Annotated in this window: 63 protein-coding genes (2 of these 63 running past the window's edge); 4 read left to right on the forward strand and 59 right to left on the reverse strand. The window is 48.6% G+C overall.

Annotation, left to right across the window (positions count from 1 at the left end; all coding sequences use genetic code 11):
- The 8 genes from LAJLEIBI_RS08710 to LAJLEIBI_RS08740 all read right to left on the reverse strand — a co-directional run.
- Positions 1 to 286, reverse strand: the start of a protein-coding gene (locus tag LAJLEIBI_RS08710; protein ID WP_006441429.1) for a DUF1905 domain-containing protein. It extends 368 nt beyond the left edge of the window; only the first 286 of its 654 coding nucleotides appear in the window; its start codon is at positions 284 to 286; the stop codon falls past the left edge of the window.
- Between the two features lie 5 nt (positions 287 to 291).
- Positions 292 to 468, reverse strand: a complete 177-nt coding sequence (locus LAJLEIBI_RS18065; RefSeq protein ID WP_006441430.1) for a hypothetical protein — start codon at positions 466 to 468, stop codon at positions 292 to 294.
- Positions 469 to 513: 45 nt separating this feature from the next.
- Positions 514 to 972: a VOC family protein gene (locus LAJLEIBI_RS08715; RefSeq protein ID WP_006441431.1), complete on the reverse strand. Its 459-nt coding sequence runs from the start codon at positions 970 to 972 to the stop codon at positions 514 to 516.
- On the reverse strand, positions 969 to 1,553 hold the full coding sequence (locus LAJLEIBI_RS08720; protein WP_006441433.1) for a DUF6434 domain-containing protein: 585 nt from the start codon (positions 1,551 to 1,553) through the stop codon (positions 969 to 971). The genes LAJLEIBI_RS08715 and LAJLEIBI_RS08720 overlap by 4 nt, the downstream gene beginning before the upstream one ends.
- Positions 1,554 to 1,583: 30 nt before the next feature.
- Positions 1,584 to 2,201 carry a type 1 glutamine amidotransferase family protein gene (locus LAJLEIBI_RS08725; RefSeq protein ID WP_040434580.1) on the reverse strand — a complete coding sequence of 206 codons (618 nt, stop codon included), beginning with the start codon at positions 2,199 to 2,201 and terminating at the stop codon, positions 1,584 to 1,586.
- A 31-nt stretch (positions 2,202 to 2,232) separates the two neighbouring features.
- Positions 2,233 to 2,652, reverse strand: coding sequence for a pyridoxamine 5'-phosphate oxidase family protein (locus tag LAJLEIBI_RS08730; protein WP_040435269.1), 420 nt, complete (start codon positions 2,650 to 2,652; stop codon positions 2,233 to 2,235).
- Between the two features lie 119 nt (positions 2,653 to 2,771).
- Entirely contained in the window at positions 2,772 to 3,260 is a 489-nt protein-coding gene (locus LAJLEIBI_RS08735) for a hypothetical protein (protein ID WP_040435270.1), read from the reverse strand.
- 211 nt (positions 3,261 to 3,471) lie between these two features.
- Positions 3,472 to 5,724 (reverse strand): ATP-binding cassette domain-containing protein, encoded by a 2,253-nt coding sequence (locus LAJLEIBI_RS08740; protein ID WP_006441437.1) that lies wholly within the window; start codon positions 5,722 to 5,724, stop codon positions 3,472 to 3,474.
- 240 nt (positions 5,725 to 5,964) lie between these two features.
- Here LAJLEIBI_RS08740 and LAJLEIBI_RS08745 point away from each other — a divergent pair, with 240 nt between their 5' ends.
- Entirely contained in the window at positions 5,965 to 6,828 is an 864-nt protein-coding gene (locus tag LAJLEIBI_RS08745; protein WP_006441439.1) for an AraC family transcriptional regulator, read from the forward strand.
- A gap of 110 nt (positions 6,829 to 6,938) precedes the next feature.
- On the opposite strand, the gene LAJLEIBI_RS08750 is transcribed toward LAJLEIBI_RS08745, so the two are convergent.
- The 20 genes from LAJLEIBI_RS08750 to LAJLEIBI_RS08845 form a co-directional block, all read right to left on the reverse strand.
- Complete coding sequence (locus LAJLEIBI_RS08750; protein WP_187120275.1) at positions 6,939 to 7,460, reverse strand: hypothetical protein; 522 nt, start codon at positions 7,458 to 7,460, stop codon at positions 6,939 to 6,941.
- Between the two features lie 98 nt (positions 7,461 to 7,558).
- Complete coding sequence (locus tag LAJLEIBI_RS08755; RefSeq protein WP_006441441.1) at positions 7,559 to 10,573, reverse strand: ATP-binding protein; 3,015 nt, start codon at positions 10,571 to 10,573, stop codon at positions 7,559 to 7,561.
- Positions 10,574 to 10,666: 93 nt separating this feature from the next.
- A complete protein-coding gene (locus LAJLEIBI_RS08760) occupies positions 10,667 to 11,965 on the reverse strand; it encodes a dicarboxylate/amino acid:cation symporter (protein ID WP_006441442.1) in 1,299 nt (432 codons plus the stop codon).
- Positions 11,966 to 12,826 carry a dTDP-4-dehydrorhamnose reductase gene (gene rfbD, locus LAJLEIBI_RS08765; RefSeq protein ID WP_006441443.1) on the reverse strand — a complete coding sequence of 287 codons (861 nt, stop codon included), beginning with the start codon at positions 12,824 to 12,826 and terminating at the stop codon, positions 11,966 to 11,968.
- Between the two features lie 183 nt (positions 12,827 to 13,009).
- A complete protein-coding gene (locus LAJLEIBI_RS08770; protein WP_006441444.1) occupies positions 13,010 to 13,312 on the reverse strand; it encodes a hypothetical protein in 303 nt (100 codons plus the stop codon).
- 91 nt (positions 13,313 to 13,403) lie between these two features.
- Positions 13,404 to 14,687, reverse strand: a complete 1,284-nt coding sequence (gene hisIE / locus LAJLEIBI_RS08775; protein ID WP_006441445.1) for a bifunctional phosphoribosyl-AMP cyclohydrolase/phosphoribosyl-ATP diphosphatase HisIE — start codon at positions 14,685 to 14,687, stop codon at positions 13,404 to 13,406.
- A 15-nt stretch (positions 14,688 to 14,702) separates the two neighbouring features.
- Positions 14,703 to 15,290 (reverse strand): imidazoleglycerol-phosphate dehydratase HisB, encoded by a 588-nt coding sequence (hisB, locus tag LAJLEIBI_RS08780; RefSeq protein WP_040434582.1) that lies wholly within the window; start codon positions 15,288 to 15,290, stop codon positions 14,703 to 14,705.
- 13 nt (positions 15,291 to 15,303) lie between these two features.
- Positions 15,304 to 16,599, reverse strand: a complete 1,296-nt coding sequence (gene hisD, locus LAJLEIBI_RS08785; RefSeq protein ID WP_040434583.1) for a histidinol dehydrogenase — start codon at positions 16,597 to 16,599, stop codon at positions 15,304 to 15,306.
- Between the two features lie 34 nt (positions 16,600 to 16,633).
- On the reverse strand, positions 16,634 to 17,275 hold the full coding sequence (gene hisG, locus LAJLEIBI_RS08790) for an ATP phosphoribosyltransferase (RefSeq protein ID WP_006441448.1): 642 nt from the start codon (positions 17,273 to 17,275) through the stop codon (positions 16,634 to 16,636).
- A gap of 4 nt (positions 17,276 to 17,279) precedes the next feature.
- Complete coding sequence (gene hisZ, locus LAJLEIBI_RS08795; RefSeq protein WP_040434584.1) at positions 17,280 to 18,533, reverse strand: ATP phosphoribosyltransferase regulatory subunit; 1,254 nt, start codon at positions 18,531 to 18,533, stop codon at positions 17,280 to 17,282.
- Between the two features lie 87 nt (positions 18,534 to 18,620).
- Positions 18,621 to 19,169, reverse strand: coding sequence for a Holliday junction resolvase RecU (locus tag LAJLEIBI_RS08800; protein ID WP_040434585.1), 549 nt, complete (start codon positions 19,167 to 19,169; stop codon positions 18,621 to 18,623).
- Entirely contained in the window at positions 19,118 to 20,143 is a 1,026-nt protein-coding gene (locus LAJLEIBI_RS08805) for an RluA family pseudouridine synthase (RefSeq protein ID WP_006441451.1), read from the reverse strand. The genes LAJLEIBI_RS08800 and LAJLEIBI_RS08805 overlap by 52 nt, the downstream gene beginning before the upstream one ends.
- A gap of 38 nt (positions 20,144 to 20,181) precedes the next feature.
- Positions 20,182 to 20,757, reverse strand: a complete 576-nt coding sequence (locus LAJLEIBI_RS08810) for a hypothetical protein (protein ID WP_006441452.1) — start codon at positions 20,755 to 20,757, stop codon at positions 20,182 to 20,184.
- Positions 20,758 to 20,775: 18 nt separating this feature from the next.
- Positions 20,776 to 21,543: an SDR family NAD(P)-dependent oxidoreductase gene (locus LAJLEIBI_RS08815; RefSeq protein WP_006441453.1), complete on the reverse strand. Its 768-nt coding sequence runs from the start codon at positions 21,541 to 21,543 to the stop codon at positions 20,776 to 20,778.
- Positions 21,544 to 21,554: 11 nt separating this feature from the next.
- Entirely contained in the window at positions 21,555 to 23,465 is a 1,911-nt protein-coding gene (locus tag LAJLEIBI_RS08820) for a YgiQ family radical SAM protein (RefSeq protein WP_006441454.1), read from the reverse strand.
- Positions 23,462 to 24,133 carry an HAD family hydrolase gene (locus LAJLEIBI_RS08825; protein ID WP_006441455.1) on the reverse strand — a complete coding sequence of 224 codons (672 nt, stop codon included), beginning with the start codon at positions 24,131 to 24,133 and terminating at the stop codon, positions 23,462 to 23,464. The genes LAJLEIBI_RS08820 and LAJLEIBI_RS08825 overlap by 4 nt, the downstream gene beginning before the upstream one ends.
- Positions 24,102 to 24,857: a pseudouridine synthase gene (locus LAJLEIBI_RS08830; RefSeq protein WP_187120276.1), complete on the reverse strand. Its 756-nt coding sequence runs from the start codon at positions 24,855 to 24,857 to the stop codon at positions 24,102 to 24,104. Before LAJLEIBI_RS08830 ends, LAJLEIBI_RS08825 begins: the two co-directional genes overlap by 32 nt.
- Positions 24,857 to 26,239, reverse strand: coding sequence for an RsmF rRNA methyltransferase first C-terminal domain-containing protein (locus LAJLEIBI_RS08835; RefSeq protein ID WP_006441457.1), 1,383 nt, complete (start codon positions 26,237 to 26,239; stop codon positions 24,857 to 24,859). The genes LAJLEIBI_RS08830 and LAJLEIBI_RS08835 overlap by 1 nt, the downstream gene beginning before the upstream one ends.
- Before the next feature lie 81 nt (positions 26,240 to 26,320).
- The gene (locus LAJLEIBI_RS08840; protein ID WP_006441458.1) at positions 26,321 to 27,034 is read right to left on the reverse strand and encodes a M23 family metallopeptidase; all 714 of its coding nucleotides are present in this window, start codon (positions 27,032 to 27,034) and stop codon (positions 26,321 to 26,323) included.
- Between the two features lie 91 nt (positions 27,035 to 27,125).
- Entirely contained in the window at positions 27,126 to 27,704 is a 579-nt protein-coding gene (locus LAJLEIBI_RS08845; RefSeq protein WP_006441459.1) for a CD3073 family putative ECF transporter S component, read from the reverse strand.
- A 186-nt stretch (positions 27,705 to 27,890) separates the two neighbouring features.
- On the opposite strand from LAJLEIBI_RS08845, the gene LAJLEIBI_RS08850 reads away from it, so the two are divergent.
- A complete protein-coding gene (locus tag LAJLEIBI_RS08850) occupies positions 27,891 to 28,427 on the forward strand; it encodes a CD3072 family TudS-related putative desulfidase (RefSeq protein ID WP_006441460.1) in 537 nt (178 codons plus the stop codon).
- Positions 28,428 to 28,461: 34 nt separating this feature from the next.
- Here LAJLEIBI_RS08850 and LAJLEIBI_RS08855 read toward each other — a convergent pair whose 3' ends face one another.
- The gene (locus LAJLEIBI_RS08855; protein ID WP_006441461.1) at positions 28,462 to 29,910 is read right to left on the reverse strand and encodes an aminoacyl-histidine dipeptidase; all 1,449 of its coding nucleotides are present in this window, start codon (positions 29,908 to 29,910) and stop codon (positions 28,462 to 28,464) included.
- Between the two features lie 122 nt (positions 29,911 to 30,032).
- Here LAJLEIBI_RS08855 and LAJLEIBI_RS08860 point away from each other — a divergent pair, with 122 nt between their 5' ends.
- Positions 30,033 to 30,965, forward strand: a complete 933-nt coding sequence (locus tag LAJLEIBI_RS08860; RefSeq protein WP_006441462.1) for a hypothetical protein — start codon at positions 30,033 to 30,035, stop codon at positions 30,963 to 30,965.
- Here the strand turns inward: LAJLEIBI_RS08860 and LAJLEIBI_RS08865 are convergent.
- From LAJLEIBI_RS08865 to LAJLEIBI_RS08970, 23 genes are all read right to left on the reverse strand, one after another.
- A complete protein-coding gene (locus LAJLEIBI_RS08865) occupies positions 30,954 to 31,586 on the reverse strand; it encodes a hypothetical protein (protein ID WP_006441463.1) in 633 nt (210 codons plus the stop codon). The genes LAJLEIBI_RS08860 and LAJLEIBI_RS08865 overlap by 12 nt on opposite strands.
- 3 nt (positions 31,587 to 31,589) lie before the next feature.
- On the reverse strand, positions 31,590 to 32,078 hold the full coding sequence (gene coaD / locus LAJLEIBI_RS08870; RefSeq protein WP_006441464.1) for a pantetheine-phosphate adenylyltransferase: 489 nt from the start codon (positions 32,076 to 32,078) through the stop codon (positions 31,590 to 31,592).
- Complete coding sequence (gene rsmD / locus LAJLEIBI_RS08875) at positions 32,072 to 32,641, reverse strand: 16S rRNA (guanine(966)-N(2))-methyltransferase RsmD (RefSeq protein ID WP_006441465.1); 570 nt, start codon at positions 32,639 to 32,641, stop codon at positions 32,072 to 32,074. The genes coaD and rsmD overlap by 7 nt, the downstream gene beginning before the upstream one ends.
- A 219-nt stretch (positions 32,642 to 32,860) precedes the next feature.
- Positions 32,861 to 33,067 (reverse strand): alpha/beta-type small acid-soluble spore protein, encoded by a 207-nt coding sequence (locus tag LAJLEIBI_RS08880; RefSeq protein WP_040434586.1) that lies wholly within the window; start codon positions 33,065 to 33,067, stop codon positions 32,861 to 32,863.
- Positions 33,068 to 33,166: 99 nt separating this feature from the next.
- Positions 33,167 to 35,197, reverse strand: a complete 2,031-nt coding sequence (gene recG, locus LAJLEIBI_RS08885; RefSeq protein WP_040434587.1) for an ATP-dependent DNA helicase RecG — start codon at positions 35,195 to 35,197, stop codon at positions 33,167 to 33,169.
- Between the two features lie 84 nt (positions 35,198 to 35,281).
- Entirely contained in the window at positions 35,282 to 36,952 is a 1,671-nt protein-coding gene (locus LAJLEIBI_RS08890; RefSeq protein ID WP_040434588.1) for a DAK2 domain-containing protein, read from the reverse strand.
- A 19-nt stretch (positions 36,953 to 36,971) separates the two neighbouring features.
- Complete coding sequence (locus LAJLEIBI_RS08895; RefSeq protein ID WP_006441469.1) at positions 36,972 to 37,331, reverse strand: Asp23/Gls24 family envelope stress response protein; 360 nt, start codon at positions 37,329 to 37,331, stop codon at positions 36,972 to 36,974.
- A 129-nt stretch (positions 37,332 to 37,460) separates the two neighbouring features.
- On the reverse strand, positions 37,461 to 37,649 hold the full coding sequence (gene rpmB / locus LAJLEIBI_RS08900) for a 50S ribosomal protein L28 (RefSeq protein WP_082912795.1): 189 nt from the start codon (positions 37,647 to 37,649) through the stop codon (positions 37,461 to 37,463).
- Between the two features lie 111 nt (positions 37,650 to 37,760).
- Positions 37,761 to 39,002 (reverse strand): DUF4234 domain-containing protein, encoded by a 1,242-nt coding sequence (locus LAJLEIBI_RS08905; protein ID WP_006441470.1) that lies wholly within the window; start codon positions 39,000 to 39,002, stop codon positions 37,761 to 37,763.
- Between the two features lie 2 nt (positions 39,003 to 39,004).
- Positions 39,005 to 39,415, reverse strand: a complete 411-nt coding sequence (locus LAJLEIBI_RS08910; RefSeq protein WP_006441471.1) for a DUF2752 domain-containing protein — start codon at positions 39,413 to 39,415, stop codon at positions 39,005 to 39,007.
- Entirely contained in the window at positions 39,415 to 39,825 is a 411-nt protein-coding gene (locus LAJLEIBI_RS08915) for a zinc-ribbon domain-containing protein (protein WP_006441472.1), read from the reverse strand. Before LAJLEIBI_RS08915 ends, LAJLEIBI_RS08910 begins: the two co-directional genes overlap by 1 nt.
- A 91-nt stretch (positions 39,826 to 39,916) precedes the next feature.
- Positions 39,917 to 40,060, reverse strand: coding sequence for a hypothetical protein (locus LAJLEIBI_RS18070; RefSeq protein WP_167534336.1), 144 nt, complete (start codon positions 40,058 to 40,060; stop codon positions 39,917 to 39,919).
- Between the two features lie 60 nt (positions 40,061 to 40,120).
- Positions 40,121 to 40,528 (reverse strand): GerW family sporulation protein, encoded by a 408-nt coding sequence (locus LAJLEIBI_RS08920; protein ID WP_040434589.1) that lies wholly within the window; start codon positions 40,526 to 40,528, stop codon positions 40,121 to 40,123.
- 22 nt (positions 40,529 to 40,550) lie between these two features.
- Positions 40,551 to 41,513, reverse strand: a complete 963-nt coding sequence (locus tag LAJLEIBI_RS08925) for a DUF2953 domain-containing protein (RefSeq protein WP_006441475.1) — start codon at positions 41,511 to 41,513, stop codon at positions 40,551 to 40,553.
- 1 nt (position 41,514) lies between these two features.
- Positions 41,515 to 41,838, reverse strand: coding sequence for a hypothetical protein (locus tag LAJLEIBI_RS08930; protein ID WP_040434590.1), 324 nt, complete (start codon positions 41,836 to 41,838; stop codon positions 41,515 to 41,517).
- 34 nt (positions 41,839 to 41,872) lie between these two features.
- The gene (locus tag LAJLEIBI_RS08935; RefSeq protein WP_006441477.1) at positions 41,873 to 43,207 is read right to left on the reverse strand and encodes a peptidoglycan D,D-transpeptidase FtsI family protein; all 1,335 of its coding nucleotides are present in this window, start codon (positions 43,205 to 43,207) and stop codon (positions 41,873 to 41,875) included.
- A 37-nt stretch (positions 43,208 to 43,244) separates the two neighbouring features.
- Positions 43,245 to 44,717, reverse strand: coding sequence for an FtsW/RodA/SpoVE family cell cycle protein (locus LAJLEIBI_RS08940; RefSeq protein ID WP_138264296.1), 1,473 nt, complete (start codon positions 44,715 to 44,717; stop codon positions 43,245 to 43,247).
- An 8-nt stretch (positions 44,718 to 44,725) separates the two neighbouring features.
- The gene (locus LAJLEIBI_RS08945) at positions 44,726 to 46,879 is read right to left on the reverse strand and encodes a peptidase U32 family protein (protein ID WP_040434593.1); all 2,154 of its coding nucleotides are present in this window, start codon (positions 46,877 to 46,879) and stop codon (positions 44,726 to 44,728) included.
- Positions 46,880 to 47,043: 164 nt separating this feature from the next.
- Positions 47,044 to 47,457, reverse strand: coding sequence for a cell division protein ZapA (locus LAJLEIBI_RS08950; RefSeq protein ID WP_006441481.1), 414 nt, complete (start codon positions 47,455 to 47,457; stop codon positions 47,044 to 47,046).
- Positions 47,458 to 47,523: 66 nt separating this feature from the next.
- Entirely contained in the window at positions 47,524 to 48,531 is a 1,008-nt protein-coding gene (ruvB, locus tag LAJLEIBI_RS08955) for a Holliday junction branch migration DNA helicase RuvB (protein ID WP_006441482.1), read from the reverse strand.
- A gap of 14 nt (positions 48,532 to 48,545) precedes the next feature.
- Positions 48,546 to 49,163: a Holliday junction branch migration protein RuvA gene (gene ruvA, locus LAJLEIBI_RS08960; protein WP_006441483.1), complete on the reverse strand. Its 618-nt coding sequence runs from the start codon at positions 49,161 to 49,163 to the stop codon at positions 48,546 to 48,548.
- Positions 49,164 to 49,171: 8 nt separating this feature from the next.
- Entirely contained in the window at positions 49,172 to 49,663 is a 492-nt protein-coding gene (locus LAJLEIBI_RS08965; protein ID WP_006441484.1) for a Gx transporter family protein, read from the reverse strand.
- Positions 49,664 to 49,675: 12 nt separating this feature from the next.
- Positions 49,676 to 50,041: a NusG domain II-containing protein gene (locus LAJLEIBI_RS08970; RefSeq protein WP_006441485.1), complete on the reverse strand. Its 366-nt coding sequence runs from the start codon at positions 50,039 to 50,041 to the stop codon at positions 49,676 to 49,678.
- A 201-nt stretch (positions 50,042 to 50,242) separates the two neighbouring features.
- Between LAJLEIBI_RS08970 and LAJLEIBI_RS08975 the strand changes: the two genes are divergently transcribed.
- Positions 50,243 to 51,226, forward strand: coding sequence for an FAD:protein FMN transferase (locus LAJLEIBI_RS08975; RefSeq protein WP_006441486.1), 984 nt, complete (start codon positions 50,243 to 50,245; stop codon positions 51,224 to 51,226).
- Between the two features lie 101 nt (positions 51,227 to 51,327).
- On the opposite strand, the gene LAJLEIBI_RS18220 is transcribed toward LAJLEIBI_RS08975, so the two are convergent.
- From LAJLEIBI_RS18220 to rsxC, 7 genes are all read right to left on the reverse strand, one after another.
- Positions 51,328 to 51,852 carry a cytochrome c oxidase subunit II gene (locus LAJLEIBI_RS18220; RefSeq protein ID WP_205689551.1) on the reverse strand — a complete coding sequence of 175 codons (525 nt, stop codon included), beginning with the start codon at positions 51,850 to 51,852 and terminating at the stop codon, positions 51,328 to 51,330.
- A gap of 129 nt (positions 51,853 to 51,981) precedes the next feature.
- Positions 51,982 to 52,773, reverse strand: coding sequence for an RnfABCDGE type electron transport complex subunit B (locus LAJLEIBI_RS08985; RefSeq protein ID WP_006441488.1), 792 nt, complete (start codon positions 52,771 to 52,773; stop codon positions 51,982 to 51,984).
- Positions 52,774 to 52,785: 12 nt separating this feature from the next.
- Entirely contained in the window at positions 52,786 to 53,376 is a 591-nt protein-coding gene (locus LAJLEIBI_RS08990) for an electron transport complex protein RnfA (RefSeq protein ID WP_006441489.1), read from the reverse strand.
- Between the two features lie 16 nt (positions 53,377 to 53,392).
- Positions 53,393 to 54,121: an electron transport complex subunit RsxE gene (rsxE, locus tag LAJLEIBI_RS08995; RefSeq protein ID WP_006441490.1), complete on the reverse strand. Its 729-nt coding sequence runs from the start codon at positions 54,119 to 54,121 to the stop codon at positions 53,393 to 53,395.
- 14 nt (positions 54,122 to 54,135) lie between these two features.
- Positions 54,136 to 54,720 carry an RnfABCDGE type electron transport complex subunit G gene (locus LAJLEIBI_RS09000; protein ID WP_006441491.1) on the reverse strand — a complete coding sequence of 195 codons (585 nt, stop codon included), beginning with the start codon at positions 54,718 to 54,720 and terminating at the stop codon, positions 54,136 to 54,138.
- A complete protein-coding gene (locus LAJLEIBI_RS09005) occupies positions 54,720 to 55,649 on the reverse strand; it encodes an RnfABCDGE type electron transport complex subunit D (RefSeq protein ID WP_040435277.1) in 930 nt (309 codons plus the stop codon). Before LAJLEIBI_RS09005 ends, LAJLEIBI_RS09000 begins: the two co-directional genes overlap by 1 nt.
- A gap of 48 nt (positions 55,650 to 55,697) precedes the next feature.
- Positions 55,698 to 55,955, reverse strand: the end of a protein-coding gene (gene rsxC, locus LAJLEIBI_RS09010) for an electron transport complex subunit RsxC (RefSeq protein WP_006441493.1). 1,062 nt of this gene lie beyond the right edge of the window; the window shows 258 of its 1,320 coding nt (coding positions 1,063-1,320); its start codon lies off the right edge, out of view; the stop codon is at positions 55,698 to 55,700.

The raw sequence follows: 55,955 nt of genomic DNA on the forward strand, positions 1-55,955 counted from the left end.
TCGTATAAGGACTGTCATGATTGATCCGAGTCAGGCCGTTAATGACCTCAAAGCAGACGCCTGTCTCATGATTGCTGTCAATCTTATTTACAACAGACTTTTTAACAGGAATGTAGTAGTTACCCGCCCCTTTTGGAATAAGTCTGCACTCAAATTTATGATCCTCAACGGACACTTTGACGGGCACCAGTCCTTTTTGGCCGCATTCTTCCCAGATATTAAAGGGAATTTTAATAAAATACCGGTTCCCTTGCCTCAATAATTTTTCTGTAAATGTGTATTTCATAATACTCAGTTACCTTTCCGGCACTTGACCGTGCTGTAAATAAACGAAAATATCCCGATCAACATTACAATACCGTCTGCCCTGATGATCCAGTCTGCCAGAGAAACAAGGAAGGTATTCACCCCCATTATGATCAATGAAACAATTAAAATAATGATACTCGCCGACTGAATCTTTTTCATCCGTTTCCCTCCGACTTATAATTTTAAGCTTTCAACAGCTTTAATTCATCTCAAACATGCATTCACAAATTTTACCGGTACATCCATGCGTTCTGCAACCTGCTCTGGTGTCATGCCACTATCTGAGAAGCGTTTACAGACAACTTTTATATTTTCCCCGACTTCGATAATATGCCTGTCCGGATCATAGATACGGACCACGCGCTGTCCCCATGAATGTTCCTTAACAGAGTGGACATATTCAACGTCCAATTTTTCCAGTTTCTCTGCAAACGTATCAAAGTTGTCTTCTTCAAAATAAACTTCCGCGTTATTTGTACCAAACGAAATGTCGCTCCTGCCTGTGAAGTCTTTCCATGTTTCCGCTGTCTGCAGAGACAGACCGCCGGTTAAAGTTTTATTCGCCCCAAAATCCATGATCACATGAAGTCCGAGCACTTTTTTGTAAAACTGAACCGACTTATCCATATCGGTCACAACTAATAAAGAATTTTTAAATTTCATGATCCGGCCCCCCATATTGCCGCAAGGTCTGCGCGTTCATAACGGTTATGTCCCTGCATCTGCTTTTTATAGTTCCAGCACTTTATCGCTTCTTCTAAAGATCTGCCCTGATTATCCGCAAAGAAATCACGGATATAGGTGTTGTATTCAAATTGCTTCTCTATTTTCGTTTTTCCTTTTTTCTTATCTTCGAGAATTTGTTCATAAGCTGCGACTGCTTCTTTATAAGTTTTGCCGGCATTATTTTTTAACCATTTTTGAAAGGCAACATTAAATGTAAAGCGGTTTCCGATCTGCTCCTTAAAAAACGCCCTGTGCCTTTCAGAACAGACAAAGTCCGGTTCGATCTCTGTATCTTCCTGAATGTCAGTGATTTCCGCCGCCCTTTTCCGTGAGGAAGAGGGAGACTGGATTTTGCCGGTATCAAGGAAATAAGCGATCCTGTCTGTTATTTCAATCTTCCCTCCGGACGCAGGCAGACCGTTTTTTCTGCAAAAGTCCACCAATTCCTCTTTTAAGTAATAAAAATCCCGAAATGTCTTGCTGTCTAACTCTCGGTCTAAGGCTGGTCTTTCATTCATACCTTTCCCCTCTCCATGTGCCGTTCTGCTTTAACTGTTCCACGTCGCCGCATCCTGCGGCATGGCGGCTTCATAATAACCAAGTTTATGAAAATTGTACCATTCTGTGATTTTTTCTTCGGGCGCGGCCTTTAAAGCGAGCAGAACTTCTTTGGCAAATTCAAGCGGCGCGGTGCCGTTTGCTGTGATTACATTCTTATCACGGACCGCCTGCCGCGTCACGTACCGTTCCTCTCCTGTATACATTCCGCCTGCCCACTGCTTTAGATCATCCAGATCGTTGCTCGTATGCTTGACATTGTTCAGCGCCCCGGTCGTCCCAAGAAATGCGGAAGCATCGCAGATTCCTCCCAGGACTTTCCCTTCTGCCAGACAGCTGTCTACCAGAGGCCTGATCTTTCCGGCGTTTTCATTTCTCCAGGCCATACCTCCGATCAATATAAGGGCCTCGTAGTCGGACGGCACAGACTCGATACTGTGATCAGGCACCACATGAAACCCTCCGATCGATGTAACCATATCTGTTGACAGAGATACCGTTTTAACATCGTATTCTCCCATTCCGAGCATATAGACCGCGGAGGAGAGATAAGCTGCCTCCCAGTCCGCAAACTGTTCTAATATAACAAATAAAATCTGTTTTTTCATGTTATTCCTTTCTTTTTTCAAATGCATCTTTTCAATTGATCTCAAAAGTTTCTGAATGAAAATTTGCATAATAGCGCCCGCTGACTGCTGTAAACTTCAGAACACAATAGTCCGGATCCGTTACACCTTCGGGATAATACATCGTGTCACCTTCCTGCCAGATCATTTCTTTGCTGTCAGAGTCCTCCAATACTTCCATATGTCCGACCAGCATAACACCTCTGAAGAAGCGCCTGTCGCAGAAGTAAATGCTGGCATTTGGATTATTTCTATATTGAGCCACCCGCATGGAAGACGTGTTTGTTGTAAAATAAAATTCCCGGATGCCTGTCCGTTTACGGGGCGGGAGCATCGCTTTCATGTTGGGAAAGCCATCCTCTGAAACAGAGGCAATAAATGAGACTCCCTGTTTATCAATTAAATTTCCGATTGTTTTTTCAGCGTCACGCAGCATGTTCTTATTCTCCTCTCAATTGTTATATGAATCAATTCTACCATATTTTACTTATTTTTTCTTGTATTATATGGCACAAAAAATACTTATGAGACATCTCATAAGTATTCCGGTTTTTAGTTCCAGCTGGATCTCTCGCAAGCCTCGATTTCAGATAATATCAACGATTGGATATACGGATTATTTTGCGGACAGACCAAAAACATAAAAGCGCCGTTACGGCATTTTTGATAGCGCTCACCTTTCAGCCTGAAGTCATACCCCATAGAACATCTGGGATTGCAGGAATCCGGGACGGCCAGACGCTTACATATCGGAGCATCCTGAACTGCATGAATCATTTCATCCGGCAGCGTTTCCAACAGCTTTTCATATTGACCGGCATGAGCCCCATAGATCCGCACAAGCATTCCCTTTTTTCGGAACACATAATTTGAGATGGTCTTCTTATTGTAAATGTAAGAAACCATGTAGCCACTTTTGGCTGACTTGATCTCTGTCCTGCAGCCGAGTTCTGTCAGTCTGTTATGTAATTCCTTGACAAAATCCTGGCTTTCAACAGGTACAGAAGTAATGAAATCATTGAATTCAATTTTCTTGTCCATAGTCATAAATTCCTCCGTTATTCTCTAAATTATATTCACTATTCCCTGTTATTCTGGCAAATGTAATACCGCGTCTTTCATACTTGATCATAACTTATCTGCCAGAGTGTTTCCTCTCTTTTGACGCACCGTTTTGAGAGCTTATGTGATTTATTTTAACATCTGCCTTCAATCTTTTCATCAGGGGAATATTTCCAGCGTCACGATCTTTCTATTGCCCTTCTTCAATGCACGATGCCCGAAGGCAGCCGGCTGTCAGTGTTTTTGCGTTTCTGGCCATGTCCGCAGGCGTGCCGGTAAATACAACTTCCCCGCCGTTTTTGCCTCCGTCAGGACCGATGTCTATGATCCAGTCCGCCTGCTTCATCACATCCAGGTTATGTTCGATCACTATCAGCGTATTTCCCCGGGAAACGATCATATCAAACAGCTGCAGCAGATTTTTAATGTCGGACATATGCAGACCGGTCGTAGGCTCATCGAGCACAATGATACTGCCCCTTTTCCCCAGGTTCTTTGCCAGCTTGATCCTCTGCCGCTCTCCTCCGGAAAGGGTACTGAGCGGCTGGCCTAGAGTCAGGTAAGATAATCCTACCTGCTCCATCACTTTCAGGCACTTTCTGATCTTGGCATCCTCAAAGAGTTCCATTGCCTGTGAAGCAGTCAGGTTCAGCAGTTCGACGATGTTCCTTCCCTTGTATGTACAGGCAAGCGCCTCCTCACTGTACCGTGCGCCGCCGCAGGTCTCACATTCCGTGACGATCGGGTCCATGAAAGCAAGTTCTGTCACGATGACGCCTTTGCCGCCGCAGACCGGGCAGGCGCCGGCAGAGTTGAAACTGAACAGGCCTTCCGGCCTGCCGCTGTTTTGCGACATAAGTTTTCTTATCTCATCAAAGAAACCGAGATAAGAGGCCGGAGTGGAGCGGTTCGTTGCTGTGATGGGACCCTGGTCTACCATAACGGTATCACTTTCGTACTGTCCGGCAAATACGCCGGAAATGAGGGTGCTTTTTCCCGAACCTGCGACGCCGGTCACAACAGTCATGATCCCCAGCGGTATGTCCACATCTATATGTTTCAGGTTGTGCAGACTGGCATCCCGCACGGGCAGACTGCCCAACGGCTGCCGGAAGGACTCTTTTATCGGAAGGGACTGCCGCATGGCCTTTCCCGTCAGTGTATCGGAGCAAAGCAGTTCCGCATAACTTCCTGCAAAAACAATTTCTCCTCCGTTTTGCCCTGCCAGCGGGCCCACTTCGATCACATGGTCCGCGATCGAGATCACATCCTTGTCATGCTCTACAACAAGAATGGTATTTCCCTTGTCCCGCAGCCTCTCAAGCAGACGGTTCATGCGGTGGACATCGCGGGGATGCATTCCGGTGCTTGGCTCGTCAAAGATATACGTCATTCCGGTCAGACTGCTTCCCATATACCGGACCAGCTTCAGCCGCTGCGCCTCCCCTCCGGACAGAGACGGGGTCTCCCGGTTCAGATGAAGATACGGCAGGCCAATCTCAATCATTCTGTCCAGTCCTTCAATGATCGTCTGGACGAGCACTGTCACTGTCCGGTCTGTGATCTGCCGCAGGACTTTCCGAAGCAGAGTCAGCTCCATATCACACATGTCCGCAATAGAATATCCTCCTATTTTACAGTTCAGGGCCGCCTCATTCAGCCGTTTCCCGCGGCAGTCGGTGCATTCTGATTCCACGAGCAGGTTCTGGGATTTTTCTTTCGTATGCCTACTTTTTTTACTGATATCCCGGTTCAGAAGCGTTTTTGTGTACTTGTGGAACAGCCCGGCCACTTTCGGGTTCTCCGGCTCTCCCCTGCCGTCCCGGGATCCGTACAGAAGAAGGTTATATTCCTCCTTTGAATACTCCCTGACCGGCTTGTCCAGGTCAAACAGTCCCGATGCGGCGTACTGTTTCCAATACCAGGAACCGGGACGGTACAGAGTGTCCCTTACGCAGCCTTCATTCCATGATTTATCTGGCTCTAACAGAGCGTTTATATCAACTTGCGTGATCTTCCCGAGACCGGAACATGTCTTACACATCCCATTGGGATCGTTGAAGGAGAAGCAGGAGGCCGTGCCGGCACAGGGCTGTCCGATCCTGGAAAACAGCAGCCGCAGGCTGGCATACAGTCCGCTTATGGTGCCTACCGTAGAGCGGGCATTTCCCCCGAGCGGTGACTGGTCCACTACAACGGCCGCTGTCAGATTGTCAATGCGCTCCACGGCCGGTTTGGGATATTTAGGAAGCCGCGCCCTTACGAACGCCGGATACGTGGCGTTCATCTGCCGTTGTGACTCCGCGGCGATCGTGTCGAATACAATGCTCGATTTACCGGAGCCGGACACGCCGGTAAATACTGTGATCTTCTCCTTTGGAATTCTGAATGTGATATGTTTTAAATTATTTTGCGTAAGTCCGTGTACAATGATATCTTCCATTTATTTATACTCCTCCTGCCTGTTTTAAGCTGTCTCTCTGATCTGTGACAGCGCTGTCCCTTTATTTTACAAAATCCCTGCGTCATATACATGATATATTTTGCGGTCCTGTATATCCATTTTATGGTAAAGGAAAACAATATCCCTGCATAAGGTGTGATTTTCATAAGGTAAACATATTGCCTGTGGAGATATAAAATGCACTGTGATACAATATAAGCAGCAAAAGGAGGTGTCTGCTTGAAACAATATTCCCCTTTAGAAAGGGCATTGGAATATATCGAAGAACACTTAAACGATAACATCGGACTGAATGAGGTATCTAAGGAGACAGGTTACTCCTACTACTATATGACGAGGCTGTTTACCTCTGTTTTAGGCGAATCTGTCGGCCGTTATATCAACCGTAGAAAGCTATACAATGCGTCCAGGAAGCTCATAGATACCGACGAGAGGGTCCTTGATATTGCGGTTGACTGTGGTTTTGCATCGTCGGAAGCATTCAGCAGAGCCTTTAAGAGCGAATTTGGAAGTAGTCCGGCAGAATATCGAAAAGCAGGGGCTGATCTGGTGGTGAACGCCAAAAGAGAACTTGTGCCGGAAGATGTATATCATATTGCGCATAATATTTCCCGTTCCCCTGAGATCATCATGACAGATGAGACAAAGGTCGCCGGAGTCCGGGGAACGACTTCTCTGTCGGATAACCGTATCCCTGAAATATGGAAGCAGTTTCTGCTTTTTCCAAAAGAGCTTTTCGATGGAGCGGACGTAGGATATGGCATCTGTGAAACAAAAAGGGCCGTTTATACAAGAGACGGCGACGTATTGTTTACAGTCATGGCCGCCGGAGCGGTGGACACTTTTGAGAGTCTGCCGCGGACACTGGACAGAAAAATTCTGAGCGCGGGGAAATATGCCGTTTTTACCCATCGGGGAACTTTTGCAAACTTGCATAGGACATATCGGTATATTTTTGGAACGTGGCTTAAGACAGCCGGTGAGGAATTAGACGATCGGGAGGACTTTGAAATGTATCAACGGAAAATCGTATCGTATGATGATCCGGATAACGAGGTTAAAATATTTATTCCAATTAAGTGAAGAAAACATCAAATAATGAAAAGCAAATAAAGCAGGACAGCCCCAAAGGGTTATCCTGCTTTATCGTGCCTTTCCGCTTCTAATTTGGAAGACGTGTTATAGTTCTCAAATCATTTATTAAGCATTTCGCTGCCTAACCGTACAAGCGTCATGGAACGGTTCATATATCCTAAAGCAGGGAAGTTCGTATAAATACTCACTCCCACTTCATCTCCCGCGGACAAAGGAGCTTGAATGACAAACGTCGAACTGTCTCTGTTAGATATATTGAAAAAAGTAGAAATATCGCCAAAAACCGGTGCTCCGTTGACCGTGATCACCGCGGTCAAATAGGGCTGTTCCGGATCAGGCTCTGTCGTCGTTTCAGCATTGATGGAGACAGTTATCTGATAAACTCCACTTTCCAGAACCACTAATTCATTTCCGGACGCACTGACGGAAATCGTATCGGATAACGGTCCGGCCGTATTGAACGGCACCGGTGTCAATGACGTCCCTGGCGTCTCTGCCCGGCCCCCTCTTAAGGATCCAAATGCCCAAACAGCTTGTTCCCCGGGAACATCCGGTTGATCGCATGGTTTACATCCACAGGGAGCGTTACATTTATTACAATTATGATTTATTATATCCATTTTAGTCTCCTTTTCGGCACTGCGTAAATACAGTGTCATGCTCCCTAATATAGTATGTAAAGTCTGCTTCTATGGTGTTCTTTAAAACAGCCAATGTTTTATCTGTTCTTTTTTATACATGCATTCAGCGTAACCAGCATCTGTTCTACCTGAAGCGGTTTGGACAGATGTCCGTCCATCCCGCTTGCAATAGATTTCCTTGTGTCTTCGTCAAATGCATTGGCAGTGAGCGCAATGACGGGAACTGTACGGGCATCCGGCCTTCCTGAGGTTCGGATGCGCCTGGCGGCTTCCAGGCCGTCCATGACCGGCATGCGGATATCCATGAGAATGGCATCAAATGTGCCTGTTTCACTCCGGCAGAAGCACTCCAGCGCTTCACGGCCGTTAGGGGCGCATGTCACGTCAAAACCATGCATTTCCAGGATGGACTGCGCGATCTCTCTGTTCAGTTCGTTGTCTTCTGCCAGCAGAATACGCCGGCCGGTGAAGTCTGCCGGATGCGCCTCCATTTCCGGCTGTGTATCTGTTTCTTCCTCTTCTTCCTCCGCGTATCCAAGATGCAGTGTAAAGAAGAATTCCGAACCCTCTCCCACTTTGCTGTCCGCTTCCAGTGTTCCACCCATCATCTGTACGAGGCGGCTTGAGATCGCAAGTCCAAGGCCGGTCCCCCCGTTTCGGGCCGCTGTCGCGGGGTCTGCCTGTTCAAAAGCATTGAACACACGTGACAACGCCTCCGGCTCGATACCGATACCTGTATCGGCAACAGAAAACCGCAGCACTGCCATGGGGGATGCCTCCAGTTCTTCCACCCGAACCGTGATGCGTCCCTGTCCGGTAAATTTCAGAGCATTTCCGATGATATTGACCAGCACCTGATTTAACCGGAGACTGTCAGCGTTGAGGCGTCTGCCTCCGCTGTATTCATTGACAAAAATCAGTTCCAGATGCTTTTCCTCCGCCTGGGCTTTGAATAAATATTCCAGTTTCTGCATCAGCTGCACTAGATCCACAGGCTCATAATTAAGTTCCATCTTTCCGCTCTCAATGCGGGACATGTCCAGTATGTCATTGATAAGGCTTAATAGATAGGCATTGGCGGATTCGATCTTATTCAGGCAGTCCATAGTTTTTTTCCTGTCGTCCAGGACACTTTTGGCTATCGTTGTCATGCCGCTGATGGCATTCATCGGAGTGCGTATCTCATGGCTCATCCGTGAAAGAAAGTCTGTCTTCGCACGGCTCACCGCATCTGCTTTTGATTTCATGATAAAGGAAGGAACGATCTTGACCAGCTCTTTTAAAAGTTTCCGCTGCTCCTGCGTCCACTCATAATCTTCTACATCTATCTCAAAGCTCATAGAACCGACGTATTCCCCGTAATTCCAGATCCCTCCGTGGAGGCAGGACGCAATATGGGAAATTCCTTCTCTGACATTATGATCTGCCAGGCCATCCTCGTCATACATATTGGCACAGATATCAAAATCCTCTTCAGAGGCATAAAAGTCTTGTCCAAGCTGCAGATCATTCCGGTTTCTGGCCCACTGATAGGAAAACCGGTAGCTAAGATACGCCCGGTCCGCCTCGATGATAGATACCCGGTCAAACTGAAATGTCCTTCCGATCCGTGACAGGAGCAGAAACACTGCGTCGTCCAGATTTTTGGATTTTCCCAGCAGATCAAGGGCAAAAGACACAAGGTCATCGTCCGGCCGGGAAGTCTCCCGGTTAATGTCATTGACCGGATGACTGTCTGTATAGAGCTGCGTCAAAAAAACGCCAAGTTCATTGGAAGTATCCAGATAGCAGGCGGCCTGTCCTTTCCCGTTTTCCTTCACGTATTTTAACGTACTCTCGGCGCAGCGGTACAGGGCGTTATATTCATCCACCACCTCCGTGCTGCACATGCCGACACTGACGGATATTTGAATCTTCTTGTCCGTACTTACAAGGATACTGCGCACCTGATCGGCAATACGGGGCCCGATGACTGTAGCCTCCGCTTTGCAGCTGTTTTTAAAGAACACCATGAATTCATCGCCGCCGAGGCGGATCTGAATATTGTCCGGTCTGCTCTCCGACCGCAGAAGATCCGCCACCTCCTGAAGAAGCGCATTGGCAAAAATACTGCCCTCCGTCCTGTTGATCTGCTTGAAATCATCCATGTCAAACAGCATCATGACGCCATGTTCGCCCGGTTTCTTCGTCCTTAGATATTCCTTCACAAGCCGGATGCCGCTTTCTTTGTTATAAAGTCCTGTCAGTTTGTCCCGGGAGCGCGCTTCTTCCAGGGCGCATTCCATCTCTTTCTGCTTCGTAATATTCTCTACGATACCGATCACAAGTTTGGGCCGCCCATTTTCGCCGGTCTGTATGACAGACATTGTCTCTCTGCACCAGGAGCCTCCCTCCAGTATCTTAAACTCACAGGAAGCCGTGTGCGCGCCGTCCTGGATCCGCCTGTACATCTCGTAGAAGTCCGCCCTCGTCTCTTCGTCCACATGCTCCTTTGCAAAACTGCGCGGCATATCATCGTACCGCTCCCGGCAGTGATAGATTTGGCACGTACGTTTCGGCACGATACATTCTTTTGTCTCCGGGTAATAATAGATTTCACAAGTAGTCGTATGCTCCAGCGCCAGATGTAGGATCTCATTGCTCGCCTCCAGCTGTTCGGACAGCCGTCTGCTGCGCTGCTCGGCATTTTTTCTTTCGTTGATATCCAGGTACACGCTCTGGATGACCTCTTCACCGTCCACATCCACGATCAGTTCCGCGCTTCCGATGATCCAGCAGGGCGTGCCGCCCTTTTGGAGCAGACGGTATTCAAAGCTGATCTTATCTCCCGGCCTGCGAAGCTCTCTGAGAAGCCCCAGAATGTACGCACGGTCTTCCTCCGCTATCAGGACGTCCGCCGCCCATTCCCCGACAGACCAGAACTCTTCATGAGAATACCCGAATATGCGTACTGCCTCCCTGTTGGCCTTTTTAAAAACAGCCTTCTCGTTCGTCAGCCGGTACTGTACAATACCACACATGACAGACTGAAACAGATTGTTGTAATCGTCCATCTGTTTTATCTGGCCGCCGTCCTCTTTGCCTGGCTGCATCTAATCGCCCCTCTTTCCTGTGAGACCGCGCGGCCGGCTGCCGGCCGCGGTCACATATATGTTCCTAAAGCATATCATATCCTGCGGTCAAACTCAATGACCTGCACCGGCTGTCCGGCTGAATACATCCCTGTCCAGCGCTTTGTTCTGGTGTGCCACGATCGTCGTGCAGACAGCATCCCCCGTAATATTGACTGCGGTCCTTGTCATATCCAGTATTCTGTCAATGCCCATGATCAGTCCGATGGCCTCCACCGGAAGTCCTACGGAATTAAACACCATGGTCAGCGTGACAAGCCCGACACTTGGAACGCCCGCTGTTCCGATAGAGGCCAGTGTGGCCGTCCCGATGACGGTAATGTAATCTACGATATCAAGCTGTATCCCAAACGCCTGGGCGGCAAATACAACCGCGACTCCCTGCATGATAGCCGTTCCGTCCATGTTGATCGTAGCCCCGAGCGGTATGGTGAACGACGAGATCCTTTTCGATACTCCCATCTTTTTCGCAAGTGTGTCAATTGACAGAGGTATCGTTGCATTTGAGGTGGCTGTAGAGAATGCAAATGCCATGACCGGGAAAAAGTTTTTGATGAATTTCAGCGGATTCAGTCCCGTGAACAGCTTTAAAAGCCCCAGATAAACGACAAAGCACTGGACAGCCAGGGCGATCAGTACGCCGAGCATGTATTTCCCAAGCGGGACGAAAGCGGAGAACCCAATTCCAGCAAAGGTCTTGGCGATCAGACAGAACACACCGACCGGCGCCAGATTCATGACCATCATTGTCATTTCCATCATAATATCATTGAACTGACTGAAGAAATTGCTTACCGTCTCGGTCCGCTCTCCGAGCTTTGCAAGTATGACGCCGACAATAAGGGCAAATACGATGATCTGGAGCATACTGCCGTTTGCAAGAGAGTTGATCGGGTTGTCCGGAATGATATTGAGCAGCGTATCGGTCAGAGACACTGCTTCCGTGCTTCCCACATCTGCGGCGCCCGACTGTATTTTGGACATGTCCAGTCCCCGTCCCGGATTGATAATATTTCCTACGGACAAGGCCACAGTTATGGCAAGCGCTGTCGTACAGAGATAGAAGACGAGTGTGCGCACGCCCACAGTGCCGAGCTTTTTCGTATCGCCTATGGACATACTGCCGCATACGAGGGAACAGAACACGAGCGGTACGACGAGCATCTTCATCAGGCGGATAAATCCTTGTCCGATGACGTGCAGAACGCCGTTTACGATAATATCATCTCTCACAGAGCCGGCAGGCACTGCGTAGCATAGAATAATGCCGCAGACAGCCCCTGCGAGCAATGCTATAAAGATCTTTGTCGTAAGTCCTAATTTTTTCTTTGCCTCTATTTTGCTGTTTCCCATCTATCCGATTCCTCCTTTGTTCTTCCATTCCTCCATGTATTCCTCCAGGGATGCCCTCCAGTCAGGCATCTCGTACACATCGATGATCCTCAGTATGAAGTTGTCCAGCACCGCATAGGCCGGCCGCACCGATGCCAGTTCAGACTCTCTTGCCGGCACAGGCTTCAGTTCGATGTTCCGGTCTGCCAGCTTCAGGATCTCCTCTGCAAACTCGTACCGGCTGCACGTGCCTTTGCATGTGGCGTGATACGTTCCATATTCGTTTGTCCCGATCAGATAAAGGATAAGCCGTCCAAGATCCCGCGCGCTTGTAGGGGAACCGAACTGGTCCGCCGCGACGGAAAGCTGTTTCTGGCTCCCGGCTTTTTCCAGCACACTGTTCACAAAATTGTCTCCTTTTCCGTAGACCCAGTTGCTGCGCACGATAAAATGCTTGTGGGTAAATTCCTTCACATAATTTTCTCCTGCTCTCTTGGAACGCCCGTACACAGTGCGCGGATTCGTGTCATCAAACTCGGAATACGGCGTAGTGCTCAGACCGTCAAATACATCATCAGTGGATAGCTGGACGATCTTGGCTCCTGTCTTTCTGGCGACAATACTCAAGTTCCTCGCTCCAAGCGCATTCACTCTGTACGCAAGCTCCGGCTGTTCCTCACAGAGCGCTGTGTCCGTGACTGCCGCACAGTTTATGATCACATCCGGCCGGTTGATCTCACCGAAACTGATCACCTCGTCGGTATGCGTAATATCAAGTTCTTCTTTATCTGTGTTGAACACTTCGGCGTCAAGCGGATCCAGTACATCATTAATGGCAGTTCCGAGCTGTCCCCCCGCACCTACGATCCATACTTTTAACATAATCTCTCCTCCTGTATCTTATAATTTCATGCATCCATAATTTACGTGCAGTGTCATAGTTTCACACCATAATAAAAGCGTTGATTACTTTTAATCAACGCTTTATATCCTGCTCATTTATTATATCAATGTTCCGGGACTGTGTCAACAATTCCGCACGCACGGCACATTCCATCATTTACCTCAAAGATTCTTCCAGACTTCCGCCACATCCATGTCGGTCGTGATCTCCTGTATCACCCGGTCGCTGCTTACATGTTTGACTTCGATGCCGTTGTTCTCCATGGCAACAAAAGCTGCAAAAAGCATAAAGCACAGGAAGACCCGGATCCCAAACGTACTGACCGCTCCGGTTTCCTCTTCTCCATATAGTTTATGGTAAGCGGCGCCGTATCTCGGATGTACGGCCGGAGGGACCTTGCGGTCACTGTACAGATAGCGTGTTTCATCCAGCAGCTGGCGCCTTCGTTTTTCAGAGCTGTTCATAGTGCGTACCCGTCCTTTCCAGGCAGATATGTGTGAGTCTTTTCCTGCCTGGAATATTATATGCGGTATGCGTTTACTTTCATTCCGTTTTTTACCGGTCCGCAAGCTCCTTTACGATGTCTTCCCAGCTGATTCCCCTCTCTACCATAAGCACCATGGCATGATAAAGGAAATCGGCCATCTCATATTTAACCTCTTCCGGATTCGGGTTCTTGGCGGCAATGACGATCTCCGTCGCCTCCTCTCCCACTTTCTTTAATATCTTATCGATCCCCTTATCAAACAGATAATTTGTGTAGGAACCTTCTTTTGGATTTTCACGTCTGTCCATAATGGTTCCGTACACTGTCTCAAACACTTGCAGCGGATTTGTCTCGTCATAGTCACTGCCGACAAGAGGCTGGAAAAAGCAGGTCGCATTGCCTGTATGGCAGGCCGGCCCTACCTGGTCGACTTTTGCCAGCAGTGTATCATAGTCGCAGTCTATCGTCAGAGATTTTACATACTGGAAATGGCCGCTTGTCTCGCCTTTTGTCCAGAGTTGTTCTCTGCTTCTGCTGTAATAAGTCATCTTGCCGGTCTTGATCGTGCTGTAAAATGCCTCCTCATTCATATAGGCAAGCATAAGCACTTCCTGTGTCTTGTAATGCTGTACCACGACCGGAATAAGTCCCTGTTCATTCGTCTTGAACTGTGAAAATTCCATCATGCTCTCGAAAGAAGTCATCTTGATTTCTTCCTGACCGCATTTTTCCTTAAACTCCACAAAGTCCATATCTGTCTGGCTGACAAACTTCCCTGACAGTCCCTTGACGCCGGGACATTTCAGTATTTTAAACAGTTCAGGCTCCTCCATTGTGTCGGTCACGATCACACATGGAACATCCGTGACGTTCATGACAGAATTAAGATCCAGCCTGTGCATGAATACGATCTCACTGCTGTAGTCCTGAATAAGGTGCTGGTGCTTGAACAGAGCGTCAAAGTCGTTCAGTGATACTGCCATCTTTTCCTTGCCGAAACGTCTGGCGGCATCCTCGATCAGCTTTACGCTGTCTGCTTTGGAGAAGTTCAGCATCGCCCGCTTGGCTCCTGCGTACAGAATCTTCTTTATATCTTCCTGGCGCCGTATATTCCCCCCGGCCACCATCGGTATGCGTATGACACGGTTCATGCGCTTCATCAGGTCGATCGCTTCCTCATGTTCCTCATCAGAGTCTGACAAGTCGAACACGAGCAGTTCATCCGCCCCGTGGTCACTGTAATATTTGGCAAGCCCGATGACATCTTCCGATATCACCGTCTCGTCCGTAAACCATTTTACCGCTTTTGCGCCCCTGATAAATATGCAGGGTATCAATCGTTTATAGCTCATCGTATATAGTCTCCTTTATAGGCTTCCTTTTGTAGTCCATGCTTCTTTTATCCGCGGTTCCTCCATGGTCGCCATATCAAGCGCTTTCCCGAAGCTTTTGAACATGGCTTCCGCCATATGGTGGCTATTGCCTCCATTCAGTATCTTCAGGTGAAGATTCATCATGGCGCTGTAGGATACGGCGTAAAAGAACTCACGTATCATCTCCGTATCCATCTCTCCGATCCGTTCTGTCGGAAATGAAGCGTCACAGCTTAAGTATGGGCGTCCTGACAGATCTGCCGCACAGAGGACGAGCGTCTCATCCATCGGGAGGATAAAGTGTCCGTATCTCTTGATACCGGCTTTATCGCCCACTGCCCGGGCGATAACCTGCCCGAGTACGATCCCTGTATCCTCGACCGTGTGATGACAGTCCACGCGCAAGTCCCCCTTGACCTTCACCGTCAGGTCAAATAAGCCGTGCCGTGCAAACCCGTCCAGCATGTGGTCAAAAAACCCTATCCCGGTGCTGATATCATTCTGGCCGGTCCCATCCAGCGTAAGTTTAACAGTGATATCGGTCTCTTTCGTCTTTCTCGTACATTCGGCTGTCCGTTTCATCGTCTTCTCCTCCTTATCTCTCTTCAAAACGCACTCTGACGGAATTGGCATGTGCAGTCAGCTGCTCCGCCTCCGCAAAGGCTTCGATATCCGTATGTATCTCTTCCAGCGCCTCTCTGGAATAGCCGATGATACTGGATTTCTTTATAAAATCATCCACGGACAGCGGGGAGAAGAACTTGGCGGTCCCATTGGTCGGCAGTACATGGTTAGGGCCTGCAAAATAGTCGCCCAGCGGCTCGCTTGAGTATTCCCCGATAAATATGGCTCCTGCATTTCTTATCTTCATCATAACATTATATGGGTCTCTTGTCATTATCTCAAGATGTTCGGAGGCAATGTCGTTGGCGATATCTATCACGTCATCCATTGTGTCGGCCACAAGAATATAGCCGTAATTATCCAGCGATTTCTTTATGATCTCTGAACGGGACAGCTGCTCTGCAAATGCATCTGCCTGAGCGGACACCTCGCCGGCCAGCTTCTCACTTGTCGTCACAAGTATGGCGGACGCAAGTTCATCGTGTTCTGCCTGTGACAGAAGGTCGGCAGCCACATATCTTGGATCTGCGGTCTCATCGGCCACCACGAGTATCTCACTCGGACCTGCTATGGCATCAATGCTCACATGGCCGTACACTGCCTTTTTGGCGAGCGCTACGTATATATTTCCAGGACCTACGATCTTGTCCACCTTTGGTATGCTCTCCGTCCCATAAGCCAGCGCGCCGACTGCCTGAGCGCCGCCTGCCTTGTAGACGGCGTCAGCGCCTGCTTCCCTGGCGGCGACAAGCGTATTGGGACTGACCCGTCCGTCTTTTCCGGGAGGCGTCACCATGATGATCTCCCCGACCCCTGCCACTTTCGCCGGAACGATGTTCATGAGCACAGAAGAAGGATACACGGCCTTGCCGCCCGGAACATACACGCCGACCCGGTAAAGGGGCGTGACTTTCTGTCCGAGGATCGTACCGTCCGGCTTACTGTCAAACCAGCTGTACTGACGCTGCTTTTCATGATAAGTGCGGATATTCACCAGCGCTTTTCTCATAATGGCAAGAAGAGAATCGTCCATCTGCTCATAGGCCTCCTGAAACTCTTCTTCCGTTACCTTTATATTCCCGGCGTTGATATGAGCGCCGTCAAACTTTCTCGTATATTCATAAAGCGCGCTGTCTTTTTCCTCTTTTATCCTTTTAAGAATCTCTGATACGCCCTGCTCATAACCGGCGTAGTTGTTCGGGCTACGTTTCAGAAGGTCCTCCAGTACATTCTGTTTTGTCTCTTTGTCTAACCGCAGTATTTTCATATTTATCCGTCCTCTCTTCATCTTCCGGCTGATCTTATATCTGAATCTGAGCGCGCAGCTTAGTGAGAAGCGCCTTGATCCTCCCGCTCTCCATGCGCATGCTTACCGGATTTACTATCATTCTGGCTGAAAGCGGGCATACTTCTTCCAGCACCTCCAGGCCGTTTTCTTTCAGTGTGGAGCCTGTCTCGACAATGTCCACGATCACCTCTGACAGCCCGACTATGGGCGCAAGTTCTATTGAACCGTTCAGCTTGATGATCTCCACGGTCTGATGCTTTGTATTATAAAAATAGTCTTTTGCAATATTCGGGTATTTTGTGGCAACCCGGATGAGTTCGTGATGCTGGAGCAGAGGGGCCGCTTCCTTATGACCGCAGACGCACATGCTGCATTTTCCGTACCCAAGATCCAGTACCTCATGAACCTTGCGCCGTTCTTCCAGTATGGTGTCTTTGCCTGCCACGCCGATATCCGCGGTGCCGTATTCTACATAGGTAGGCACATCCGGCCCCTTTGCCAGAAAGAATTTCAGCTTCAGCTCCTCATTTGTAAATATCAGTTTTCTGGAATCTTTATCTTTCATCTCTTCACATGTGATTCCTATTTTTTCAAACAGCTCCAGTGTCTGATTTGCAAGGCGCCCCTTTCCAAGGGCAAATGTCAGATATCTCATATTGTCAGCTCCTGTCCCTGGAGGCGATCACTTTATGCTCCCCTGTCACCAGGTTTATCATCGTGATCTCCCCATTTTTATTGATATAGATCAGATTTCCGGCATAATACTCCTTGCCGTATTCGATGTAATCTTCAATAAGTTTACCTTTGGATTTTTTGACGAGCTCCGTGTTCTTGGCCTTCTTACGGAAATCCCTCGCCAGTATGAGCGCCTCTTTCAGCCGCTCTTCATCATACACGATAAGCGTGTTTTTTCTCGTGTACACAATACGTACCTTCTGTCTTGTGAGCGCGTTCATAAGCTCGTCGATAACGATGACAAATCCGATAGATGCAGACTCTTTACCGAATTTTTCAAGAAGCCGGTCGTAACGTCCGCCTTTTACAAACGCGTCCCCGGTCCCGAATGTGTATCCCCGGAAAATGATTCCCGTGTAGTACCCATAAGTACCACTCATGCTCAAATCAAAGGTTACGTATTCTTCGACGCCGTATATCTTCAGCACATCGTATATTCGTTCCAGCCGTTTCACTGCCATGATACCTTTTGAGTTCGGCGCGGTGTTTCTCGCCTGGGCAAGGATCTCCACGCCGCCCACAAGCTCATCCAGGGCGGAAAAGGCTTCTTTGGAGCTTCTTTTTACATGGATGCTGTCCAGAAATTGTTCTACGCCGAAATAATTCCGGTTGTTGATCAGTTCCCGCACCCTATCTTCTGCTTCCTCGTCCAGGTCCGCATCCTCGATCAGACTCTGGAAATAGTCTACATTCCCGACATTCAGCTGAAATTCCTTCAGCCCGATGGACGTCAGACATTCAATGACAAGCGCCAGCATCTCTGCGTCTGCCTCCACCGAATCATCTCCCATCAGTTCCGCTCCCATCTGTGTGTTCTCCCTCAGACGTCCCTGATAGCTGGAATGATTTACAAACGTATTGCCGGTATAGCACAGGCGGATCGGCAGCTGTTCTTCTCCAAAAAGCGTTGCTGCCGCCCTTGCAACGGACGGCGTGATATCCGGCCGGAGAACAAGAGTGTTGCCGTCCTTGTCAAAAAATTTGTACAGATCCTTTGAAGGAATGGTGCCTATCTCCTTCCGGAACACGTCAAAGTATTCAAATGTAGGTGTCTGAATATCGTGATACCCGTAAAGATGGAATACTTTGCCAAGCCGGCTCTCCAGTGCCAGTTTTTTCCCGCATTCTACATTATATATATCCCGGACTCCTTCCGGAGTGTGCAATAATTTTTTCATAATTCCTCCCAACGATGTCATGCTGTTTCACTCAGCGCCACTTTAGTATGCTACCATGTTAAATCACATTGCATTATACGCATTTTCTTATTCTTTGTCAAGTTTCTCCCTCAGCTCCAGATCCAGATTCATGGCATCCAGATACGGGACGAAACAGCCATTTTTTAATTCAAGCAGGAAGCGTGGATCCAGCTCGTCAAACCGGAAGCTTTTTCTTCCTCCGTTTTTCGCCCGCTCCCAGAATCCCTGCATCTCACAAAAGCGCATGTAATACAATATATTTCTGGCCGAAAAATAGATGATGAGAAAGGCCATTCCCCCCTGCTTCTCATAGCTGCCCATGAACGCCACCTGGTGCTCATGGATATTCTGAAGCGGAAAGGTGTCGGCCACACACTCTTTCGCGTCAAAGCAGACAGGAATTCCCTGTACCACGCCGATATAGTCCACCGTACTGCGCTGGTCAAAATAAGCCAGTGTGATCTGCCGGTGTTCCTTATCCATTTTTACCGGAGTGATCGGCGTCGGGATCTTCTGTATAAGTGCCAGATCTTTCTCCAGATACCGTTCATTTGTACGGTTTATCAAATCTTCCAGTGTAGAACCTCTAAGGCCTCTTGAGTTCCATGTTCCCATGCTGTCTCCTTTATCACTTTTTGAAATAAGGCCGGCACCGGCGCCCGGAAGGTCCTTTCTGAAAGTGCCGCAAACTCGCCTTCCAGCACAGGAAGGACAAGCTCATATGAGTGGAGCATCTGTGATGTGACGCCGTATTTCTTTCTATACCGCTCATTCACATCCCTGTCTCCGTATTTATAGTCACCGCACAGCGGGTGGGATACGTAAGCCAGATGTGCCCGTATCTGATGGGTACGTCCGGTGATCAGATGTACCCTGAGAAGCGAATGCTCCCTGCTGTACGCCAGAGGGATATACTCCGTCTCTATGGGCGCCGCTTTTTCAGCCTCCCCGGACGTTACGATCCTCACTTCATTCGTCTGTTCATTTTTGATAAGATATCCTTTGATATGGGACGGCTTGTCTACTTTGCCTTTTACGATACAGAGATAGTATTTTCGCAGGTTTCTGTCCCGGAAAAGGCTGCCGAACATCTGAAGCCCGGCCAGTGTTTTCCCCGCCGCCACAAGGCCGCTCGTATTGCGGTCCAGCCTGTTGCAGACGGACGGGCGGAAGGTCCGGAGCTCCTCCCGCGTAAGCTGTCCGCTGTCCAGCAGATACGAGATGATATGCTCAACGAGAGAGATGTCTGTTTTTTCAGCTTTCTGTGACAGCATGCCGGCCGGCTTGTTCACAAATAGGACATGACTGTCTTCGTAGATAATATCAAGCGTGGTATTTCTGCCTTTTGCGCCTGCAACCGGCTCGTCATCCCCGGTAAATTTTTCAATGGTCTCATCCGACAGAAAAAGTCTGACTTCATCTCCTGTGTGCAGTTTCTCGTTTCCGCCGGCCCGGCGGCCGTTCAATGTTATATTTTTTTTGCGGAGCATCTTATACAGGAAACTTCCCGGCGCACGGTTCATATATTTTTTTAAAAATTTGTCAAGTCTCTGCTCCGATTCATTTGGTTTGATTATTATGATTTTCATAGTAGTTCTATTAAAGAACACCTTTCTTTATCTCTGATTTACATGGAAGTGCTCAATATTGTGCCGCGGATTTTCTGTTCCAGCTTTTGCGTGTCGGGCCTGTCTATCGCGGCCATATTGTTCATCCCCTCCGCCCTGGCTATAAACGCAGCATAGTCGCTGAATATCTTCACCGTCACCTTGTCGAGGCGGTTCTGATGCAGTGTTTCTTTCAAATGCTTTGCCACCTTCGCCACATCCGTCTTCGGGTTGGACGCATAGCCGCACACCGTATTGCCTGATATGACGACTGCGTCTACGGGCATGATCTTCTCCTTACTTGTGATGACCATATCATAGGCTGTCGTAAGAAGCGCCGCTTTTTCTTCTGTCTCCATGTACTTCTCCGGGTCAACGGCCTTGTACGGGGCAATGGCGATAAACTCTACAAGCATCTTTGAGGCCGGAAGACAGCCAAGTACAGCGACTGCCGTGAGCAGATTCAGTTTTGTTCCCGTCTGGAAATACCCGAGCAGCAGAAGCGCCACTACGATGGCAAACTCCATGATCGTGAACAGAAGCAGTTTTTGTTTTTGTGCCTTTATATAGCCCGGCTGTCCTTTTTGTATCTTCATTGTAATCTTTCGTCTCCCTTATTCTGCTTTTTTACTTCCTGTCTTCATCAACAGGATCACCAGCCTGGACGGGAGCAGCTTGGCAGCTGCCCTTGCCGCTTTCATGGCAGCTCCGTACACGGATACCTCCCGTCTTGCGGCGGAATCTGCGAGCGCCTTATGCACGACGTCCTTTGGACCGGACATAAATTTTTGCTTAAAATCACTGCCGGATGCTCCTGCGCGCTCAAAAAAGGCTGTATCTACAGGGCCGGGACAGACCACTGTCGTCACGATGCCCTTGCGCTTCAGTTCGCTGCCTGTTCCCCTGGCAAAACTGTATACATAAGATTTAGTCGCCGCATAGACGGCAAAGTCCGGCTGCGGAGCGAACGCTGCGGCAGATGCGATCTGTAAGATACGGCTGCCCGCGGACATGTATGGTATGCACATAAGCGTCATCTTCGTCAGAGCCCTGCAGTTTAAGTCGATCATGCCCGCCTGTGACTTCATATCCAGTTTCGCCGCCTCACCGATCAGACCGTACCCTGCCGCGTTGACAAGCATGCGGATATCGGCGGACTTCCGTTCCAGTTCCCTGCCGATCCGCTCGTATATATAATCTCTCGTCAGATCCCCGTCAAAGATACGCACAGGAAGCGGAAGCTCTTTTTCCAGTTCTTTCAGCTTATCGGTACTTCTCGCAGCCACCCATATTTCATCCAGCTGCCTGTAAAGCTTAGGTATCTGCCTGGCAAACTCCCGGCCAATACCGGAAGATGCGCCTGTAATAATTGCTATTCTCATACTTCTGCCTCCTATCTCGTTTTCTTTTTTTTGTGAACGTTTCGTATCGTCTTTTTCTTTCTGGCAGTTCTGTTCTCCTGTCTGTTTGGTCCGTTTCCGGGCTTAGTCGCTTTATCGCTTCCCGAATGCCTCGGACGGATGAGACAGTGTCTGTCAAACCCGACCAGATCCATGCGGCCTGCCTTTTTCAGCGCCTCGAGGACCAATTCGTGGTTTTTCGGGTTCCGGTACTGGATCAGCGCCCGCTGCATCGCCTTCTCGTGCGGATTTTTCGGTACATATACCGGCTTCATATCCCTCGGATCAACACCGGTATAATACATACACGTAGAGATCGTGGACGGCGTCGGATAAAAGTCCTGCACCTGCTCCGGCATATATCCCAGATCTCTTAAGTATTCTGCCAGTTCCACCGCCTCCTTCATCGTAGAGCCGGGATGTGAAGACATGAGATACGGGACGAGATACTGCTCTTTTCCTATATCATTATTTATCTTTTTGTATTTACTGACAAAGGATTGATACACACGGTTCTCCGGTTTCCCCATCTTCGACAGGACCGCGTCTGACACATGCTCGGGCGCAACTTTGAGCTGTCCGCTGACGTGGTACTGGCACAGCTCCCGGAAAAAAGTATCGTCTTTATCTGCCATCACATAATCGAAACGGATGCCGGAACGGATGAATACTTTTTTCACTTTCGGCAGTTCCCTCAGTTTTCTGAGCAGCACGATGTAATCTTTGTGATCCACTTTCAGATTCCCGCACGGCTTTGGGAAGAGGCACTGCCGCTTTGTGCACACCCCGGTTCTCAGCTGTTTGTCGCAGGAAGGGTGTCGGAAGTTCGCCGTCGGACCGCCTACATCATGTATATATCCTTTAAAATCTTCTTCCCATATAAACTGGTTTGCCTCGGCCAGCAGCGACTCATGGCTGCGCACCTGCATGATCCTTCCCTGATGAAATGTCAGCGCGCAGAAGCTGCATCCTCCGAAACAGCCCCGGTTGCTCACAAGACTGAACTTCACCTCAGAAATGGCAGGCACCCCGTTGTCTTTTTCATAGGACGGATGATAGGTCCTCATATACGGATAGCTGTACACACGGTCCATTTCCGACTGGGTAAGCGGTCTCGACGGTGGATTCTGCACGACATATTGATGTTCTCCGTAAGGCTCTACGAGTCTCTTCCCCGCAAACGGGTCTGTATTGCAGTACTGCGTGTAAAAGCTTTTTGCATAATTAAGCCTGTCTCTTTTCAGATCATCAAAGGATGGCAGCACGACCGCGTCGTATACGCTCTCTAAATCCTTTACCTTGCATACCGTTCCGGGGATGTAGGTGATATCCTTTACTTCAATTCCGGCATCGAGTGCCTCTGCTATCTCTACGACAGACAGTTCGCCCATCCCGTAGGAAATAAGATCTGCGCCGGAGTCAAGCAGGATGGAGCGTTTTAATTTATCGGACCAGTAATCATAATGGGCCAGTCTTCTCAGACTCGCTTCGATCCCTCCGATGATGACCGGCGTCTTTTTGTACACCTGACGGATGAGATTACAGTATACGACAGTGGCGTAGTCCGGGCGCTTTCCCATCACGCCTCCCGGGGTGAACGCATCTGTCTTCCGCTTCTTTTTGGAGACGGTGTAATGGTTCACCATAGAATCCATGTTGCCGGCAGACACGAAAAAGCCGAGCCTGGGTTCACCGAACTCTGTGATGCTCGTCTTGTCCTTCCAGTCCGGCTGCGGTATGATGGCCACTTTATATCCGTATGCTTCCAGCGTTCTCGTAATGATCGCATGGCCAAAAGACGGGTGGTCCACATAGGCATCCCCGGACACATAGACAAAATCCGGACGTTCCCATCCCCGCTCTTCCATATCTCGTCTGCAGATCGGTAAAAATCCTTTTATCATGTCAATACCTCGTAAGTTCCTTTTCTTATATCATAATAAGTCTGTATGTAATAATCGGCCAGTTCTTTCTTCCTGGACTCCTGCGGCCTGGAAAATTCGTCGTCCACCCCGCACACTTTCATTCCGGCTCTCTTGCCCGCCAGTATTCCCATCGGGACATCCTCAAAGACGAGACATCGCTCTGGCGGTACCTTCAGTTCTTCCGCCACGAGCAGATACACGTCCGGCGACGGTTTTCCTCTTTCCACTTCACATGCACTGTGCACCGAGTCGAACAGACCGCGCACATCCAGCGCGTTCAACGCCGCGTCCGCCAGCGTGCCTGCATTGCTTGTGGCAATCCCTATTTTTCTGCCCTCAGCGCGCATGTCCAGAATAAACTCATGCGCCCCCTCTTTCAGTTCCACAGAATGGGTATATCTGTCATATGTCATATCCATCCACTCATCCATAACTTCCTGAAGCGTCCGGTCAAGCCCGGGAAAGAGATCCAGAAAAAGCTGGGCCACTTCAACATAACTTTTCCCTTCCATCATTTCATGAAAATCATCCGGCTTATCCAGATGATACTTGCAGAGATAATCGTCGTCAACGGACGGCCATATCCACATGGAATCTATGAGCGTCCCGTCCATATCAAATATAATCGCTTCCGTGTCCTTCAGCATGTCTGTCTGTTCCATATATATTCCTTAACTCCTCATCTGTAAGTTTGCGGTATTCTCCCGGCTTCAGTGAACTGTCGAGGACGAGTCCGCCCATCCGCTCCCGCTTCAGGTAGACGACTTCCTTCCCTCTCGCCAGAAACATACGCTTTACCTGGTGGAATTTCCCCTCCTGTATGGTAAGCCGTACCGCCGATTCCTGTCCACTGGATATAATTTCCAGCACCGCGGGTCTTGTCCATTCCGGCAAAGCAGAAGTTCCTATATCAATGCCTTCTGCGAAAGCCCGCGCATCTTCTTCTGTGACGATGCCCTTTACCCTGGCATAATATGTCTTGTCCACATGCTTCTTCGGCGACAGAAGGCTGTGAGCCAGTTTACCGTCGTTCGTTATCAGAAGCAGGCCTTCTGTATCTTTGTCGAGTCTGCCTGCAGGGAACAGATCCTTTCTTTCTTTTGTCTTTATGAGGTCAACTACGGTCTTCTCCCTGCGGTCTTCTGTCGCAGATATGACTCCGGCCGGTTTGTTCAGCATGTAGTACACAAAAGCTTCATACCGCACCGGGCTGTCCCCGTACAATACAGTGCTCTCTTTTTCGTTTACTTTATATTCCGGAGATTTGACCACTGCCGCGTCCACCTTCACTTTTCCCTGGCGGATGTGCTTTTTTACTTCCTGACGTGTGCCGATGCCCATATCCGCCAGGTATTTGTCGAGCCTTATCATCAGCACAGCCTCCATCCCGGAAGATATTTATTCTTAAGCGTCCCCTGTGAGAGCTTGCCCCATCCGAGCGGATAACCGTCCACACAGACGAGATACCAGCCCTTGCTTCTGTCAGACACCATGTCGTCCAGATGGAGCGTTTCCCCTTTCAGATATCTGGACACCCGTTCATCCCCGGCAGAAAAGTCAAGTGTCTCTTTGTAATCATCTTTTTTCAAATGCATGGCCAGCGCCTGGCTCGGCTCAAACCGTTTCTTTTTCAGTTCTCCGAGCAGAAGGCCTGTCCGCAGAAAGCGAACGCCTCTTAAGTCGGGGAGCCCTTCCGGCATATAATATATACGTTCTCCCCTTATATCAATTCTGCTCTCCTTTAGTTTCCACGATACATTTTCCATAAACTCTGCAAGCTCAGACGGCAGGACAGTACCGTTTCGTTTTCCCGGCACCGCGCTCTTTTCTGCAGCTGCGCTTCCGTTCTTTTTTAAAAGCGCCAGATAGTGTCCTTCCCCTTTCATATGATGAGGAAAGATACGTACGGTCCTAACTAGTTCCGGGCAGTGTGTCTCTGACAGCTCCGGACGTCCCGGGCTGAACCCCTCATACGGCTCCATATCCATTATCTCAAATTCCGGCCGGTTCTTTAAGAGATGCTCCACTGTCTGTTCATTCTCCCGCCCGTCAAACGTACAGGTCGAATACATCATCATACCGCCGGGCCTGAGCATATCTGCAGCCTGGACGATAATACTCTTCTGGATGCTGCTGAAGAATTCCGGTCCGTGTTCTTCCCATGCCCGCACCATTTTCCTGTCCTTGCGGAACATTCCTTCCCCGGAGCACGGGGCGTCGATGAGTATTTTGTCAAAATATCCGGGGAAATATCCGGAAAGTCTGCCTGGTTCTTCGCTCAGGATGAGCATATTTCCAATGCCGAAGACTTCCACATTTTTCAGCAGCCCTTTTGCCCTTGAACTGCTGATATCATTGGCCGCAAGCACACCTGTGCCGCAGAGCTCTGCCCCCAGTTCCGTGGCTTTTCCTCCCGGCGCGGCACAAAGGTCCAGCACTTTTTCGCCCGGATTGACCGGAAGGCGGCTGGCAGGCGTCATTGCGCTTGGTTCCTGCAGATAATAAAGACCCGCAAAATAGTACGGATGCTTTGACGGAGACACTGTTTCCCCGTCATAATAAAATCCGTTTGGGATCCACGGTACGGGCGTAATGTCAAAAGGGCAGATTTTTTTAAATTCTTCTGTCGTTATTTTATTTGTATTGACACGAAGCCCATAGTATCTTGGCTCCTCATAACAGGCTATATAATCAGGATACTCCCCGGCAAGGAGTTCCTTCATCTTATCTTCAAATGCACAGGGCAGATTCATAGTCTAAGTCCTCCATATGTATTTACATTTAAAACTATTTATACATACATAGTTTAGTATAACATATCCGCTGTCATAACTCTAGGAATAAGAATATTTTAATTTCTTATTTTCCAGTGACAGCAGTACATAATAAGGATTCACGCTGATTTCTTCCCCTGTCTTATAGGAGTATATTCCAAGATGCAGATGGACGTCGAACTGGCCGGTCGTCCCCTCCTCACCGTATCCGGAATCTCCCATATATCCAATGAACTGGCCTGCCTTGACCTTGTCGCCTTTATGTATATTTCCGTACGAGTCAAGATGTGCGTAGTAATAATAAGTACCACTATCGGACGTGATTCCGACGCGGTACCCTCCTTTTTCCAGCCATCCGAGGTTTGTTATTGTTCCATCCGTCATACTGAGTACCGGATAAAGTCCTCTTTCATTCTCTCCTGCCATGATATCCGTCCCCTCATGTCCGCTCGTTCCGTTATATTTCCGCTCCGCCATCCATGAATCCACAAAAGATACCGTGAGCGATTTGTCCACAGTGGACTCGGGAATCGGAAAATAACTCACTTCGTTTTCCACATTTTCGAGCAGTTCTCTGCATCCTTTGGAAAGCTTCTCCTTCTCTTCGCGCATGGAGTCTGAATAAAATTCTGTGCGGTATGTAAGGTCTGCTATCGTCTCTTTCTTCATTCTGTTGCGGACAGCCCGGTCATATATGTGCCCGGTAAGGAGCACGGTAAAAAGTGCGGTGAGCAGCAAAAGCAGCAGGATCCTGCCAGGTCTGATACGTTTCATATGATATCCTTTTTATTTTACTATATGAAAAAAGAAGCTGTCCCAAAACAAATACTTTGGGGCAGCCTCTCTGAACTTATCGTATACTGTTTTACGCCTCAGCTCTTTTTCTCATCCAGCACTTTGGCTTCAGTGCTCCCGGCATTGCTTTTACGAGCAGGAAAATGAGGAGACACGAACCTGTTTTGTCGACCAGGTTATTGGCAAGTTTCGGAAGAAAAGAAGCTGTAAATATACTTGCGCCGCTTTGTTTCAGCCATATTACAGCCACATCGGAAATTGTTCCTGTCAATCCGCCGTATACAGCGATCCCTATCGGCGTACCGATGACAGGAGCTACGATCCCGGCTATGATTCCGGCGATCACTACATTCAGAAATGTGAACTTCACTTTGCAAAACAGCAGACCGATAACGAGTCCAACAGCGATATTGACGAGCATAAACGGCATATCACTCATACCGTACAAAAGCGCGGTGAGAAAGTTGGTTGCTCCCCCGACCGCAGCGCCATACCACGGACCGAAATAAACTGCGATAAATATTGTGCCGATCGTATCCAGATATACCGGAAATTTGGCTGCAGCCATGACAATGCCGAGTACAATGTTGACCGCGATGGCCAGACCGCACATCATCAGTTTTGTTGTGCCGGAAATCTCTCTGTTCATAAATATCCTCCATCCTCATATGTAAATTATAAACTCTCGGACTTATACTAGCATGATTGTCCGTGCATTCCCAATCGGTTATTGTGATAAACGCCCATCTTATATTGTATTTTTCTATAGGCCGTTTTTCCGCTTCAATGGTATAATATAGACAGCTTTTAAATGTGATCACTGAAAGGAATACTTATGATACAGAAAATTATAATTGTGAGCCACTGCTTTTTCAATGATGCAGCAAAGCTCAGAAATCAGAATATTGAGGAGATGACAGCCGAGAGGAGGGACAAGAGGGAATTCCTCACCTATCTTCTGTCAGAAGGATATGAGATCATACAGCTGCCCTGTCCGGAGTTTTTACTTTACGGAAGCCGCCGCTGGGGACATGCTGCCTCCCAGTTTGATACGCCTCATTTCCGGGCGGAAGCGCGCAGGATGCTGGAGCCGGTCGTTATGCAGCTGGAGGAATACAATGCATTCCCGGACAGGTATGAGCTGACCGGTATCATCGGTATTGACGGGAGTCCAAGCTGCGGCATTGATTTCACTTATGACGGTGACTGGGGCGGGGAGTTCGGCAGCAAAGAGTCGGTTTCCCCGGTTCCTGGCACATTGAACAAAGTCAGCTCCCCCGGTATCTTTATGCACATATTAAAAGAGATGCTTAGCGAGAAGCACCTCTTCGTTGAATTCTATTCTATCGATACCTTTATGTCCGCGCGCTAATGTGCCCGGTCTCTCTGTAAATGGTACGGTGTGCTTATTTGCACTTTGCAAGCACTGCCTGCAGATATTTCCATGAGCGGGCAGTGGATTCTATGCCAAGGCGCTCGTTGAAGGAATGTACATCCATGATATCCGGGCCGAAAGATACACAGTCGAGATCCGGTTTCTTTCCGAGAAAAAGTCCGCACTCCAGTCCGGCGTGCACAGTAGTCACTTCCGGTTTCTTTCCGAACATATCTTCATATACATCTTCCATGATCTGGCGGAGTTCGGAATCCGGATTGAACTGCCATGCAGGATATTCGTTGTAGCATTGTCCTTCTCCCCCTGCAGTCTTCGCACATGCGGCCAGCACTTCCTTCATCTCCTGTTTTTTGCTCTCCACAGAACTTCTTGCCAGATATACCGTCTTGACATGGTCGGCTGCCGTCTCCAGAATACCGATATTCATCGATGTCTCCACAAGACCTTTCAGCTTCCTGCTGTAACCCTGAACGCCATACGGACAAGTCACAAGATAAGAGATGACACGCTCTGTGCCTGCCTTGTCGCACACGTCTACGGTGGAATCTGCCGAAGTATCTGCCTCAACTGCCAGGCCCGGCTCATCTCCCATGAATTCGTTGTCCCACACTGCTTTCATCTCGTCAGCCATGGCCTTTACGGCGGCTGCATCTTTGTCTGCCACAAGGATCTCCGCGGTTGATTCCATTGCGATGACGTTGTCCTTGGATCCTCCGTTTATCTCTGCGAGACCGATCTCAACGCTCTTTCCTATGTGGTTCAAAAGACGCCCCATCATCTTGTGCGCATTGCCGCGCTGCTTATGTATCTCGATACCTGAATGTCCGCCCTGGAGTCCGTGGATCTTAAGTGTCACGATCGTTCCTGTCTTACGCTCTCTGTGGACCGGAATGAGAGTCTCATAGCGAAATCCTCCGGCACAGCCTGTCGTGAGGATCCCTTCCTCCTCAGAATCGATGTTGATCAGTTTTCTTCCTTTCAGTACAGATAAGTCTATAGCCATGGCCCCACCCATGCCGACTTCCTCATCTGTGGTAAATACTGCTTCGATCGGAGGATGAGGTATATCATTGCTGTCCAGAAGTGCCATGATCATTGCAACTGCGATACCATCGTCCCCGCCTAATGTGGTATCTTTTGCTTTTACATATCCATCCTCGATATACAGTTCAAGCCCTTCCCGGGAAAAGTCATGAGACGAGCCCGGTTTTTTCTCACACACCATATCTACATGTCCCTGAAGAATGACCGGCTCGCTGTTTTCATATCCTTTAGTACCCGGTTTTCTGATGATCACGTTGTTTGCATCATCCTGCGCAGCTTCCAGTCCCCGTTCTCTGGCGAATGCGACACAGTGATCACTGATACGTTTCGTATCAAAAGTACCGTGCGGGATCTGACACAACTCTTCAAAAAACTGAAATACTTTCTTTGGTTCTAGCTGATCTAATACTGCCATATTTCTTTAACCTCTCTTCTTTAGACTTTTTATTTCTATAATACATTCTGTCACAGTCATCATAAAAAATCAACCTTATCCATACAATAAAAAGAAAGATTCTTGAATGGATATTAGCACGCATGAAACGTCGTTTTTTTATGATCCTTATCATCTGCATGTTCGGCCTGATGCTGGTATTTCCCAAGCCTGTTTTCAACGGCGCAAGCGAAGGATTACTCCTCTGGTTCAACGTTGTATTGCCCACGCTTCTGCCCTTTATCATCATATCCAACCTGCTGATCAGGACAAATGCCGCCACCCTCATTGCCCGGATCACCGGCCCTCTTTTCTGCCGGCTCTTTTCGGTCTCAGGCTACGGTTCCTTTGCGGTGCTCACCGGATTTCTCTGCGGATATCCTATGGGGAGCAAAGTGACCGCAGACCTTCACAACGGAGGCTATATATCCGGGGAGGAAGGGCGGTATCTCCTCTCTTTCTGCAACAATACAAGCCCGATGTTCATCATAAGCTACGTGATCTGGCAGAATATGAAAGATGAATCTCTTACGCTGCCGGCCATAGCCATACTCATGGCCGCTCCGGTCCTGTGCAGTTTTCTCTTCCGGCGTTACTATCATATGAGTCATGCTGCGGGCGGCCGTATTTATCATCTGCCAGCGCAGAAAGCAGCCTCTTCAAGTGTTCTGGATGACTGCATCATGAACGGTTTTGAGACTATCACAAAAGTGGGCGGGTACATCATGCTGTTCTCTGTCCTTATATCACTTGCGCAGTTGCTTCCGTTTCATCATCCGGCGCTTATGTTGGCCGGTCTTCCGTCTCTCGAGATCACAAACGGGATCTCCATGCTTTGCACGAGCTGTTCCGAACCGGGTCTTCGCTTTGTGCTTGCCATGGGACTGACTTCTTTCGGCGGCTGGTGTTCTGTGGCTCAGACGCGCTGCATGGTGCAGGAAGCAGGGTTTCCCATATTTCCCTACATAATAGAAAAACTGGTCACCGCGGGGGTAACCAGCCTGTTAGCTTATGGTTATATCGTTTTACTGAAGTAAGTCTTCGTCATCCTCTATCTGAAGCTCTTCCTCCGGCTCTTCCGGAGTGCCGTACTCTGCTTCCAGCGTACGCGCTGACTGTTCCGGAATGTCGAGCTCGGTGCGGTTGCTGCGCACCATGTCATAGCATTCCTGCAGAGAATTTACAAGACCGTCATATTTTGTCGTATAGCTGTCAAGCGTATGTCCGATAATGCTCTCGGCATTTGCGAGCAGATCGTCGGTGTACTGCATGGCGCCGATCCGTATATCGTTGGCATCGCTTGTGGCATTGTCGAGTATTTCCTGCGCCTGTTCCGTGGCTGCGGTCACGATCTCATTTGCCTGCGCATAAGCCTGCTGCATGATCTCATGTTCGCTGACAAGCTCGTTCGTGTGGATCTGTGCCTCCTCGATCATGCTGTCCGCCTTCGCCTGCGCATCAGCGAGGATCGCATCTTTGTTTGCGATGATCTTCTGGTAACGCTTGATCTCATCCGGCGTCTTCATGCGGAGTTCACGCAGAAGCTCGTCCATCTGATCTTTATTTACAATGATCTTGGACGTCGACAGCGGCTGGAACTTACAGCTGTCAATGTATTCTTCAATTTCTTCAATGATCTGTTCAATACGGCTGCTCATAATTTACACTCTCCTTCTATTCATTTTCTCTCTTATCGTATCTGCCACAAAATCCGGCACAAACTGAGAAATATCCCCTCCAAAAGCTGCCACTTCCTTTACCGTGGTAGAACTCAAATATGAATAGTCCAGACTCGTCGTCAGAAAGACAGTCTCGATCTCAGGCTCCAGTTTATGGTTCGTCTGGGACATCTGAAGTTCATATTCAAAATCAGTTATGGCACGCAGCCCCCGGACTATCATCGTAGCCTCCATTCTGCGCGCGAATTCTACCAGTAATCCATCAAATGGTACGATAGTTAACTTTGGCATTCCTTTTGTTACTTCTTTTAACATTCTAACACGTTCTTCTGCGGAAAACAACGGGGTTTTTGCTTTATTATTCAGGACTCCGATGATCAATTCATCCACAAGTTTTGAAGAGCGTTCTATGATATCGAGATGTCCGTATGTGACCGGGTCAAAACTGCCCGGATAAACTGCTCTTAACATATCTCTTTCCTTCCTGCCGGTTCTATAAAAACATGCTTGTTCGTCTTGTACTCTTTTACTTTAAGGATCATAAATCCAAGCTCCTTAAGATAATCAAATTCCGTCTCCCTGGAAGCCTCCACGATGATCACACCCTCGTCCGCCAAAAGCTCCGATTCCGCCAGATACTCCAGCACTTTCCGTTCAAGCTGCAGACCGTACGGCGGGTCCATAAAAATAAAATCAAACTGCTTGTCGCCCTCCAGCTTATACAGCGCCGTCATCACATCCGTGGACATTGTCGCCGCCCTGTGCGAAAGCTTCGTCCGCCGCAGATTCTCCTTGACACAGGCCATGGCTTTCGGGTTCTTCTCCACAAAGACCGCCTCCATCGCTCCCCTGCTCAGCGCCTCGATACCGATCCCTCCGCTGCCCGCAAACAGATCAAGAAAAATACAGTCATACAAGTACGGCGATATCATATTAAATAAAGTTTCCTTGATCCGGTCCGTTGTAGGTCTCGTATCCATACCTTCCAGCGTTTTGAGCTGCAACCGCTTTGCACTGCCAGCAATGACTCTCATACATATTACCTCTTACATTCTTTGTAACATTTCCAGTTTATTATAAGGATTTGTCAGAAAAAAGTCAATTAGGGACAGAGATATTTTAATTGGGGACGGGGGAAATTTAAATTTCCCCCGTCCCCAATTAAAACCCAGCCTTCCGGCTCATAGAAAAAAGCACCCGACAGGTGTTATTGCAACCTGTCAAGTGCTTTTTCTAATCATTTAATCTGGTATTTATTTACCAGCCATCTGTTTTTCTTGCTGCTCGATCATTTTCTTAACCATATAACCACCAACAGAACCATTCTGTCTTGATGTCAGGTCTCCGTTGTAACCTTCTGTTAACGGTACTCCTAATTCGTTTGCAACCTCATATTTGAATTTGTCCAATGCACCCTTTGCCTCAGGTACGGCTGCTCTGTTAGATGAACGACTTGCCATTGTTATACTCCTCCTTTTTCTTATCTTATTGAGCATTTATCTGCTCAATAATTGTTTGTAACTTTTTGTTTTTTGTTACAACGATAGTATATGGAGGATTTAGATTATTACACTAGAAGTTCCTTCATATTTTGGAAATTTTTTCAACCATTCCTTTTCATTATTTAAAAGCAGATCCGCGGCTTCATTTGCCTTCTTTAGAAGCTGTGCATCCTGGAATACATCGCCGAGCCGGAAGTCCATCAGTCCGCTCTGGCGTATGCCGAACAGATCTCCCGGCCCGCGAAGCTTAAGGTCCTCGCTGGCGATCTTGAATCCGTCGTTCGACTTGTTCAGTATGTCCAGCCGTTCTTTTGTCTCCTTTGATCTCGAGGCGCTCATAAAGATACAGTAAGACTGGTGCCTTCCCCGTCCGACGCGGCCCCGAAGCTGATGGAGCTGCGCCAGGCCAAACCGCTCGGCGTTCTCCACAAGCATGACTGTGGCGTTGGGCACATCGATCCCCACCTCTATGACAGTGGTGGACACGAGAACCTGTATCTCATTTCTTCCGAACCGTTCCATAATATCATCTTTTTCCGCCTGCTTCATCCTTCCGTGGAGACAGGCGACTCCCACCGCCTCACCGAGCTCATCCTGCAGCATCTGTGCGTAATCCATAACGTTCTCCACCTCAAGATGCTCGCTTTCTTCCACCATCGGGCAGATGACATAACACTGCCGGCCTTCTTTCACCTGGTTTTTCATAAACGTATATGCCGTCTTCCGGTAACCGGTATCTACGACACAGTTTTTGATCGGAAGCCGGTTCGCGGGCAGTTCATCTATCACCGAAATGTCCAGATCACCGTATAAAATGATGGCAAGAGTCCTCGGTATCGGTGTCGCGCTCATGACAAGGATATGCGGCACACCTCCCTTTCGGGCAAATGCTTCCCGCTGCTTGACTCCGAATCTGTGCTGCTCATCCGTCACGACGAGCGCCAGATTTTTATAATTCACTTTTTCCTGGATCAGAGCATGCGTACCGACGATGATCTGTACCTCCCCGCTTTCGATCCGCCCGTATGCCTCTCTTTTTTCCTTTGCTGTCATGGAGCCTGTGAGAAGCTCTGCACCGAGCCTGATCCCATATTGGGAAAATAAATTCGTGATGGATTCATAATGCTGTCTGGCCAGCACTTCCGTGGGTGCCATCAGCGCCCCCTGATATCCTGAAAAAGCCGTATCCATGAGCGCCAGAACCGCAACGATAGTCTTGCCGGAACCCACGTCCCCCTGCACAAGCCTGGACATGGCCGAAGCGCCGGCCATATCGGCCGATATCTCTTCTGCGACTTTCTTCTGTGCGCCGGTCAGTTCATATGGAAGCTGCGAAAGAAATGCCGCCGTCTCCGGCGCCTTTTTGACCGGATAATGGTTCTGTTCTTTCTCATTACTGTCCTTCAGCCTCCGCAGCGCCAGAATAAACTCCAGAAATTCTTCAAACACGAGCCGTTCTCTCACATGATAGAACACCTCTTTGTCCTCCGGGAAATGAATGCCCCGGATAGCATAATTGTACTCTGCCAGCTTATACTTAAGCCTGATCTCATCCGGCAAAGTCTCCTTCGTCAGATCCAGCTCCATAAGCGCCTGTTGCACCGCCTTCATCACGGCATTGTTGGACAGCCCGGCAGTCAGGGCATAGACCGGCTGCAGTGTGTGAAGCTTCTCTTCATACTTTGCGCTTGGGTAAAAAATCTCCGGATGTTCCATGACAATACCACTTTTTCGGTTTACGATCCTGCCTCTTAGCGTTATGACGCCGCCCTTTGCAAGTGTATTGCGCAAAAACGGCATCCGAAACCAGATAACCTTCAAAGTGCCGGTGATATCTTTTACATAGATCGTGGTCACCTGCATATTCCGGGTGCCGGACACCTGCACCCTTCCGAAGATCGCTCCCGTCACGGTCACAACGCTGCCTTCTTCCGCCTCACTGATCGGTACCGGGTCGTCATAGACGTCATATCCCCGCGGATAATAGCGGACCAGGTCTCCGACCGTGGCGATTCCAAGCCTTCCAAACAGCTTTTCTGTCTTATCCCCGATTCCCTTTAATTCTTTTATTCTCGTCAATTCAATCATAATTTCAACCTTTGCACAAACCATCAGAATACAAAAGAGACAGACCTCTGCATATCACAGGGAGTCTGTCCCCTTTTCTCTTTCTTATTCCACAGCCAGCACGTAATAATAGATAGGCTGTCCGCCGTAATGCGCATCCACATCCACATCAGGATACAGCGCCTCGATCTCGGCGGTAAAACGCTCCGCGTCGTCTTTCTTTACTTCCTCGCCGTAGTACAGGCTGATAAGCTCAGAATCTTCATCCACCAGATTGATGAGCATTTCACGGGTAGTCGCCTCTACATCCTGTCCTACTGCCAGAATGCCTTTGTCCCCGATTCCCATAATGTCGCCCTCGTGGATCTCCTTATCATCAATATGCGTATCCCGCACAGCATACGTCACTTGGCCGGACTTAACATTCTTGATCTCCTCGAGCATCGTCTCTTCATTGACAGCCGCATCCGCCTCAGGCATAAAATTGATCACAGCGGTAATGCCCTGCGGTACCGTCTTCGTCGGAATGACGATAATGTCTTTATCCTCTACAAGCGCTTTTGCCTGGTTCGCGGCAAGCACGATATTTTTATTGTTCGGCAGTATAAATACCGTATCTGCATTCACCTGTTCGATGGCATTGAGCATATCCTCCGTACTCGGATTCATTGTCTGTCCGCCTTCGATAATATAGTCAACACCAAGCTCCGTGAAGATCTCATTCAGCCCTTCTCCGATGGAAACAGCGATAAAGCCCATCGCCTTCCTCGGCTCGGAAGGTTTCTTCGTCTCCTCCGCCTTCTGCTGCGCGGCAAGCTTCTGCGCATCCCGGATCAGCTTCTCCTGATGTTCCTCTCTCATATTGTCTATCTTCATCCGCGAAAGCTGCCCGTACGTCAGCGCGCGCTGAATGGCAAGACCCGGATCATTTGTATGCACATGGACCTTCACAACGTCGTCGTCAGCCACACATACGATCGAATCACCGATGGACGACAGATACGATTTAAATCCCGTCTCATCGTCATCTGTAAACTCTTTTTCCGTCAGAATAATAAATTCCGTGCAGTAACCGAACTTGATATCTCCGCTCTCCTGAGTGACCTTCGGCGCCGCCGCTGCCACTTTGGCCGGCTCTATGGCACTGTAATCGATCTCTTTTCCCTGGAACGCGTCGTAGGCTCCTCTGATCACTTCCAGAAGTCCCTGCCCGCCGGAATCCACAACCCCGGCTTCTTTCAGTACCGGAAGCATATCCGGCGTCTTCTCCAGCACTTCTTCCGCATGCTTGATCACTGCCGGTATAAACAGTTCCAGATCGTCGGTCTCCTCCGCCATCTCTGCCGCTTTATCGGCAATGCCGCTTGCCACCGTGAGGATCGTTCCCTCTTTTGGCTTCATGACCGCCTTATACGCAGTATCTCTCGCTCTGGCACATGCCGCGGCAAGTCCGAGCGTATCTATCTCTTTCTCCTCACGGATAGACTTTGTAAACCCGCGCAGAAGCTGTGACAGAATGACACCCGAATTACCTCTCGCCCCGCGCAGAGAGCCGGACGAGATCGCTTTTGCAAGATCTGCCATATCCGGTTTGTCAAGCGCCGTCACTTCCCTGGCCGCAGACATGATCGTGAGAGACATGTTTGTCCCGGTATCTCCGTCAGGTACCGGAAATACGTTTAATTCATTGATATATTCCTTCTTAGCCTCAATATTCTGCGCACCGGCCAGAAACATCCTGGCAAGCATATCCACATTAATAGTTTTTGTAGCCACTTCTTATGTTCCTCCTTAACTAATCGATGACTCTGACGCCTTCAATGTAGATATTGATCGTATCTACCGGCATTCCGGAAAATTCTTCCACTTTATACTTCACATTACTGATGAGATTCTCCGTAACGGCTGAAATACTGACACCATAAGCGACAACGATATGGAAGTTCAGAGTAATATGGTTGTCTTCTGAAATGCTCACCTGTATTCCGTGGGTAAGACTTTCCTTCTTCAGAAGATGAACAAAACCATCCTTCATATTTACAGCAGCCATCCCGACAATTCCAAAACATTCCACAGCCACAGTCCCCGCATACTTGGCGATCACTTCAGGGTCGATCGTAATGATACCGAGATCTGTACTCATACATCCCTTCATATTAAAAACCTCCAATTCTCTAAATTGAAAATGTAATACACAAGCTTAACAAAAATATTATACTATTAATTCCCTTATTTTACAAATAAAAAACCCAGATTCCATAAGAAATCTGAGTTTTAACTTTCATTACGCACGCTCAACTCTGCCTGATTTCAAACAAGAAGTACAAACATACATTTTCTTTGTAGCTCCGTTTGCTGTTTTAACACGAACTGATTTCACGTTTGATTTCCACATCTTTGGTGATTTTCTATGAGAGTGGCTTACATTGTTTCCAAAGTGAGCACCCTTTTCACAAATAGCACATTTTGCCATGACTGCACCTCCTAACGCTCATAATAAGTCCTTTCTCGGACTCGCAACACTGATTATTTTATCAGAAGTGCGCGAGAAAAGCAAGTACTTATTTTGATTTTCTGAATAATATTACTTTTTCAGATGATCCAGCAGCTTCGGATTGCGCTGAAGCACATACAGCAGCGCCGGCAGCTGGCTCACGACAGATACAAACAAGGTAAAGAAAAAGTAAATTTGAGGAAATCCCCAATAACGCATCTGTGTAAACAGACTGATGACTCCTGTCAGCAGCGTCATACCGAAAATGACAAGGAGCGCCACAAGCAGGACCATATCGCAGCGCCTTCCCGCAAGCTCCATGATAAGACAGCCGGCCGCCGTCAATGCGGCAAGCGCCAGTATTACAGAACAGAAATTGTCAAATGCGGAATAATAGTTCCACACCCATGAATAACTCGTATACGCTGTGATCCCGGAAACACGTATGCCGGATAGGAATAAAAGACCGAAGTAGGCGATCAAAGGGATGATCTCATACTGTCTGTATTCCCGCCGTTCCATGAAACAGAGCACGCCGAACGCCGCAAAGCACACGGCAGGCAGTATAAATTCTATCATTGAGAACAGACTGAAAAATCCGGCCCCGGCCCAGAGTCTGTCGATGATCAGCAGGACAAAGGCCGCTGCGGCCACGACCGCGTTAAGCCGCCCCGGCGTCAATGATTTTATACCATCCAGACCGGTCGCTGGCATACCAGAAGCCTGTTTCTGCCCCGCCGCATTTGCATCATAGGAAAAAGACTTCGGCTGTGAGCGGTCCGCCTCACCGGCGCGCTCATTTTTTGCGCCGCACTGCGGACAGAAACGGTCTGATGTAAACATCTTTTCCCCGCATCTTGAACAGAAACAAGTCCCGCCGGAAGCCGCGCCGTACGCAGCCTCTGTGCCTGCCGGGCCGCTGCCGTAAGGCGGAGGCGTCGGATTGCCGTTTTGACGGTTGTACGCATCGGCGATCAGGTTGGCGTTCTTGATAAGTACATTGAAGGAAAGAAAACTTCCAACAAAACATATGAGGCATCCGACGAGATACCACATAAGAAATTCTCCTCCTCCTTCCGCGACGGCCACTCCATATCTCGGCCCTGCTTTTCTGAGGCGGTTTGCCTGCTTGTAGAACCAGTACAGTCCGTAAATTCCGCACGTGATGATAGACAGAAGAAGCACGAGTATGTAATTCATGCTCTCCTCACCGTCTCCGCGGCACATTCTGTTTACATCTTCCGTATAAGAATACCAGAAGAAAATACTGTATATACCGCATGTTAAAAATGTCAGAATAATATATGTAGCGAGACTTCTCTCTTTGATCATTTTTATCCCCCTTGTATTGCTCTCATTATTTTAAAAATGAGCCCGTCGTCCAGATCGATCTTTATCACACCGTCCGGCTGAAAGCCGACGCGGTATATATACAGTGCCAGCAGAAGAAAAAGCAGAACGCCCCCCAGGATACGGGCCGTTTTCTTTTTCAGCCGGAACCGCTCAGGAAGAACATCCTTATGAAAGATATACCAGATGGCAAAGCCGGTCGGAAGAAACAGAGGATGATAAGAAAATGAGGCGGCAAAGTCAAGACGCGCCATACTCTTAAAAGCCCTCGTCATCCCACAGCACGGACACGGAATACCAAACAGGTATTCAAGCGGACACCTCCAGATGAAAAGCAGTAGCACAAACAGGCCGCTTATGATGACAATGTGACGGACTATTATATTTTTCTTCATTATCGTACTTTTGTCCCGCACTGATTGCAGAAGACCATATCATCCGACAGTGCATTCCCGCATTTCGGACACTCTCTTTTATCCGGCGCAACGGGAGCGGCATTCTCCAGATCTTTAAGCTTTCCGTTCAACTGCGCTATGAGCGCTTCTTTTTCCTTCAGTTCAAGTTCCAGCGTACGTATGCGCTCCTCCTTTTCGGACAACACCTTCTGCTGCTTGTCCGTTTCACTCTTAACATACGCTCTGATCTGTGCAAACAGTCCGTCAAGCCCGTCCGCCTGCGCATCTGCCTTTTCCACCTGTCCTATGAATTGACTGCTGTCCGGCCGACTTTCCGTCTTTTCTCCGCAGTATGTACAAAACAGAGAGCCTTCACGCAGTTCACTTCCGCATTTTACACATTTTATCATTTGTTCTTCCTCCAGTCCATAAAAATAGATGTCATAAATACATAAAAAGTGCAGTTCCTGCCATGACAGTACCGCTGCACTTTTTCATACGCTATTCTTTGCCGCAAAATAACTCATACCCCACAAGCGCACACACTATGGCACATATCAACTCTATAAACGGATGTCTGACGAGTATAGTAAATATGATCCCCACTGCCAGACACAACAGGGCAAATCCCACCACTCGTTTCATTCAATAACCTCTGCACCAATTCTCACTATATTATATGCGCGCTTTCAGGAAACGAGACTGTCAGTCTGCAATATCCTCCGCCGCTTCGGCTTCATTCAGAATATCATCCACATCTTTTTCGGTCATCTTATCTTCACCTTTTGAGCCGAACTTTTCAATGACATCGGGGATCATATCCAGTATCTTCGTCATCGTATCCTGATTTTTGATATTCACAAGCTTTGTATATCCATTCTGGATCACGAGGACCGCGCACGGCGTCATCTTGCCGCCTATCCCGCCGGCGCCTCTTTCTTTCTTGTCACCGTTGAAGGCGCCTGCTCCTACCGCGAACGATACGTCGACAAGAGGAAGAAGAATCGTGTCCCCTATATGGATCGCGTCACCTACAACCGTCTTCGACGTGATCACTCCGTCCATCCCGTGGAAAAGAGCCTCCACCGTTCCTTTAAAATTATTTTCAGCCATGTCCGTTTCCTCCTCAATCAAACTATAATTCAAAACTCCTTGCGTGCTTATACGTGGCGCGGACCTCTCTGCACCAGAACAGATTCCATAACAGCAGGAAAAAATGCAGGATGTGTACCTTTCCCCTGATAAGCAGCGTACCTTCCAGTATCTTCTGCTCAAAGTCCGGAACGATCTCTGTCTGTTTCCCCATAAAAGGATATAGAATGCTCAGTCCTGCCAATACTTGTCCCGTTCTGTACGGGTCCTCGAATCCATAGTGTATCTTTGCTTTCACCGTCTTCGGCTTCAGACGTCCAAGCAGCCGCAGCGCCTCTTTTTTCACCTTTGTAAACGCGGTCTTATGGATATCGTCCAGTATGAACGCACTGAGCTTTTCCTTCTTTTCTGATAATGCCTTTATTTTATCACATAATCTTAGAATTGTACATTTTATCTTACGGAATGTCTGCCTGCACTTTTCATAAATATTTTCAGATTTCCTGCGCTTTTTACGAGGGCCGGTTTTTTCTTTCTGAGCATCTTTTTCAGTTTCTTTCCGCTTCGTTTCAGTTCTTTCAGGTAGTCGGGATTCTTCTTCAACTTCTTTTTGAACGCTCTGACGCTCTTCAGCGCGGCCTTCATCTGTTTTTTCCGTCTCTTCCAGCATCTCTTTGTATTTTGCTTCATCATCTTCCACTTCCTCATCAAATTTTTTAAAATCGCCGGCATCTGTCTGTTCTTCCTCTGCCATCTTCTTAAAAAATATGCGCAGATTCCAGTCAAACTCCCCTGCACGGTACGAGGCTTTGAACGTGACAAGGCGCAAAAGCCAGGTACATCTAATATCTGCCTGGATACTGTCCGCCGAACCGCCGGAGACAGCCTCGATACGGTATCTGAAGGGCACAAAAAGCACAATACAAACCAACAATACAAGTATCCCCAGTATTGCGGCTATTATGATTCCTATGATCTTCAAGATAAGCAGTATGATATGTAACATCTCAGTCTTCCTGTTCTTTTTCTAATATATAGGAACGAATGTCCGTCCCTTTTGTTTCATGATATACCTCTTTTGCTATTTTTTCTACAAGTTCAAGCGCATCGTCATAACTTTTTGCGATCCCCACGACAAAATAATCTTCTTTCGGGTAATCCGGCTGAAGAAGAAGGACTGAATTAATGATCTCCAGCTGGTTGTTCTCATTCCGCGGCAGTACAAGGAGGTGAATGCTCACCTGGAACTTCTTGTTCTCCAGTTTTTTTATGATCTTATCCTTCTTTTTTTCAAGCCCTTCCGTAAAATACATATGCCTGTAATATTTCATCTTACTGTACCTCTTTCCCGCCGTTCCTGCGGACTTACTGATTATAATAAGCGTCAAACACCTGCTTTGCGACATTGACCGCTTTGGCAGAGCCGTCGGAGGCCTCTATGATGACGCTTATGACGAGGTCCGGATTGTCAACGTTCGTCATACCGATAAACCATGAGTGGTCTTTTTCTTTGTCTGAGCTGTATTCCGCGGTCCCGGTCTTCCCTGCCGCCGTATACCCCTGCCCGCTCAGAACGGACGCGGTTCCGTACTGTACTACATCTGTCATATATTCCTTCAGCTTCGCCGCCTCCCCGGAAGTCATGAGCGTCCCGGCTTTTTCCGGTTTATTCTCATCTACAACAGTACCTCCATAATTGGTGACCGCCTGCACGAGATACGGTTTCATGAGCGTGCCTCCGTTGGCGATCGCAGACGTGATCAGCGCCATATGGTAAGGACTTACCTGTGTCTGTCCCTGCCCCATGGCCGTCATCATCTTCTCTCCGTCAGAAGCGCCCTTTTTCAGCGTAAACCTGCTTTTACTGTACGGGAGTTCCGAGGGGAGCTTGGAATCAAACAGAAGTTCCTTGGCCGTATCCCTGAATTTCCCTACATCCAGCGACAGTCCAATATTGGAAAACGACGCGTTGCAGGAATAAGCTATCGAATCCGCGAAGTCCACCTGACCGTGTACATGATTGTTAAAACAGTGTATGGTCAGACCTCCGTGTTCTATGGCCCCGGTACAGTTATAACTGTAATTTTCATAATCAGAGTGTTCCCTCATATATTCAAGCGCAGTCACTACCTTGAACGTGGAACCGGGCGCATACTGTCCCTGCGTCGCCCTGTTCAGCAGAACACTGTCCTCGCTGGAATTCAGAGATTCCCAATTGTCCGCCACTGAGTTCGGGTCAAAATCCGGCTTGGATACCATGGCCAGGATCTTTCCGGTACTAGGCTCCAGCGCCACGACCGCTCCCTTGTAGTTTCCGAGCGCGTCGTACGCTGCCTCCTGCAGATTTGCATCCAGCGTCGTGACAACATTGTCTCCTATATTCTTCTTATCCTGAAACTCATTTTTTAATTTCTCCAGAAAAAAAGCATTTGACGTGAGCAGTTCAAAATTTTCTACAGATTCCAGCCCCGATTTTCCCTGGACACTGTATCCGACTACATGGGCAAACATACTGCCGTACGGGTACTCCCTCGTCTCACTTCCGTCTTCCGCCACATTGGTCTGTGCAAGCACATTGCCGTTCTTGTCCAGGATCTTGCCTCTCACGACCCGTTTTGCATAGGAATCCTGCCGCGCATTGTATGGACTGCGGATGATATCCCTGCTTTTTACCACGTTGAAATATGCAATATATCCCATAAGAACAAGGAACAGACCCACGAATGCGTAGGTGACTCTAGCGAACTCTTTGTTTCGGGCGCGCTTTGCCTTTTTCCGGTGCTTGTCGGCCTTGTTGGCTTCTTTTCGGTCTCTGCGGGACATCTGACGCTTTTCCTCGTCTCGTTTTAATTTCCTGTCCGCTTCTCTTTGCTCGTAGCCTTTCCTTTTTCTTTCTTTCAATATCTTCTTCCTCGTCTTCTCTTAATATATATAAGCCCTGAATAATAGCAAACATGATCATCGTACTTAATAAGGAACTTCCCCCGTAACTGACAAGCGGAAGTGTTACTCCCGTAGACGGTATAAACTTCGTCACACCGCCGATCGTAAGGAATACCTGGAATATGTAGCATGTTCCAAGTCCAAGAGCCACCAGCTTATAAAACATACTGTGGAGCTGCATCGCGATATTCAGAAACATTACGTAACAACTGACGCAGATCAGGATGATACAAAGCGCAAATATGATCCCCATCTCCTCCGATATGACAGAAAAGATAAAATCTGAATCCGCTACCGGGATCATGTCCGGTTCCCCCTGGCACAGCCCCAGTCCGAACCAGCTTCCCGTGCCGATGGCAAACAGCGACTGCGCCACCTGATAACCGCCGTTATTGTAGGCGGCGAAAGGGTCCCTCCACACAATGACACGGGTCCGTACATGATCAAACAGGTAATACGCACCGACAGATGCGACACTGCCGGCTCCGAGTCCCGCGACTATATAGAGCGGCTGCCTCGTAGCCACATAGAGCATGACCAGATAAACGACAAAGATGATGAGCGCTGCTCCCAGGTCTTTGGAGACAACAAGTATGAGCACATGGAAGGCGGCCAGCGCTGTGGTGATCACGATATTTTTAAACTCCAGCGACATCTTGAAGCTGGACGCCACGAAAAATACAAAGATGATCTTTACCAGCTCCGACGGCTGTATATTGATCCCTGCTATCGTAAATCCAAGCTTTGCCCCATAGGATACCTGGCCGAGTACGACTACAACGGCGAGCGATACGATTCCCGCCGCCGCGTAAAGTTTTCTCCACTCTGCCAGCTTCTTGAACTTACGTATGATAACCGGCACAGCAAGACTTATGGCGATAGCGCCTGCCGCGATGACAAACTGCTTTACCGCATTTGTATAGTTGAGCCGCGTCAGCATGATCAGCCCGATACAAAGCAGCATGCACAGATTGTTGACAACAAGCCTTGAAACTTTCGGGTAAATGATCGTATAAAGCAGTATCGTGGCCCCGAACAGTACCACCTGCATGAGATAAAAAGCGAGCAGTTTGATATCCTCGGTCTCCAGATACATTACGAGAAACGCAATAATATGGATCATGTACATAAGCACATTCTGTCTGCGGAGCATGCTTTTTTTCCGGTCCGGATCCTGATAGCCAAATATACTGAAACAGAGATACGTATACATGGTTATAAGTATGATCATCAGATATTTTGACAGCTCTACAATAATATTTACCAAAACTTCACCTACTTCACTCCCCGCTTGAAATGTCCTTTTGTAAAATCCATATCCGGGGTCCTTATATCTTTCTCTTTGATAAAGGCGTCTGTGTACAGCGCCGTGATCTTCTGCATCTCCTTTGCATCTTCCGTCGTAAAATCAAGACGGATCGATGCAGGTGAGAGCGAGTTTATCTCCTTTCGCTGATTCAAAAGAACGAGCGGAGAAGAATTATAAATTATATTATAACAGTATTCACAGCAATTTTTAACCGCAAATTTTTTCTGGTATCTGTCCTTTATATATGTCAGACCGTCACTGTGCGTACAGCGGCCTGTTGTCTTCTGCACACAGCCGGCCGTGACCATCACGGGCTGATAGCCGTATGCAACGAATGTGCAGTCGGAAACACCGAGTTCTTTCAGTTCTCCTGCGTTCAGCTCCGCCGGGGCCGTATAAGATTCTATGCGTGTCTTCTTCAGAAATTGCTTCGCATAACGGTTGAACACATAGATATTGGCATCTGAAATTATCTTCCGGTCATACCCCTTCCCCTCCAGCCACTCACAGCTCTCCCAGTTGCGCACGAGAACGCCGTCAAACACTTCCAGAAGAAGGGCATATTTCCGCTCAAACTTTTCAGCCGTGGGACTGCGGAAAATATATGGCAGGGCGGCATACACTTCTTTCCCCGACTCCCCCGCCTTTTGTACAAGGCTTCGCAAAGTCTCTTCCACAGCCGGCATGAGCATACCGCTGTCGACATATATGGCACGGATCTCTTCGGCGGATACCGCTGCTTTGAGTTGTTCTGCATTCATGACCGACACTGCCATGACGGCCGGCCTGTCCGTCTCACTTTTCTGAACGACAGCTCTGCCTTCCTCGTCCGGCGTAAAATGAGCCGCCTCATCCTCCGTTCTCCGGTAAGGACTCAGCAGACTTTCCTCAAGGCGGCCAAGTCCTTCTCTTCTCAGTTCATTCAACGCCTGCATCGGAAGAAACAGCTCCCCGTCCATGCGGATATCCAGCCTGTCAAAGACAAATTGTGTGCCGCCGGTCTTTCTCATCTGCTTTTCTATCCTCTCTGCGCTGAGGGGCTGCTTTAACGCCTGCTCCGGTGCCATACCCTCGCAGACTGTCTTTGATCCTTTGTGCTCAAGCTCCAGTTTAGCACGATTTCCGGGAGAAAGTATTAAGTTACCATTAATTTTTTCTTGGATTTCAAACGTACGGCGCTGCGGCGGTTCTTCTTTGCCCTGCGGCCTGGAAAAAGATATCATATCTTTTCCGTTATGCCGTTTATAATACCCGTCACAGTATCCCCGCCTTCTGTACGCCGTATACAGCCGCTCCCTGTCTCTTGTGTCCACCGCAAAGCCTTCTCTTCCTTTCTCATAATAAAGGTCCGCGTATGCGCGGTACATGCTCACAACGGTATATACATAATCCGGCTGTTTCATGCGCCCTTCGATCTTAAAGGAGTCTATGCCGGCCTCGATCAGTTCCGGGATCAAGTCTATCGCGCAGAGATCTTTCAGGCTCATCAAGTCGGCCGGTCTTCCGTCCCCAATGCTGTAAGCCAGGCGGCACGGCTGGGCACACTGCCCCCTGTTCCCGCTTCTTCCCCCGAGCAGGCTGCTGAGCAGACACTGGCCGGAGTAACAATAGCAGAGCGCCCCGTGCACAAAGCATTCTACCTCCAGGCCGGTCTCTCTTTTTATAGCAGCCACCTCGGCAAGCGACAGTTCCCTCGCCGGCACAACGCGCATGACCCCTTGTCTCTTCATAAAGGCGGCGCCCGCCGCACCGGTGATCGTCATCTGCGTGCTTGCGTGAAGAGGAAGGTCCGGAAAATATGACCGGATATACTCCGCCACCCCGATATCCTGCACAATGATCCCGTCGATCCCCTGCCTGTAATAAGGAAGCAGATAACCGTACAGTTCATCTATCTCCGAGTCTTTCAGCAGCGTGTTGACGGTAAGATACAGTTTCCTGCCGTGTACATGCACAAAATCAACTGCCCGGAGAAGTTCTTCCTCACCCGGATTATCCGCATACGCCCGCGCGCCGAAACGGCTTCCTCCCATATAGACCGCATCCGCCCCGGCCGCGACCGCGGCGTTCAGACTCTCCACCGAACCGGCGGGAGCCAGTATTTCCACTTTATTATCCATTGCTATTCGCCCTTCAATAAAGAATGTGCCTTGGCACATTCTTGCGCTGAGCGCGGTCGCCTGCGACATATTACTTCTTCGCGCGAGCGCGCTTCCCCCGGAGGGTTTTTATGACATAGGAAACTTCGTTTCCTATGTCATAAAAAAGGCTGTCCGCCGACAGCCTATTTCTTGTGATTATTTTTCATTTCCGTCTCCAGCTGAACGATCTTCATCTGGAGTTCTTTGTTTTCCTCTTTCAGCTTGTCCATCGTCTTCTCCGCATTTTCAAGCTTGATCTGGACGGAGATCAGTTCATGTTTCAGATCATACATCTCTTTGTCTTTTGCTTCAATATCACTTTCCAGCGTGCCGCCCTGCTTCTTAGCCTTAAAATAATCATCGGCTATATTAAGGGCCAGCAGGACGCTTCTCGTCTCTGCACTCTGTTTACGGTACCCCTCGCTGCTGCTGCACTCTTCGATCTTATGATTCAGATAGGTGGAAACTTTCTGCAGGTACTCCTCACTCTCGAAGCCGCTTAAAGTAAACACCTTACCCCCTATTAAAACTTCCGTAAAATTTTTAGATGATGCCATAGAAGCCTCCTCTGCCTTTCATACATACTCTGGTAATATTATAAACTAATCTTTCGCAAAAACCAACTATTTTTCATTATTTTCCATTGAAATTCCAAGATGCCGGCAGGCGGCCTCTGTGACGACCCTCCCCCTCGGCGTTCTCTGTATAAATCCGTTCTTCAGCAGGTATGGTTCGTACACATCCTCTATCGTACCGGCGTCCTCTCCGACTGCGGCCGCCAATGTGTCAAGTCCTACAGGTCCTCCCTGAAATTTATCTATCATCGTAAGAAGAAGTCCTCTGTCTGTCTGGTCCAGTCCTTCCTTGTCCACGTCGAGCAGGTCAAGCGCATAGTTGGCCACCTCCTCTGTGATATACCCGTCATACTTTACCTGCGCGAAATCCCGCACTCTTTTAAGCAGCCGGTTGGCAAGCCGCGGTGTACCCCGTGAACGCCTTGCGAGCGCATCCGCGCCTCTTTCGTCGATGCCCACCTCCAGCACCTGTGCGGAACGCAGAATGATCGTCTTCAGTTCGCCTGCCGTATAGAACTCCAGCCGGTTGACTACCCCGAAACGGTCTCTGAGCGGCGCTGTGAGCATGCCCGCCCGTGTCGTTGCACCGACGAGCGTAAATCTGGGAAGATCGAGACGGATGGAGCGGGCGGTCGCACCTTTTCCGATCATTATGTCAATCGCAAAATCTTCCATGGCAGGGTAGAGCACTTCCTCCACCTGCCTGTTCAGTCTGTGGATCTCGTCCACAAAAAGCACGTCCCCCTCCTGGAGGTTATTGAGTATAGCCGCCATCTCACCCGGCTTTTCAATGGCAGGTCCGGACGTTATCTTCATATTGACATTCATTTCGTTGGCAATGATTCCCGCAAGCGTCGTCTTTCCAAGTCCGGGCGGTCCATAAAACAGTACGTGGTCAAGTGCTTCTCCTCTTTCTTTCGCCGCCTCGATATAAATCTTCAGTGTCTCTTTTGCCTTTTCCTGCCCGATATAATCTGTGAGCAGCTGCGGGCGGAGATTATTTTCTATTTTGATATCCTCTTCCAGATTCTCCGTAGTGATTATTCTCTTACTCATGTTCTCCCCTTATATTAAAACATCATATGCTTCAAAGCGCTTTTCAGCACGTCTTCCACTTCCATATGTTCTGCGATCTCCACCTGTTTTACAGCCTTCAGCGACTCTGTGCTGCCATATCCGAGCGCCACGAGTGCCTGCACCGCCTCACTTTGTACTTCGTTCACACTGGCGGCCGCCGCTGCAGACGTATTCTCACTGCCATGTGCCGCATGTTCCAGCACATCTTCGATGCGCAGCTTATCTTTCAGTTCCAGTATGAGCTTCTCCGCCGTCTTTTTCCCGATCCCCGGCGCTGCCTGTATCGCCTTGACGTCATTGGATATCACGGCAAACCTCAGATCGTCCGGTGAGAGGGCGGACAGTATACCAAGTCCTCCTTTCGGACCGATGCCGTTTACGCCGATGATGAGCCGGAATATATCCAGATCATCCCTCGTGAGAAACCCAAAGAGCTGCATTGCATCTTCCTTCACATTCAGATACGTATGTATCTTTACTTCCCGCCCGGCCGACGGAAGCAGGCTCATGGACTGCCCTGACATATAGATTCCATATCCCACGCCGCCCACGTCCACGATGACCTTATCCTCTTCAACAGCGGCCAGTTCCCCTCTTATATATGATATCATAGTTCCTCCTAAAAAATAATATTGACAAGACGCTTTAGCATGCCGTCGGCTGCGATCCCGATCAGCAGACCGGTGATAAGCCCGGCAATGAGCAGTACAGGTATGTAGTATATGACACTGAACGTCTCCACCACGGCCATGGCGATGACAAGTTGTCCGATATTATGGCACACACCCCCGGCGATGCTGATTCCCAAGATACTGAATCCGCCCTTCTTTTTCAGAAGCGCCATCACTGTCAGGCTGAGAAGTCCTCCGGCGAGACTGTAGATAATACTGAAGTAATTTCCAAAAATAAATCCTGAAAGCACAACTCTCACGACAGATAAGAGATAAGTCTCTTTCAGGCTCATCTTATACAATGCAACAACGATGATCAGATTGGCGAGTCCCAATTTGACTCCCGGAATCCCTATATGGAACGGTATGAGAGTCTCCACATAGCTGAATATGAGCGCCAGCGCAGTGAACACACCAAAATAAGCTACCCTGTTTTTCACCCCGGTATCCTCCTAATTGGTCACAGCGTCGAATTCGCTCTCTTCACTGCTCTCCACTTCCACGACTACTTTATTCGGAAGACAGATGATATTTTCATGATTCATGGATACCGCCTTCTGATGCACGCAGAGCTGGTCCGGGCAGTCAGCGCTTATCATACTCGCTTTCCCGTTTTTGATCTGAAGAATATTTGTCCCGCCGTTGATACTGACTTCTCTGTCCTCCGACAGACTGTACGTACCTTCGATCTCTCCATTCACCTTCACCGTGACGCAGTTGGCGCCTCTGCCTCCCACGACCTGATGAAACAGAAAAGCTCCTCCGGCGACACATACGATAATAAGTATGAGAATCCAGTCTTTTTTCTTTAACTTCATTTTTCATATACCTGCCTTTTCTCTCTATGGACTATTCTAGCACAAGAAACCTTCCCCCGCAACCACATGTTCGATTACATGTCACGATCCTAATTTCGATTGCATATCCTCCCGTTCGTGGTATAATATGAACGATGGGCAGTAAGAAGAGACTGTTCTATATAATAATAATTACAAATAAGTATAAATATGAGGTGTTTTATGAAATATAAAAAATTTACAGCACTCGCCACTGCAGCTATGCTGCTCATGACCGGCTGTTCCGGCCTTCCGAAAGAACGTGACAGCCAGACGTATACGGATACCCTTTTTGACACGGTGATCTCCGTTCAGATCCTGGACAGCGTGGATGAGGATGTCCTGAAAGGCTGCGAGACACTCTGCAAAAAATATGACGCCATGTTCTCCCGCACAAATGAAGACAGCGAAATATCCCGCATCAACAGCGCCGGCGGCGTCCCTGTGGAAGTGTCGGATGAGACGGTCAAGCTCATTAAAAAAGGAATCTATTACAGTGAATTATCCGGCGGCGCGTTTGACATCACCATCGCCCCGGTCGTAAACCTCTGGGATTTTCAGGCGGAAGATCCTGTCCCGCCCTCCCCGGAAGATGCCGCCGCGGCAGCCGGCCATGTAAATTACAAGAACATTGTCATATCGGACAACAAAGTCTCCCTTTCAGACCCGGAGGCCGGGATCGACCTGGGCGCCATCGCAAAAGGGTACATTGCAGACCGCCTGAAGGATTATCTCGAAAAACAGGGTGTGAAGCACGCGCTCATCAACCTGGGGGGAAATGTACTCGCCCTCGGTACAAAGCTGGACGGTTCTGATTACAACATCGGTATCCAGAAACCGTTTGACGAGAGCGGAAATCCCGTCACTTCCGTACGCATTTCCGACCAGTCGGTCGTCACATCGGGCATCTACCAGAGATATTTTAAAAAGGACGGGACGATATATCATCATATACTGGATCCGGCCACCGGATACCCATGTAAAAACAACCTGTACAGCGTTACGATCATTACCGACTCCTCACTCACCGCGGACGCGCTGAGCACTACATGTTTTCTTCTCGGCTATGACAGAGGCATGAAACTCATAGACCAGTTGGACAATGTAGACGCAGTATTTATCACGGACGACAATGAGATTCATTATTCAAGTAATTTCCAAAAATAAAATACAGGAAACAGAGTCAGGGACAGCACGCGAATCACATGCCAGACCCTGACTCTTTTATTTCCGTTATATCAGATCCTGCAGCTGCGCTGCTTCACTTTCTAGTAATATCTGTATGTTCCGATAGAGGCAACTCCGAATATGAACAAAAAGATTATTGCCAATAAGACCGCAATTCCCATAATTATAAGGTATGCACGGCAGTAGTTTCTCCGGTTGATATTTCCGTTCTTTCCGAATGCCCACACAAAATAAAGAATAATGCCCACACACGGAATAAACGTCATGATCAAAATGGTAAGAAGCCAGTCTCCCATGGACATGGGACTCTGGTCCATGCCTGTATCGTAGTTCGTATTATAACCTTCATTATTTCCCACATTGTAATTATAATTGTCCTGATAGCTTCCCCGGCTGTTCTGACTGCTGCTGTTGCCATTGTATCCGTACTGTCCGGGAGCCGCGTCCTGTCCGTACGTACTGTTCTGACTGTAGCCTTCATTCGGATCCGTGTATGTATACTGCGTGCTCTGCGGGTTCGTCCCATGCGCCCCAGTATTCTCTTCTTTTTGGGAGTTGGCCTCTTCGTTCGTATTTTCAGGTGCGTTGTCAAAGTTGTTCTCCATCGTAATGTCCTCCTCGATCATATTAACGCTATTTTATCATGCACATTGTATAAATGCAAGAGGGCCGGTTTCCGTGCCGGGAGAAATCCCTCCCGCACAGAAAACCGGCCCCGCTGTCCTTTTTTTGCACTACAGAATGATCTTTTTCGGACATTTTTCAGCACATGCACCGCAGTTCGTACATTTCTCGGAATCTATGTATGCGATATTGTCTACAACCTTTACCGCATCGAACTGGCATACCTTCTCGCACATTTTACAGCCGATACATCCGACAGAGCAGGCTTTCATCACATCCTTGCCCTTATCTTTTGAACTGCACTGTACGAGATGTTTCTGGTCATACGGAACAAGCTCTATCAGACGCTTCGGACACGCAGCGATACACTTCCCGCATGCTTTACATGCCTCTTTGTCTACCACGGCAACCCCGTCGATAACGTGAATGGCATCAAAAGGACATGCTTTCACACAGCTTCCTTCTCCAAGGCAGCCGTAATTACAGGATTTCGGTCCGCCATTCTGCATCATATTCACCATGATACAGTCATTTACACCGTGATACTCATAATCCTGTTTTGCCTTTTCACACGTACCCGCACACTTAACAAAAGCTACCTGATGTACCTGCTCTCCTGCTTCCTGGCCCATGATCTCACCGATCTTTGCGGCAACCGGCGCCCCGCCCACGGGGCATCCGCCAACTTCCGCCTCACCTTTTACAATGGCCGCAGCCAGACCAGAGCAGCCGGCGTATCCGCAGCCGCCGCAGTTATTACCTGGAAGTACCCCCATGATGGCTTCCTCCCGCTCATCTACTTCAACTGCAAATTTCTTTCCTGCAATCCCAAGGAACACACCAATGAATAATCCGGTGCCGCCCACGATTACAGCAGCCATAATAATACCTGTTACACTCATTGTCAGCCCCTCCTATATTAGTCCGGAGAATCCGAAAAACGCAATCGCCATAAGGCTTGCCGTAATCAATACGATCGGAGTTCCCTGGAAAGATTCTGATACGTCATTATACTCGATTTTCTCACGGATACCTGCCATGATCACGATCGCAAGTGCAAAACCTGCGGAAGTACCGATCCCATTGATCACACCCTGTAAAACAGAATATTCTTTCTGTACATTCGTAAGTGCAACGCCGAGGACCGCACAGTTTGTCGTGATCAGAGGAAGGTATACGCCGAGCGCCTGATACAGCGACGGTATGGCCTTCTTAAGGAACATTTCAACAAACTGCACAAGACAGGCAATAACAAGAATAAATACGATAGTCTGTAAGTAGACTAATTTGCCTCCCATGATCGCTTCATTTGCAAGAATGAACTTGTAGATCAGACTCGTCACAAAAGACGCGATCGTGATAACGAAGATAACTGCGCCGCCCATTCCGGCCGCGGTCTCTACTTTCTTTGATACACCGAGAAACGGACAGATTCCCAAAAACTGGCTGAGTACAACGTTATTAACGAGCGCAGAACCAATTGCTATAATAAGTAATTCTCTCATGATCTATGTACTCCTCCTATTCTTTCTCATTTCCTGTCGGAAAAACTTTGCCGCCGCACGCGCTGTTTGTACATGATGCACAGCCTTCTCCGCAGGATACTGTCTCTACTTGTTTCTTTCCTTTTCTTGCCGCGTTATTCTTCACTTTGTTCTGAAGAGCCGTAAGCCCCGCGAGAACAAGGAATGCTCCCGGTGCAAGGATAAAAATGGTGACCGGAACATAGCCTGCTTTTCCGACAGAACTGTCTGCCAGTGGAAGAAGCTGGAATCCGAATGCTTTGCCGGCACCGATGATCTCACGCACAACACCGATCGCCGTGAGGCCTACCGTAAATCCAAGCCCCATCCCAATACCGTCAAAGATAGACGGAAGTACCGGGTTCTTGGACGCGTAGCTCTCTGCACGGCCAAGGATGATACAGTTAACAACGATCAGCGGAATGTAGATCCCAAGAGAATCGTACAGACTTGGAACAAATCCTTCCAGCAGGAACTGTACGATAGTAACGAAGGACGCCACGATTACGATAAATGCCGGCATTCTGACTGAATCAGGGATGATCTTGCGCAGCATGGATATCAACATATTGGAAAGCACAAGTACGACTGTCGTGGACAGACCCATACCTACACCGTTTATTGCGGATGTTGTCACCGCGAGGGTTGGACACATACCTAACATCAGGACGAAGGTAGGATTTTCTTTGACCAAACCGTTATATACTCTTTCGGTACATTTATTCATCTCACACTACCTCCTTAAAATGCATTCTGGTAATATCCGAGAGCAGCGTTGACCGCTCCGGTTACCGCTCTTGATGTTATCGTTGCTCCGCTCAATGCATCGATAGGCTCCCCGTCTCCGCCATCCTTGGACACAACGAATCTGTCTGTCTGCTTTCCTTCATACTGCTTGTAAAATGCAGGCTCTGTCGCTCTCATTCCAAGGCCGGCAGTCTCACTGATGGAAAGAATCGAGATTCCGCTTACCGTCCCGTCATTCTTGATACCGACTGTGATCTTTATATCACCGCCGTATCCTTCTTTGTCGGTCGCTGTGACGATATATCCGGCTTCACCGCCCTGAACCTCACAGACTTCGTCGATCGTAGCTTTTACGCCCAGGTCCTTGACCGCCTTGTCAGCCGCCTTCATATCTACATCTGTCTCTTTAAAATCATCCGCAGACGCCTCAGGGAACACTTGCTGCCATGCTTCCTTCTTGGCCGCATCCTGTGCCTGCGCGATCGGCTCCTTTGTGATCTCATATACAAAGCCAAGGCCGATACCTGACACAAGCGTGATTATTGTGAGGATGATCGCATTTTTTACAATTTTATTCATTATTTTTCTCCTCCTTTACCAAATGGTTTTGGAAGAGTAACCTTCTCGATCAGCGGTACAAAAAGGTTACTGATAATAATCGCATAGGAAACGCCTTCTGCGGAACCGCCGAACAGACGGAACAGTCCGGTCAGTATGCCAAGCATGGCTCCGTATACAAGCTGCCCCCTCTTCGTGATAGGTGACGTGACATAGTCGGTCGCCATAAACCAGGCGCCGAGCATAAGGCCGCCGCCGCAAAGGTGCGCCGTAATATACTGCACATCGAAGAATCCGACATTTGCATTGCTGAATTGTCCGAAGATGCCGATAAAGATCACAAATGTAACAATATATGTACCAGGAATACGAAGGTCGATAGCGCCGATCAGTATCAGGAAAATAGCTCCGATTATAATGGCGATCACGGAAGTCTCTCCTATTGTTCCCGGTATCGTACCGACGAGCATCTTCATTGAATCTACAGACTGCCCGCTCTTGAGCAGCGCAAGCGGGGTCGGTCCTGTCACTCCGTCATAGATAAAGGTCGTCATCTGTCCTGTAAAAGATATGAGCAGAAAACATCTCGCTCCAAGAGCAGGGTTCATAAAGTTCTGTCCCAGCCCTCCAAAGAGCTGCTTTACCACAAGGATACCGAACACACTGCCGAGCGCGCCCATCCACCACGGAGCGGACGCCGGCATGTTGAGTCCGAGCAGCAGACCAGTTACAACAGCACTGAAGTCATTGATCGTGACTTTTCTGTGCATCAGCTTCTCATAAATGTACTCTGTTAAAACTGCCGAGACCGTTGTGCTTAAAAGCATAATAAACGCGGGCAGTCCGAAGTTCCAAACGCCGAACGCCGACGCAGGCAGCAGCGCGATCGTCACACACAGCATAATATTGGCTGAAGTGACTTTGGAACGTATGTGTGGTGAAGATGACATTTTTATATTGTTCTCCACGTTAGTTCACCTCTTCCTCTCATTTCTAGTTTATTTTTTCTTGCGGTTGGCCATCGCAATTTTTCTCATAGAACCGATGGACTGTTTCAGCGGACGTTTTGCAGGACATACATAGCTGCATGAACCGCATTCCATACACTCCAGCCCTTCCTGTTTTGTAAATGCCTCTTCATCGTGATGTTCCGCATAATCCGCCAGTCTTGAGGGGATCAGCCTGCTCGGACAGGCTTCCACACAGCGGCCGCAGTTGATGCATGCGGTCGGCTCATATTTGGCCACTTCATCTTT

It is taken from the genome of [Clostridium] hylemonae DSM 15053 (assembly GCF_008281175.1).
In the GTDB taxonomy this organism is placed as follows: Bacteria; Bacillota; Clostridia; order Lachnospirales; family Lachnospiraceae; genus Extibacter; species Extibacter hylemonae.

Excerpts from the sequence above, each read along its gene's own strand:
- LAJLEIBI_RS08800 (WP_040434585.1), bottom strand. The coding sequence starts at position 19,169 with ATGGGAACATGGAACTCAAGAGGCCTTAGAGGTTCTACACTGGAAGAT.
- LAJLEIBI_RS08935 (WP_006441477.1), bottom strand. The coding sequence starts at position 43,207 with ATGGGATATATTGCATATTTCAACGTGGTAAAAAGCAGGGATATCATC.
- ruvA (WP_006441483.1), bottom strand. The coding sequence starts at position 49,163 with ATGATATCATATATAAGAGGGGAACTGGCCGCTGTTGAAGAGGATAAG.
- LAJLEIBI_RS08865 (WP_006441463.1), bottom strand. The coding sequence starts at position 31,586 with ATGAGCAGCCGTATTGAACAGATCATTGAAGAAATTGAAGAATACATT.
- LAJLEIBI_RS08950 (WP_006441481.1), bottom strand. The coding sequence starts at position 47,457 with ATGGCATCATCTAAAAATTTTACGGAAGTTTTAATAGGGGGTAAGGTG.
- LAJLEIBI_RS08975 (WP_006441486.1), top strand. The coding sequence starts at position 50,243 with ATGAAATATAAAAAATTTACAGCACTCGCCACTGCAGCTATGCTGCTC.
- LAJLEIBI_RS08855 (WP_006441461.1), bottom strand. The coding sequence starts at position 29,910 with ATGGCAGTATTAGATCAGCTAGAACCAAAGAAAGTATTTCAGTTTTTT.
- LAJLEIBI_RS08735 (WP_040435270.1), bottom strand. The coding sequence starts at position 3,260 with ATGGACAAGAAAATTGAATTCAATGATTTCATTACTTCTGTACCTGTT.
- rfbD (WP_006441443.1), bottom strand. The coding sequence starts at position 12,826 with ATGTTAAAAGTATGGATCGTAGGTGCGGGGGGACAGCTCGGAACTGCC.
- LAJLEIBI_RS08850 (WP_006441460.1), top strand. The coding sequence starts at position 27,891 with ATGATACAGAAAATTATAATTGTGAGCCACTGCTTTTTCAATGATGCA.
- LAJLEIBI_RS08880 (WP_040434586.1), bottom strand. The coding sequence starts at position 33,067 with ATGGCAAGTCGTTCATCTAACAGAGCAGCCGTACCTGAGGCAAAGGGT.
- LAJLEIBI_RS08930 (WP_040434590.1), bottom strand. The coding sequence starts at position 41,838 with ATGAAATATTACAGGCATATGTATTTTACGGAAGGGCTTGAAAAAAAG.
- LAJLEIBI_RS08840 (WP_006441458.1), bottom strand. The coding sequence starts at position 27,034 with ATGAAACGTATCAGACCTGGCAGGATCCTGCTGCTTTTGCTGCTCACC.
- LAJLEIBI_RS08905 (WP_006441470.1), bottom strand. The coding sequence starts at position 39,002 with ATGATCAAAGAGAGAAGTCTCGCTACATATATTATTCTGACATTTTTA.
- recG (WP_040434587.1), bottom strand. The coding sequence starts at position 35,197 with ATGATTGAATTGACGAGAATAAAAGAATTAAAGGGAATCGGGGATAAG.
- LAJLEIBI_RS08945 (WP_040434593.1), bottom strand. The coding sequence starts at position 46,879 with ATGGATAATAAAGTGGAAATACTGGCTCCCGCCGGTTCGGTGGAGAGT.
- LAJLEIBI_RS08915 (WP_006441472.1), bottom strand. The coding sequence starts at position 39,825 with ATGATAAAATGTGTAAAATGCGGAAGTGAACTGCGTGAAGGCTCTCTG.
- LAJLEIBI_RS08920 (WP_040434589.1), bottom strand. The coding sequence starts at position 40,528 with ATGGCTGAAAATAATTTTAAAGGAACGGTGGAGGCTCTTTTCCACGGG.
- LAJLEIBI_RS08820 (WP_006441454.1), bottom strand. The coding sequence starts at position 23,465 with ATGATAAAAGGATTTTTACCGATCTGCAGACGAGATATGGAAGAGCGG.
- hisZ (WP_040434584.1), bottom strand. The coding sequence starts at position 18,533 with ATGAAAAAATTATTGCACACTCCGGAAGGAGTCCGGGATATATATAAT.
- LAJLEIBI_RS09005 (WP_040435277.1), bottom strand. The coding sequence starts at position 55,649 with ATGTCATCTTCACCACACATACGTTCCAAAGTCACTTCAGCCAATATT.
- hisD (WP_040434583.1), bottom strand. The coding sequence starts at position 16,599 with ATGAAAATACTGCGGTTAGACAAAGAGACAAAACAGAATGTACTGGAG.
- LAJLEIBI_RS08750 (WP_187120275.1), bottom strand. The coding sequence starts at position 7,460 with ATGGATATAATAAATCATAATTGTAATAAATGTAACGCTCCCTGTGGA.
- LAJLEIBI_RS08910 (WP_006441471.1), bottom strand. The coding sequence starts at position 39,415 with ATGAAGAAAAATATAATAGTCCGTCACATTGTCATCATAAGCGGCCTG.
- LAJLEIBI_RS08805 (WP_006441451.1), bottom strand. The coding sequence starts at position 20,143 with ATGAAAATCATAATAATCAAACCAAATGAATCGGAGCAGAGACTTGAC.
- LAJLEIBI_RS08715 (WP_006441431.1), bottom strand. The coding sequence starts at position 972 with ATGAAATTTAAAAATTCTTTATTAGTTGTGACCGATATGGATAAGTCG.
- LAJLEIBI_RS08740 (WP_006441437.1), bottom strand. The coding sequence starts at position 5,724 with ATGGAAGATATCATTGTACACGGACTTACGCAAAATAATTTAAAACAT.
- LAJLEIBI_RS18065 (WP_006441430.1), bottom strand. The coding sequence starts at position 468 with ATGAAAAAGATTCAGTCGGCGAGTATCATTATTTTAATTGTTTCATTG.
- LAJLEIBI_RS08990 (WP_006441489.1), bottom strand. The coding sequence starts at position 53,376 with ATGAGAGAATTACTTATTATAGCAATTGGTTCTGCGCTCGTTAATAAC.
- LAJLEIBI_RS08725 (WP_040434580.1), bottom strand. The coding sequence starts at position 2,201 with ATGAAAAAACAGATTTTATTTGTTATATTAGAACAGTTTGCGGACTGG.
- LAJLEIBI_RS08815 (WP_006441453.1), bottom strand. The coding sequence starts at position 21,543 with ATGAGAATAGCAATTATTACAGGCGCATCTTCCGGTATTGGCCGGGAG.
- LAJLEIBI_RS08830 (WP_187120276.1), bottom strand. The coding sequence starts at position 24,857 with ATGATAAGGCTCGACAAATACCTGGCGGATATGGGCATCGGCACACGT.
- LAJLEIBI_RS08760 (WP_006441442.1), bottom strand. The coding sequence starts at position 11,965 with ATGGGAAACAGCAAAATAGAGGCAAAGAAAAAATTAGGACTTACGACA.
- LAJLEIBI_RS08755 (WP_006441441.1), bottom strand. The coding sequence starts at position 10,573 with ATGCAGCCAGGCAAAGAGGACGGCGGCCAGATAAAACAGATGGACGAT.
- LAJLEIBI_RS08970 (WP_006441485.1), bottom strand. The coding sequence starts at position 50,041 with ATGAAGTTAAAGAAAAAAGACTGGATTCTCATACTTATTATCGTATGT.
- LAJLEIBI_RS08825 (WP_006441455.1), bottom strand. The coding sequence starts at position 24,133 with ATGCTGAAGGACACGGAAGCGATTATATTTGATATGGACGGGACGCTC.
- LAJLEIBI_RS09000 (WP_006441491.1), bottom strand. The coding sequence starts at position 54,720 with ATGAATAAAATTGTAAAAAATGCGATCATCCTCACAATAATCACGCTT.
- LAJLEIBI_RS08810 (WP_006441452.1), bottom strand. The coding sequence starts at position 20,757 with ATGAAGATACAAAAAGGACAGCCGGGCTATATAAAGGCACAAAAACAA.
- hisIE (WP_006441445.1), bottom strand. The coding sequence starts at position 14,687 with ATGAGCTATAAACGATTGATACCCTGCATATTTATCAGGGGCGCAAAA.
- LAJLEIBI_RS08895 (WP_006441469.1), bottom strand. The coding sequence starts at position 37,331 with ATGAAGGGATGTATGAGTACAGATCTCGGTATCATTACGATCGACCCT.
- rsxE (WP_006441490.1), bottom strand. The coding sequence starts at position 54,121 with ATGAATAAATGTACCGAAAGAGTATATAACGGTTTGGTCAAAGAAAAT.
- LAJLEIBI_RS08720 (WP_006441433.1), bottom strand. The coding sequence starts at position 1,553 with ATGAATGAAAGACCAGCCTTAGACCGAGAGTTAGACAGCAAGACATTT.
- LAJLEIBI_RS08770 (WP_006441444.1), bottom strand. The coding sequence starts at position 13,312 with ATGAACAGCTCTGAAAAACGAAGGCGCCAGCTGCTGGATGAAACACGC.
- ruvB (WP_006441482.1), bottom strand. The coding sequence starts at position 48,531 with ATGAGTAAGAGAATAATCACTACGGAGAATCTGGAAGAGGATATCAAA.
- hisB (WP_040434582.1), bottom strand. The coding sequence starts at position 15,290 with ATGAAACGGACAGCCGAATGTACGAGAAAGACGAAAGAGACCGATATC.
- LAJLEIBI_RS08835 (WP_006441457.1), bottom strand. The coding sequence starts at position 26,239 with ATGAATCTGCCCTGTGCATTTGAAGATAAGATGAAGGAACTCCTTGCC.
- rsmD (WP_006441465.1), bottom strand. The coding sequence starts at position 32,641 with ATGAGAGTCATTGCTGGCAGTGCAAAGCGGTTGCAGCTCAAAACGCTG.
- LAJLEIBI_RS08925 (WP_006441475.1), bottom strand. The coding sequence starts at position 41,513 with ATGTTACATATCATACTGCTTATCTTGAAGATCATAGGAATCATAATA.
- LAJLEIBI_RS08985 (WP_006441488.1), bottom strand. The coding sequence starts at position 52,773 with ATGAGTGTAACAGGTATTATTATGGCTGCTGTAATCGTGGGCGGCACC.
- LAJLEIBI_RS18070 (WP_167534336.1), bottom strand. The coding sequence starts at position 40,060 with ATGAAACGAGTGGTGGGATTTGCCCTGTTGTGTCTGGCAGTGGGGATC.
- LAJLEIBI_RS18220 (WP_205689551.1), bottom strand. The coding sequence starts at position 51,852 with ATGGAGAACAACTTTGACAACGCACCTGAAAATACGAACGAAGAGGCC.
- rpmB (WP_082912795.1), bottom strand. The coding sequence starts at position 37,649 with ATGGCAAAATGTGCTATTTGTGAAAAGGGTGCTCACTTTGGAAACAAT.
- LAJLEIBI_RS08845 (WP_006441459.1), bottom strand. The coding sequence starts at position 27,704 with ATGAACAGAGAGATTTCCGGCACAACAAAACTGATGATGTGCGGTCTG.
- coaD (WP_006441464.1), bottom strand. The coding sequence starts at position 32,078 with ATGTTAAGAGCAGTTTATCCGGGCAGTTTTGACCCGGTCACATACGGA.
- hisG (WP_006441448.1), bottom strand. The coding sequence starts at position 17,275 with ATGAGATATCTGACATTTGCCCTTGGAAAGGGGCGCCTTGCAAATCAG.
- LAJLEIBI_RS08860 (WP_006441462.1), top strand. The coding sequence starts at position 30,033 with ATGAAACGTCGTTTTTTTATGATCCTTATCATCTGCATGTTCGGCCTG.